The sequence below is a fragment of the Bacteroides sp. 51 genome, from assembly GCF_010500965.1.
Classification (GTDB): domain Bacteria; phylum Bacteroidota; class Bacteroidia; order Bacteroidales; family Bacteroidaceae; genus Bacteroides.
This window is the reverse complement of sequence record NZ_QVMI01000019.1, coordinates 115,344-173,014: the sequence shown is the minus strand read 5'-3', so window position 1 is coordinate 173,014 and position 57,671 is coordinate 115,344. Positions and strand designations below refer to the sequence as shown.

At 40.9% G+C, this 57,671-nt stretch carries 45 protein-coding genes and 3 pseudogenes (2 of these 48 cut by a window edge); 26 read left to right on the top strand and 22 right to left on the bottom strand.

Translation table 11 applies throughout. From position 1 onward, the window contains the following. Positions 1-661, top strand: partial view of a hypothetical protein gene (locus tag D0T87_RS15280; protein ID WP_163176004.1) — the 3' portion only. The gene continues 239 nt to the left of window position 1, outside the view; the window shows 661 of its 900 coding nt (coding positions 240-900); its start codon lies beyond the left edge, outside the window; the stop codon is at positions 659-661. Between the two features lie 254 nt (positions 662-915). Continuing rightward, on the top strand, positions 916-1,782 hold the full coding sequence (locus D0T87_RS15275) for a ParB/Srx family N-terminal domain-containing protein (protein WP_163176003.1): 867 nt from the start codon (positions 916-918) through the stop codon (positions 1,780-1,782). 60 nt (positions 1,783-1,842) lie between these two features. On the opposite strand, the gene D0T87_RS15270 is transcribed toward D0T87_RS15275, so the two are convergent. Then, entirely contained in the window at positions 1,843-2,298 is a 456-nt protein-coding gene (locus tag D0T87_RS15270) for a hypothetical protein (RefSeq protein ID WP_163176002.1), read from the bottom strand. A 221-nt stretch (positions 2,299-2,519) separates the two neighbouring features. Next, complete coding sequence (locus tag D0T87_RS15265) at positions 2,520-4,793, bottom strand: cation:proton antiporter (RefSeq protein WP_163176001.1); 2,274 nt, start codon at positions 4,791-4,793, stop codon at positions 2,520-2,522. A gap of 153 nt (positions 4,794-4,946) precedes the next feature. Between D0T87_RS15265 and D0T87_RS15260 the strand changes: the two genes are divergently transcribed. The 7 genes from D0T87_RS15260 to D0T87_RS15230 all read left to right on the top strand — a co-directional run bounded on the left by D0T87_RS15260 (position 4,947) and on the right by D0T87_RS15230 (position 15,088). Then, positions 4,947-7,391 carry an SLBB domain-containing protein gene (locus tag D0T87_RS15260; RefSeq protein WP_163176000.1) on the top strand — a complete coding sequence of 815 codons (2,445 nt, stop codon included), beginning with the start codon at positions 4,947-4,949 and terminating at the stop codon, positions 7,389-7,391. A gap of 6 nt (positions 7,392-7,397) precedes the next feature. Next, positions 7,398-8,513 carry a Wzz/FepE/Etk N-terminal domain-containing protein gene (locus D0T87_RS15255; RefSeq protein WP_163175999.1) on the top strand — a complete coding sequence of 372 codons (1,116 nt, stop codon included), beginning with the start codon at positions 7,398-7,400 and terminating at the stop codon, positions 8,511-8,513. Next, positions 8,492-8,884, top strand: a complete 393-nt coding sequence (locus tag D0T87_RS15250; RefSeq protein ID WP_163175998.1) for a UpxY family transcription antiterminator — start codon at positions 8,492-8,494, stop codon at positions 8,882-8,884. Before D0T87_RS15255 ends, D0T87_RS15250 begins: the two co-directional genes overlap by 22 nt. 95 nt (positions 8,885-8,979) lie before the next feature. Continuing rightward, on the top strand, positions 8,980-9,762 hold the full coding sequence (locus tag D0T87_RS15245) for a HipA family kinase (RefSeq protein ID WP_163176017.1): 783 nt from the start codon (positions 8,980-8,982) through the stop codon (positions 9,760-9,762). Beyond that, positions 9,740-10,123 (top strand): DUF3037 domain-containing protein, encoded by a 384-nt coding sequence (locus D0T87_RS15240; protein ID WP_163176016.1) that lies wholly within the window; start codon positions 9,740-9,742, stop codon positions 10,121-10,123. The genes D0T87_RS15245 and D0T87_RS15240 overlap by 23 nt, the downstream gene beginning before the upstream one ends. Before the next feature lie 89 nt (positions 10,124-10,212). Beyond that, the gene (locus D0T87_RS15235) at positions 10,213-10,830 is read left to right on the top strand and encodes a TetR/AcrR family transcriptional regulator (RefSeq protein ID WP_163175997.1); all 618 of its coding nucleotides are present in this window, start codon (positions 10,213-10,215) and stop codon (positions 10,828-10,830) included. Positions 10,831-10,849: 19 nt separating this feature from the next. Further along, on the top strand, positions 10,850-15,088 hold the full coding sequence (locus tag D0T87_RS15230) for an acyl-CoA dehydratase activase-related protein (RefSeq protein WP_163175996.1): 4,239 nt from the start codon (positions 10,850-10,852) through the stop codon (positions 15,086-15,088). Between the two features lie 94 nt (positions 15,089-15,182). On the opposite strand, the gene D0T87_RS15225 is transcribed toward D0T87_RS15230, so the two are convergent. From D0T87_RS15225 to D0T87_RS15190, 7 genes and pseudogenes are all read right to left on the bottom strand, one after another. Continuing rightward, entirely contained in the window at positions 15,183-16,682 is a 1,500-nt protein-coding gene (locus D0T87_RS15225) for a PepSY-associated TM helix domain-containing protein (protein ID WP_163175995.1), read from the bottom strand. 26 nt (positions 16,683-16,708) lie between these two features. Beyond that, complete coding sequence (locus D0T87_RS15220) at positions 16,709-18,916, bottom strand: TonB-dependent receptor (protein WP_163175994.1); 2,208 nt, start codon at positions 18,914-18,916, stop codon at positions 16,709-16,711. 86 nt (positions 18,917-19,002) lie between these two features. Beyond that, complete coding sequence (locus D0T87_RS15215; RefSeq protein WP_163175993.1) at positions 19,003-19,614, bottom strand: HmuY family protein; 612 nt, start codon at positions 19,612-19,614, stop codon at positions 19,003-19,005. Positions 19,615-19,872: 258 nt separating this feature from the next. Next, a pseudogene (locus tag D0T87_RS15205) lies at positions 19,873-19,965 on the bottom strand (tat (twin-arginine translocation) pathway signal sequence); the annotation flags it as partial. A 37-nt stretch (positions 19,966-20,002) separates the two neighbouring features. Further along, positions 20,003-20,059: pseudogene (locus tag D0T87_RS24895) on the bottom strand (twin-arginine translocation signal domain-containing protein); the annotation flags it as partial. 80 nt (positions 20,060-20,139) lie between these two features. Next, a pseudogene (locus D0T87_RS24645) lies at positions 20,140-20,307 on the bottom strand (phosphoribosyltransferase); the annotation flags it as partial. A gap of 521 nt (positions 20,308-20,828) precedes the next feature. After that, positions 20,829-21,464, bottom strand: a complete 636-nt coding sequence (locus tag D0T87_RS15190) for a hypothetical protein (RefSeq protein ID WP_163175991.1) — start codon at positions 21,462-21,464, stop codon at positions 20,829-20,831. Between the two features lie 246 nt (positions 21,465-21,710). On the opposite strand from D0T87_RS15190, the gene D0T87_RS15185 reads away from it, so the two are divergent. The 5 genes from D0T87_RS15185 (at position 21,711) to D0T87_RS24640 (ending at position 23,893) form a co-directional block, all read left to right on the top strand. Further along, entirely contained in the window at positions 21,711-22,055 is a 345-nt protein-coding gene (locus D0T87_RS15185) for an SH3 beta-barrel fold-containing protein (RefSeq protein ID WP_163175990.1), read from the top strand. A 14-nt stretch (positions 22,056-22,069) separates the two neighbouring features. Further along, the gene (locus D0T87_RS15180; protein WP_163175989.1) at positions 22,070-22,861 is read left to right on the top strand and encodes a DUF4373 domain-containing protein; all 792 of its coding nucleotides are present in this window, start codon (positions 22,070-22,072) and stop codon (positions 22,859-22,861) included. A gap of 11 nt (positions 22,862-22,872) precedes the next feature. Continuing rightward, positions 22,873-23,094, top strand: coding sequence for a DUF4248 domain-containing protein (locus D0T87_RS15175; protein ID WP_239063690.1), 222 nt, complete (start codon positions 22,873-22,875; stop codon positions 23,092-23,094). Positions 23,095-23,253: 159 nt separating this feature from the next. Further along, the gene (locus D0T87_RS15170; RefSeq protein WP_163175988.1) at positions 23,254-23,736 is read left to right on the top strand and encodes an HU family DNA-binding protein; all 483 of its coding nucleotides are present in this window, start codon (positions 23,254-23,256) and stop codon (positions 23,734-23,736) included. Between the two features lie 61 nt (positions 23,737-23,797). After that, positions 23,798-23,893, top strand: a complete 96-nt coding sequence (locus D0T87_RS24640; protein ID WP_239063688.1) for a DUF6486 family protein — start codon at positions 23,798-23,800, stop codon at positions 23,891-23,893. Positions 23,894-24,021: 128 nt separating this feature from the next. Here D0T87_RS24640 and D0T87_RS15165 read toward each other — a convergent pair whose 3' ends face one another. The 3 genes from D0T87_RS15165 to thiD all read right to left on the bottom strand — a co-directional run bounded on the left by D0T87_RS15165 (position 24,022) and on the right by thiD (position 26,943). Further along, complete coding sequence (locus D0T87_RS15165; RefSeq protein ID WP_163175987.1) at positions 24,022-24,912, bottom strand: hypothetical protein; 891 nt, start codon at positions 24,910-24,912, stop codon at positions 24,022-24,024. Positions 24,913-25,138: 226 nt separating this feature from the next. Beyond that, complete coding sequence (gene fabD, locus D0T87_RS15160; protein WP_163175986.1) at positions 25,139-26,017, bottom strand: ACP S-malonyltransferase; 879 nt, start codon at positions 26,015-26,017, stop codon at positions 25,139-25,141. A gap of 59 nt (positions 26,018-26,076) precedes the next feature. Continuing rightward, positions 26,077-26,943 (bottom strand): bifunctional hydroxymethylpyrimidine kinase/phosphomethylpyrimidine kinase, encoded by an 867-nt coding sequence (thiD, locus tag D0T87_RS15155; RefSeq protein WP_163175985.1) that lies wholly within the window; start codon positions 26,941-26,943, stop codon positions 26,077-26,079. 421 nt (positions 26,944-27,364) lie between these two features. Between thiD and D0T87_RS15150 the strand changes: the two genes are divergently transcribed. From D0T87_RS15150 to D0T87_RS15130, 5 genes are all read left to right on the top strand, one after another. Next, positions 27,365-28,099: an NUDIX domain-containing protein gene (locus D0T87_RS15150; RefSeq protein ID WP_163175984.1), complete on the top strand. Its 735-nt coding sequence runs from the start codon at positions 27,365-27,367 to the stop codon at positions 28,097-28,099. Positions 28,100-28,207: 108 nt separating this feature from the next. Next, positions 28,208-29,725, top strand: coding sequence for a xylulokinase (locus D0T87_RS15145; RefSeq protein ID WP_163175983.1), 1,518 nt, complete (start codon positions 28,208-28,210; stop codon positions 29,723-29,725). Positions 29,726-29,795: 70 nt separating this feature from the next. Continuing rightward, positions 29,796-31,112, top strand: coding sequence for a xylose isomerase (gene xylA / locus D0T87_RS15140; RefSeq protein WP_163175982.1), 1,317 nt, complete (start codon positions 29,796-29,798; stop codon positions 31,110-31,112). A 120-nt stretch (positions 31,113-31,232) separates the two neighbouring features. Continuing rightward, positions 31,233-32,633, top strand: a complete 1,401-nt coding sequence (gene xylE, locus D0T87_RS15135) for a D-xylose transporter XylE (protein ID WP_163175981.1) — start codon at positions 31,233-31,235, stop codon at positions 32,631-32,633. A 178-nt stretch (positions 32,634-32,811) separates the two neighbouring features. Beyond that, positions 32,812-33,420: a hypothetical protein gene (locus D0T87_RS15130; RefSeq protein WP_163175980.1), complete on the top strand. Its 609-nt coding sequence runs from the start codon at positions 32,812-32,814 to the stop codon at positions 33,418-33,420. A gap of 86 nt (positions 33,421-33,506) precedes the next feature. Here D0T87_RS15130 and D0T87_RS15125 read toward each other — a convergent pair whose 3' ends face one another. Together D0T87_RS15125 and map are read right to left on the bottom strand one after the other, a co-directional pair. Beyond that, complete coding sequence (locus D0T87_RS15125; RefSeq protein ID WP_163175979.1) at positions 33,507-34,712, bottom strand: DNA recombination protein RmuC; 1,206 nt, start codon at positions 34,710-34,712, stop codon at positions 33,507-33,509. Next, the gene (gene map / locus D0T87_RS15120; protein ID WP_163175978.1) at positions 34,712-35,563 is read right to left on the bottom strand and encodes a type I methionyl aminopeptidase; all 852 of its coding nucleotides are present in this window, start codon (positions 35,561-35,563) and stop codon (positions 34,712-34,714) included. Before map ends, D0T87_RS15125 begins: the two co-directional genes overlap by 1 nt. 238 nt (positions 35,564-35,801) lie before the next feature. Between map and D0T87_RS15115 the strand changes: the two genes are divergently transcribed. Beyond that, positions 35,802-36,512: a hypothetical protein gene (locus D0T87_RS15115; protein ID WP_163175977.1), complete on the top strand. Its 711-nt coding sequence runs from the start codon at positions 35,802-35,804 to the stop codon at positions 36,510-36,512. A gap of 62 nt (positions 36,513-36,574) precedes the next feature. Here D0T87_RS15115 and D0T87_RS15110 read toward each other — a convergent pair whose 3' ends face one another. Together D0T87_RS15110 and rlmD are read right to left on the bottom strand one after the other, a co-directional pair. Next, complete coding sequence (locus D0T87_RS15110; protein ID WP_163175976.1) at positions 36,575-37,543, bottom strand: RluA family pseudouridine synthase; 969 nt, start codon at positions 37,541-37,543, stop codon at positions 36,575-36,577. An 11-nt stretch (positions 37,544-37,554) separates the two neighbouring features. Further along, complete coding sequence (rlmD, locus tag D0T87_RS15105; RefSeq protein WP_163175975.1) at positions 37,555-38,973, bottom strand: 23S rRNA (uracil(1939)-C(5))-methyltransferase RlmD; 1,419 nt, start codon at positions 38,971-38,973, stop codon at positions 37,555-37,557. 188 nt (positions 38,974-39,161) lie between these two features. On the opposite strand from rlmD, the gene ppdK reads away from it, so the two are divergent. The 3 genes from ppdK (at position 39,162) to D0T87_RS15090 (ending at position 44,492) form a co-directional block, all read left to right on the top strand. After that, positions 39,162-41,882, top strand: coding sequence for a pyruvate, phosphate dikinase (ppdK, locus tag D0T87_RS15100; RefSeq protein WP_163175974.1), 2,721 nt, complete (start codon positions 39,162-39,164; stop codon positions 41,880-41,882). Positions 41,883-42,059: 177 nt separating this feature from the next. Beyond that, positions 42,060-43,505 carry a hypothetical protein gene (locus tag D0T87_RS15095; protein WP_163175973.1) on the top strand — a complete coding sequence of 482 codons (1,446 nt, stop codon included), beginning with the start codon at positions 42,060-42,062 and terminating at the stop codon, positions 43,503-43,505. A 462-nt stretch (positions 43,506-43,967) separates the two neighbouring features. Beyond that, complete coding sequence (locus tag D0T87_RS15090) at positions 43,968-44,492, top strand: outer membrane beta-barrel protein (RefSeq protein WP_163175972.1); 525 nt, start codon at positions 43,968-43,970, stop codon at positions 44,490-44,492. A gap of 584 nt (positions 44,493-45,076) precedes the next feature. On the opposite strand, the gene D0T87_RS15085 is transcribed toward D0T87_RS15090, so the two are convergent. The 4 genes from D0T87_RS15085 to D0T87_RS15070 all read right to left on the bottom strand — a co-directional run bounded on the left by D0T87_RS15085 (position 45,077) and on the right by D0T87_RS15070 (position 49,835). Then, positions 45,077-46,975 (bottom strand): fimbrillin family protein, encoded by a 1,899-nt coding sequence (locus D0T87_RS15085; RefSeq protein ID WP_163175971.1) that lies wholly within the window; start codon positions 46,973-46,975, stop codon positions 45,077-45,079. Between the two features lie 4 nt (positions 46,976-46,979). Beyond that, entirely contained in the window at positions 46,980-47,852 is an 873-nt protein-coding gene (locus tag D0T87_RS15080) for a fimbrillin family protein (protein WP_163175970.1), read from the bottom strand. A gap of 7 nt (positions 47,853-47,859) precedes the next feature. Continuing rightward, positions 47,860-48,804: a fimbrillin family protein gene (locus D0T87_RS15075; RefSeq protein WP_163175969.1), complete on the bottom strand. Its 945-nt coding sequence runs from the start codon at positions 48,802-48,804 to the stop codon at positions 47,860-47,862. 158 nt (positions 48,805-48,962) lie between these two features. Beyond that, positions 48,963-49,835 (bottom strand): AraC family transcriptional regulator, encoded by an 873-nt coding sequence (locus D0T87_RS15070; protein ID WP_163175968.1) that lies wholly within the window; start codon positions 49,833-49,835, stop codon positions 48,963-48,965. Between the two features lie 613 nt (positions 49,836-50,448). Between D0T87_RS15070 and D0T87_RS15065 the strand changes: the two genes are divergently transcribed. From D0T87_RS15065 to D0T87_RS15055, 3 genes are all read left to right on the top strand, one after another. After that, entirely contained in the window at positions 50,449-52,173 is a 1,725-nt protein-coding gene (locus D0T87_RS15065) for an ABC transporter ATP-binding protein (protein ID WP_163175967.1), read from the top strand. Positions 52,174-52,176: 3 nt separating this feature from the next. Continuing rightward, positions 52,177-53,943 carry an ABC transporter ATP-binding protein gene (locus D0T87_RS15060; RefSeq protein ID WP_163175966.1) on the top strand — a complete coding sequence of 589 codons (1,767 nt, stop codon included), beginning with the start codon at positions 52,177-52,179 and terminating at the stop codon, positions 53,941-53,943. Between the two features lie 124 nt (positions 53,944-54,067). Beyond that, the gene (locus tag D0T87_RS15055) at positions 54,068-54,511 is read left to right on the top strand and encodes an endonuclease domain-containing protein (protein WP_163175965.1); all 444 of its coding nucleotides are present in this window, start codon (positions 54,068-54,070) and stop codon (positions 54,509-54,511) included. Positions 54,512-54,661: 150 nt separating this feature from the next. On the opposite strand, the gene D0T87_RS15050 is transcribed toward D0T87_RS15055, so the two are convergent. Both D0T87_RS15050 and D0T87_RS15045 read right to left on the bottom strand, forming a co-directional pair. Further along, complete coding sequence (locus tag D0T87_RS15050) at positions 54,662-55,336, bottom strand: MarC family protein (RefSeq protein WP_163175964.1); 675 nt, start codon at positions 55,334-55,336, stop codon at positions 54,662-54,664. Positions 55,337-55,693: 357 nt separating this feature from the next. Further along, on the bottom strand, positions 55,694-57,671 hold the 3' portion of the coding sequence (locus tag D0T87_RS15045) for a glycoside hydrolase family 3 C-terminal domain-containing protein (protein WP_203558697.1). 254 nt of this gene lie beyond the right edge of the window; the window shows 1,978 of its 2,232 coding nt (coding positions 255-2,232); the start codon falls outside the window, past its right edge; it ends in the stop codon at positions 55,694-55,696.

Below are 57,671 nucleotides of genomic sequence, written 5' to 3'. Positions count from 1 at the left end.
GAGTAAAATAGATACTAGCTTTAAGAGCAAATACGAAAATGATGTTTGGATAAAAAGAACACTTGAAAAGCTTAGTTATAATAAAAGTAAATTCTGGTATTTGCTTCTATTTATAAAAGATTATGTGCTAACTACCAAAAACAATTCCTATGCAATAGGGTTAAGCGAGAAAGAGCAATTACAAATACTAGTTGGGCTTATTGCTCAAAATTGTGGTGGAAATGGATCATATAATGATATGAAGGTTTCTATTTCCATTAATAATGTAACTAAGTTTACTATAGATAATGTAAATGTCCTAAGGTATTTAGGAATTTCAATAGCTGATAAAATAAAGGAAATAGAATATGGTAGTATTATGGCAAATAGTCCACTTACTGCTGGTGCAACCAAACTATCCAATACTGCTATGCTTTGGCTATTTAAAAATACATTTGATGAATTACTCCCGAAAAACTATCCTACGGGTAAAGCTATAGGAAAAGAAACATTCGTGTTAGGAAAGAATAGTTTAATTGCTAGGTTATTTTATATATCAGGATTGTCCAATAATGAATCTTTTATGGACTGGAGTAAAGCTGGCAAAGTCTTAGCCAATACCATAAGTAGTTATAGTGAAAGTGATGTAGACAGACATTATAATATCATATACTCAGGTTAATGCGAGTTAAAGTTTTATCTCGGATTTGTTCTCAAATTATAAAAAAATGCTTTCGCAATTAACATTTTGCCTTTTTTACATATAAACTATAAGCCTTCTATTGTTGTTTAGGGTAGAACAATAGAAACATTTTTACCATAACCAGAGGTTGTGTAATTTATTGTATATCAATTGTTTGTGTTTTTTGTTTTTCATTTTTTATGCTTTACTTTGCAGCATTATTAACCGCTGCGTTGCAGCATAAAAAAATAATTATGAAACAAAAAGAAATTCTCTTTCTAGAACAAACAGGTAAAAAAGTAGCTTTTGTAAAAGGTAACAGAGGTGTTAACTCAAAGAATCTGAAACAAAAAGCAGAATCAATCAAGTTGTATGGACAGTTAATGCCTATTATGGTAGTGGATGCAACAGTTGCGTTGGAAGAAGGTTTGGAATTGGTTGATGCAAGAACAGGAGAATCTATTCCTAAAGAAAAAATAGAGGAGTATTTGGTAATTATTGAAGGACAACATAGGTATGCAGCATATTTATTGTTGAAAGAACTGGATGCAAAGAATGGATCACATGTTGCACCTAATGACATACTTATTATGTATTCTCCTAACCCTAAAAGCATCAGTATAAAAAAGCAGATTTCTGAATGCAACATTGTTTCTGTAACTTGGGATGGTGGTGATTACATTACAGGGGCAGCTTTGTGTAATCCAACAAGTGAACTATTACAATATGCTAAAGATTTGGCGGATTTGAATTTAACATCCGCTGGAAAAGGTTATCCTCTAAGTACAATCAGTCTAATAACAACCTTTGGAGATAAACTTACTAAAGTGGTTTTAGCAAAATCAATGGAAGAAGGTGTCTCTGTTTTACCTACTGGTGATGTTGAGCGTGGAAGAAGGTTCATTAAAACAGCTAGGTCTGTAGGATTTCCTGATGCTTTTTTGAAAAGTAGACCATTGATTGAATGGTTTATTGATGAAACAAATGATTCATCGGTAGGACTGGAAGGAGCATTCCAGAAATTAGAAAGTTTCACTCCAGTAGAGGTAGAAAAGATACGAAAAGTAACAACAAGTAATTATTTGGAGATTATTAGAGGGATTTTATCGGCAAAGCTGTAAAACTAAAGAAAACCAGTAGTAGAAATATTACTGGCTCTCTTTTATGCTATTTCAAGATCTTTAAACAAGCTTGAATCTTACTCTTAATTTGCAATCTTCGAAATTATAACTGATGATTTTAAAAATGCCGATTTCAGAAGTGTTATTTATATGTTCACCTATGCAAGCACAAATATCATAATTTCCGACTGAAACCAACCGAAGAGTTTGGCTAACATCCTGAGGTAATTTGCTCAAATCTATGCATTCAGGCACTTCATTTATATTTGTATAGGATACTGTTATGGGCAAATTCTGCCTTATTATTTCATTTACTTTATCTTCTACAATTTGCATCTGTTCTGGAGTCGGAGCAGTTGTTAAAATATAGTCACATTTGCTTTTTCTCCTTTCTATATGGCTATTCTTAGACCTTTCGCAACCAAATATCTGTATCATCGTTTGATTTAAGATATGCTCTGTTGTATGCATTGGTGGATATTCCATTTTATTATGGGGATTCATTTTAGTTTCCATCGTATAATTCTAATTATTAGTTGTTTTTTAAAAATGTACAATAGTAATTTTTTTCTTCCTTTCTATGTGACTGTTCTTTGAACGCTCACAACCAAACATACGAACCATGGTTTGGTTTAATATATGTTCTGCTGTGTGCATGGGTGGGTACTCTTGTTTGTTGTGAGAATTTAAAGTGGGCTGTTCCATGATAGATATATTTTTCTGTTCTTATATTCTCTTTAAACGTGCATATTCTCTTTAAACATATTCAACTTTTCCTTTTCTCCTGCCAAAAGCAATGTATCACCATTCTTTAGCGTAAAGTCTGCGGGGAAGTTGATTAGTGACTGATCATCTCTATCTATACAAATAATCATACATTCAGTTTTCTCTTGCATGGAGAGCTGTGCTATGGTTCTTCCAATCAGAGGCGATTCCTCATCAATTACATACTGGGATAAACTTACGTGATGCTCGGCTGTATCAATATCGCTCGTATTATCTTTCTTATTTCTTTTTCTTTCTTCTATGGATTGGATTAACTTTTGAATGTCTTCATCTGCACCGGCTAATACAACTCTATCGTATGGATATAATCTTTCATTCGCATCAGGTATATTGATTTTCTTGCTTCCCCGCAATATCGTAACAATATTCACCCGGGTTCTGGCACGGAAATTTAATTCCCGTAATGTTTTTCCGATTTTAGGTGAAGTAGGGGATATCTCTATCTCTTCAATATGAATCTCTTTGGATTTAAGTTGATGAGTAACAACTGTAGATATAGCTGCTTTCTTTTCTTCCATGATTTGTTTGTAATTCAAGTTCTCGAGAAAGCGGGCTTCCATTTTACGGGATTGTGCTTTGAATCCTTGCGAAAAGATGATCAGCGTAATCACAATTAGCCCGATAATAACCATTAATACAGTTAAACGCGGAAAGAGGGGAATCAATACCATTAATACAAGCAACATACATATTCCGACGCGAAATGCTATCAGCGAGATAAGAGCTCCTTTATTGAACCGATTGTCACTCCATAAGTTTTTGAACTCAGTAGACCGGTTCTTTTTCATAACTATAGCCCGTAAAAATGGCGCCATAAGTACTAAAGCTATAACAGCTGCAATTATTTTCCCCCAGATTCCAGGGATATAGCTGGTAATGAATGGTGTAGCGTATTGTTCGCAGAGATAAACTACCGCCAGTGAGGTTGTAAAATAAGCCGCCGTTAATTTCAATATACTTTTAAGTAACTTATTCCAGTCATTTTGTTTATTCACAGTTTTAAAACTAGATGCTGCATATCCGGTAATAAGCTTATTCCATTTCACCGGAATTCGTTTTTCGATAAAACGATATAACGGCGTTGAAAGTTTGATACAATATGGTGTTGTAAATGTAGTTATAATAGAAACAGCAACAATGATAGGATACAATGTACTGCTGATTACCCCAAGGCTTGTTCCTAATGTGGCGATAATGAAGGAAAATTCACCGATTTGCGCCAGGCTGAATCCTGCCTGTAAAGCAACCTTTAATCCTTCTCCGGATGCTAATACTCCGATGGTAGCGAAGAAGATACGACCAATAAGAACGACCAGAACCAAAATACCGATCAATCCTGCATATTCCACAATGATTGTGGGATCAAGCATCATACCTACCGAAACGAAAAAGACAGCTCCGAATAGGTTTTTTATAGGCTCAATTAAATGTTCTATACGCTTTACAATAATCGTTTCTGCCAGAATAGAACCCATAATAAAAGCACCAAGCGCAGCCGAGAAGCCAACATGCGTAGCAAAAAGCACCATGCCAAGACATAATCCAACGGCTACAATAAGTAGCGTTTCGTCATTCAGGTATTTTTTTAGTATTTTGAATAGAGATGGAATCAGGTATATACCTACAATAAACCAGATCAGGACAAAAAATCCCAGCCGGAAAACATTATTCAAAACGGTTGTACCTTCTATATCGCTACTTACAGCGATAGTCGACAACAATACCATCATAAGAATAGCGGCCAAATCTTCTACAATCAGCATTCCAAATACAATACCGGCAAAGCGTTGTTTTTGCAATCCCATATCATTGAATGCTTTAATAATGATAGTCGTAGAAGACATAGAAAGCATACCACCCAAAAATAAGCTATCCATATTAGACCAATTCAGAAATCTCCCAACCAGATAGCCTATAATAATCATGGAACCCAGGTTAATTAAAGTGGCAACCGTTGCTGTTCCTCCTACGGCTATTAATCGCTTGAAACTGAATTCCAGGCCCAAGGCGAAAAGTAAAAATATGACCCCAATCTCAGCCCATATTTCTACATTGCCCATATCAGTTACAGTAGGTAACCAGGTAATATGAGGTCCTGCAATGAAACCAGCTAAAATATATCCCAGAACAACCGGCTGTTTAAGCCATTTAAAGAGTAAAGTGGCAATGCCTGCCGTAATAAGAATGATCGCTAAATCACCAATAAAATCGTGTAAATGGGCCATAGGCTTTAGAAGAATGATCGTCTACAAAATTACGGGATTATTTAGATATATGTTGTTTTTTGAACTTAAAAATGAAATAAATGTATAATTTTAAATATAAATATTACCTTTGTGCACGATTTGATAATTAAACATTGAAGACAGAATACTTTTATGCACAGAATTATTACACTCTTTATTTTGGTTTTTATCTTGTCAGGCGTGGCAATGGCTCAGCAGATGTCTGATGATCAGGTTATTCAATATTTAAAGACAGCCCAGAGTCAAGGTAAGACTCAATCGCAGATGACTACCGAGTTGTTCAGAAAAGGGGTTACGAAAGAACAACTTATGCGAATAAAAATAAAGTATGAGAATGGAGAGGGTACGGTCGACTTCAATACGCAGCAAGGGGAAACCGACAGTCAGCAACGAATGCGTGACTCTGCAACTGAAGAAACCGAAACTCCTACAAGAAGTGCAAGGCAGCGTGCTTTGACAGGAAATGTAAGTGAGAATCTTGAAGGAGGCTACCCGAGTACTCCTGCCGCTACTGGGGGAGGTCGCCAGATTTTTGGTCGTGACATGTTTACCAGCCGGAATCTGTCTTTCGAACCAAACTCTAATATTGCTACTCCTTCCGGTTATCGTTTAGGACCGGGTGATGAAGTTATCATTGATATTTGGGGAACATCTGAAAATACAATCCGTGAAACGATTTCACCGGATGGAAGCATACTTATCACCAATGTAGGGCCGGTATATTTAAGTGGTATGACTGTAAATGAAGCCACAAAGTATATACGTCGTGAATTGGGTAAGATTTATGCCGGATTATTGGAAGATTCGTCCCAACTAAAACTCACTTTAGGACAAATTCGTACGATCAGGGTTAATATAATGGGCGAAGTTGCTGTTCCAGGCACATATACGCTCTCTTCTTTTTCTTCTGTATTTCATGCTTTATATAGTGCTGGTGGTATCAGCCCTATTGGTGGTATGCGTAATATCCAGGTGATTCGCAATGGAAATAAAATTGCAGATATTGATGTCTATGATTATATTATGCGTGGTAAGACCAGCGACGATATACGTTTGATGGAAGATGATGTTATCCTTGTACCACCTTATGAAACTTTAGTAAGCCTTACAGGTAAAGTACGTCGCCCAATGTTCTATGAAATGAAGAAAGGCGAAACAATTTCCGACTTGATAAAATATGCCGGTGGTTTTACCGGCGATGCTTATACGGATAATATACGTCTCATCCGGTTAAGTGGCCGTGAAAAACAGATTTATAATGTAGATGAACTTGACTTTGCTACATTTAAGCTATTTGACGAAGACGTATTGAGTGTAGAAACAGTACTCGATCGTTTTGAAAATATGGTGGAAATAAGGGGTGCTGTGTATCGCAGTGGATTATACCAAATCAGTGGAGGTGTAAACACAGTGAAACAACTGATTAAAAAAGCAGAGGGCCTACGTGGTGATGCTTTCCTTAATCGTGTACAATTGCAACGTGAAAAAGAAGACCTTACTTTGGAGATTATTCCTATCGATCTGAAAGGTATGTTGAATGGTACTACTGCTGATGTTCCACTTCAGAAAAATGATATCTTATTTATTCCAAGCATACATGATCTGGAAGAACAGCGTTTCCTTGTTATTCATGGTCAGGTGGCTTCTCCGGGTACTTATATTTATGCCAGTAATATGACTATTGAGGATTTAATAATCCAGGCAGGTGGCTTATTGGAATCTGCGTCTACCGTTCATATTGACGTAGCCCGCCGTACTAAAAACCCCAGAAGTGAAGAATCTACCAATATAGTTGGTACTACATATTCCTTTGATTTTAAAGATGGTTACGTGATAGGTGGAAATGGTGAATTTTATTTGGAACCATTTGATGAAGTGTATATACGTAAGAGTCCTGCATACTACAGACAACAGAATGTACGGGTAATAGGAGAGGTATTATTTAATGGTACATATGCGCTATCAAAGAAGAATGAGCGCTTGACTGATCTGATAAATAGAGCCGGTGGCTTGACTAATGACGCATTTATTAATGGAGCACGTTTAATACGTAAAATGTCTGAAGAGGAAATTCGTCGTAAAGAAGATGCACTTCGTATGGCAAAAGCTTCTAATGACTCCGTTTCAATGAGAAACATGGATTTGGCAACAACATATCCCGTTGGTATTGATTTGGAAAAGGCATTGACTAATCCGAATTCAGACTTTAACTTAGTATTGCGTGAGGGGGATTTACTTATCGTACCTGAATTTGAGAATACAGTGAAAATTAATGGTGCGGTGATGTATCCTAATACAGTATCATATAAAAATGGCGAAAGTTTTAAATACTATTTGAATCAGGCTGGTGGATATTCAACCCTTGCCAAGAAGAGTAAGGCATATGTTGTATATATGAATGGTACGGTAGCCCGATTGAAGAAACATAATTCGAAAGCTGTCCAGCCGGGATGTGAGATTGTTATTCCAAGTAAAGATCCGAAGACTAGAATGTCTACTGGTGAGGCGCTAGGTATTGGAACTTCTGTAGCTTCAATGGCAGCTGTGATCGCATCATTGATTAATGTTCTTAAGTAATTGGCTATGAGTGAAGAGAAAATACAGAATACATTACCTCAGCAACAGCCGGAGGAACAGGAAATCGATCTGATAGAGCTTGCCCAAAAAGTCTGGGCTGAACGTAAATTAGTATTTAAGTGGTGTGGTATAGCAGCAGTTATTGGTATTATTGTTGCTTTCAGCATACCTCGTGAATATACAACGAATGTAACGTTAGCACCGGAGTCCGGCGGAAAATCTGGTTCAGGTAGTATGGGTGCCCTTGCTGCTATGGCAGGTATTAATATAGGTGGCTCTTCCGGTGAAGATGCACTCTCTCCGGAACTTTATCCGGATATTGTGAGTTCGACGCCTTTTTTAACAGAGCTTTTTGATGTACAGGTAGAAGATATAAAAGGTAAACGTAAAACTACTCTTTATACTTATCTGGATGAACATCAACGTTCTCCGTGGTGGAGTTATATCATCTCGGCACCCTTTAGAGTTCTTGGTTGGGGATTGTCTTTATTTAAGGACGACGATGAGGAGGTAGAAGGTGATGGCGCTTTAAATCCGTTTATGTTGACTCGTGATGAGGCAGCTATAGCAGGCGCATTGGAGAAGCGTATTTCTGTTTCTGTTGATAAGAAAACCGGAGTGACGACAATTGCTGTAACGATGCAGGATGCATTGATTTCTGCTGCACTGACCGATACTGTAATGGTTAAACTACAGAACTATATAACAGATTATCGTACCAACAAAGCAAGACATGATTTAGCTTTTACGGAAAAACTTTATAAGGAAGCCGAAGAAGAATATTTTAGTATTCAGCAAAAATATGCAGAATATGTAGATGGTAACCAAGGAGTTACTCGTCAAAGCATATTGACGGAACGGGAACGCTTGCAAAATGAGATGGCATTAGCATATAACGTTTATAATCAGGTAGCCCAACAATTGCAAATGGCAAAAGTAAAAGTACAGGAAATTACTCCGGTATATACGGTGGTACAACCTGCAACAGTACCTTTGCGTCCGGCAAAGCCCAATAAAATAATGATTCTTATAGGTTTCGTCTTTTTGGCAGGCGTTGCTAGTGTCGGTTGGATTTTGTTTGTGAAAGACTTGGTTAAAGGTTGGAAAAAGGAAAAGAAGTGATGTCGGAAAAAGAAAAATATAAGTGGTTTATTGCTCACGTAGCATATCGAAATGATAATAATGTGAAAAGCCTTCTTGATATTGCAGGTTTGGAATGCTATATGCCTTTTAAAACTGTAGTTCGTACATGGAAGGGTGAAAAAAAAGAGTTTCAGGTACCTGCTATTCCATCTTGTACTTTTGTACGTGTGGCTCAATCGGATTTCATCATGTTGCAAATGATGAAAGAGATATCTTTAATGGCAGACCGTAGTGATCATCCTCTTTCTCTATCTGACGAACAAATGGAAATCGTCCGTCAAAAGCTGGACGCTTCGGATAATCCGGGTGCAGTTGTACTCGAACTTATTGAAGAATTGATTAATAGATAATTTATAATAAAAGAACACCAAGTTCTGCGGCAAGGTGCCGTTACCAGGTCTGCATAGGAACTTGGTAGCGGCACCTTGTCGCGAAAGGAAAAATGATGGATATTCGTACTGAAAATATAACAAGGTATATCATGCCTCTTCGTGAAGGGGGTTCTTTACCTGGATTGGCAGAAGCTGATGACGGATTTAAGTATGTTGTAAAGTTCCGTGGAGCAGGGCATGGAACAAAAGCCCTGATATCTGAATTTATTGGTGGTGAAATTGCCCGAATACTTAAATTGAGAGTCCCGGAGATTGTTTTTCTGAATCTGGATGAAGCTTTCGGACGTATAGAAGGAGATGAAGAAGTTCGGGACTTATTGAAATGGAGTCGGGGATTAAATATGGGTTTGCACTTTTTGTCCGGTGCTCTGACATTTGATCCTGTGGTGAATACAGTTGATTCATATACTGCTTCCTGTATTGTTTGGCTGGATGCTTTGTTGACTAATGTTGACCGTACGGCTAAGAACACCAATATGCTGATCTGGCACAAAGAATTGTGGCTCATCGATCATGGAGCATCTCTGTATTTTCATCACTCCTGGACAAATTGGGAGAAGTCTGCTTTGAGCCCGTTCCCACAGATCAAAACCCATGTATTGCTCCCCCAGGCTACTCAACTGAAAACTGTTGATAAAGAGTTGAAAGAACTCCTTACTATGGATAAGGTTGTTGATATTATCCAAACCATACCGGATGATTGGCTGCAATGGGATGGTAATGATGAAACTCCCCAGCAGAAGCGTGATGTATATATTCAATTCTTTAAAGAAAGGATCAACCATTCTGAAATATTCGTAAATGAAGCCCAACATGCCCGAGAATCACTTGTATGAGTATGCTGTAATTCGTGTTCTTCCTCGTGTTGAGCGTGAGGAGTTTATTAATGTAGGCGTCATCCTGTTTTCAAAGAGATGCAAGTACTTGAAATGTATATATCATCTTGATGAAAATAAGCTGAGACTCTTTTCTACGGAGTTGGATATAGAGTCCTTGCGTAACCATTTACATGTATTTGATCAGGTATGCAGTGGTCATCCCGATGCAGGATCTATTGCATTGTTGGATCTACCCGAACGTTTCCGATGGCTTACGGCTACCCGTAGTGCCTCTATCCAAACATCCCAGGCTCATCCCGGATTTACTCCCGACCCCGAGGGAACATTACAGAGATTATTCCAGGAATTGGTTCTGTAGTTATCCTATCTTTAAATGAAATTAGCTTAAGAAATTTTGCTGCTAATAAAATAATGCCTTACTTTGTATTAAACAACTGTTTAAAACGAATGTTTAAAGAAGTAACAAATCCTGATGTAAAGGAGCGTATTTTATTGGTTGCTCGTGATCTTTTTATCCATAATGGTTATAATAGTACGAGTATACGCGATATTGCTACGGCTTCGGGTACCAATGTAGCAATGGTGAATTACTATTACCATTCTAAATATAATCTCTTTGAAATTATATTCGATGAGGCATTAAATGTACTGATTAAGCGCATATTTACGGCTGTCAGTTCGGACAAATCATTTTTTGATGTGATAGGGCACTGGATAGATTCATATTATGAAACCCTGATGGAGTATCCCCAGATTCCTATATTTGTTTTAAATGAGATTAACCAGAACCCGGAGCGTTTGACTGAGAGAGTATTACGCCATGAGCCTTTGCAGATTTATTATGCATTATCCGAACGAGTAGAGAAAGAAGTACAAAAAGGTACTATCCGGTCTATACCTCCTTTGGATTTGATTTTGAATGTTCTTTCGCTATGTGTTTTCCCATTTATTTTTGGACGAATGGCTACCAAAGTAGCAGATAAGACACAAAGTGAATATAATGAAATGTTGGATGATCATAAAAAGTACGTAAAAGAATTTGTTATTTCCGCCCTTAAACCTTGAGGCGGCAAGAAAAAATGATATGAAAACTGGAAATCAGATATATAGAATAGGTATTGACGTAGGGTCCACTACACTTAAAGTAATTGCATTAGATGACGATAAAAAGGTTGTCTACAAAGCCTATACACGTCATAAAGCCGATATAAATAATATTTTAGCATCTCAATTAAATACACTTATACAACAATTTCCGCAATCACAGTTTGCGATCCATATCACAGGTTCTGCGGGTATGGGAATTGCCGAGCGTATCCATATTCCTTTCGTTCAGGAAATCGTAGCTTCTGTTGAAGTGGTAAATACATACTATCCCGATGTTCGTACCATGATCGACTTGGGTGGTGAAGATGCAAAAATGGTATTCTTTCATCCCGGAAAGCAGCCTGATATTCGCATGAATGGTAGTTGTGCCGGTGGGACAGGGGCTTTTATTGACCAGATGGCCGATTTGATGAATATTCCTATCGAGGAGTTGGGGAGTAAAGCGTTGAGTTTTGAAAAGATCTATCCCGTAGCTTCCCGTTGCGGCGTATTTGCTAAAACCGATGTCCAGAACCTGATTTGCCGGAATGTTCCGGTTTCCGATATTGCTGCATCTATCCTGCATACGGTTGCTTTACAAAGTATAACGTCGCTGGCCAGAGGTTACGATGTTGAACCTAAAGTATTATGTGTGGGTGGTCCGTTGACTTTCATACCTGCATTAAGAGAAGCTTTCAGGGAGTTGATAGGAATTGCCGGAACAGAAATGATTGTTCCCGATTATGGCGAATACTTCCCAGCTTGGGGATGTGCTTTATTAAGCACCCAGGAAGAAACGACTCATGACCTGAATCAGTTGATTCAATTACTTGGAACAACAGGTAAAGTGCAGAAAGAAACATTGCCCGAACTCTTTCACGATATGGAAGCATACGAGCAATGGAAAAAAGAGCGTAAGATCAAAAAGCTGGAAACCCGGATAGTCCAGGCAGGAGATTCTTTGAACTGTTTTCTCGGTATTGATTCCGGTTCGACAACTACAAAGATCCTGATAACAGATGAAGAAAACCGGGTTGTTTATACTTTCTATGATAGTAATGAAGGCAATCCGTTAAAGAAAGTCATTGAAGGCTTGCAACAATTTTATGATAGAGCGAAGACCGAGGGATTTTCTTTCCGTTTCGTATCCTCTGCTGTAACCGGTTATGGCGAAGATCTGGTAAAATCGGCCTTAAACCTGGATTATGGTATCGTTGAAACTATGGCCCATTTATCGGGTGCTAAATATGTTGACCCCGAAGTTTCGTTTGTGTTAGATATTGGCGGGCAAGATATGAAGTCTATTTTCACCCGTCATGGCCTGATCTCTAATATTGAGTTAAACGAGGCCTGTTCATCCGGATGTGGTTCATTCTTACAGAATTTTGCTTCGACCATGAATGTTGATCTGCCTACCTTCTCTAAGGCGGCATGCCTGGCAAAATATCCTAGCGATCTGGGTTCCCGTTGTACGGTATTTATGAATTCTAAGGTAAAGCAGGCTCTACGCGAGAGTGCTTCTTTGGGAGATATTGCTGCGGGACTGGCCTATTCTGTTGTGAAGAACTGTTTGTTTAAAGTCTTAAAGATATCCAACTTAAATGCGTTGGGCGATCATATTGTAGTACAAGGTGGTACATTCCGCAATGATGCCGTATACCGGGCTTTGGAGTTGCTATCCGGTAAGACGGTTAGCTCTACTGATCATCCGGAACTTATGGGTGCATTTGGTGCAGCTTTATACGCACAGCAAATGTGGAAACAAACCGGTAAAGAAACTTCTTTTACCGGACAGGTCGCTCTACCCGAAATGGCTGGTATCGCAACCAAAGAGTTACAATGTAAAGGATGTACCAATAAGTGTACCGTATTGCGTTTTAGCTTTGAGAATGGCAATGTGAGCTATGCCGGAAATAAATGCGAAAAGGTATTCTTTAGCAAGAGTACTGAGCAGAAAAAAGGAATCAATGCTTTTGAGAAGAAGAATGAGATATTGTTTAGCCGCACGGCTACGGTACATCAAGGAGGCATAACTATTGGTATCCCTCGTGTACTTAATATGTTCGAGAATTATCCCTTCTGGCATACCTTGTTTACCGGTTGTGGATTTAATGTTGTACTTTCTCCGGAGTCAAACTTCACCTTATATCAAAGTGGAGTAGGTAGCGTGATGTCCGAAAATATCTGCTTCCCGGCCAAACTTGTACATGGACATATCCTGTCATTGATCGAACAAAAGGTTGATCGTATATTCTATCCTATCATTCCGAAAGAAGAGAAGGAGTTTGGTTGTTCAACCAATTCATTCAACTGCCCGGTGGTTAGTGGATATCCCGAAGTGATCCGAAGCTCCATTGACCCTGAAGGGAAGTACGGTATTGCCTTTGATAAGCCTGTAATCCTCTTTAGTGATCATAAATCTTTGGAAAAGGCATGTAGCAAATATTGTCTTTCTCTGGGTGTATCCCCATCTCTGTTTACAACTGCTTTTAAGGCTGCTTTGAAAGAAAAGAAAGCCACCGAGGTGCGTATTGCCAATGAACAAAAAGCGCTTCTGAATGAAAATATAAAGAGTGGTAAGCATGCTTTTGTTGTAGCAGGCCGTCCTTACCATACCGATCCGTTAATCCATCAAAAGGTGGGGCAGATACTGTCCGACCTGGGAATTGATGTTTTTACCGACGACGTATTCCGTATCTCGGAAAGTTCAGGATTTGGAAAATTGAATATTGTCTCGCAGTGGTCATATCCTAACCGTGTAGTTCAGGCAGCTATGGAAGTTGCCAAGCTTCCTCAGCACATTCAGCTTATCCAGTTGAATTCTTTCGGTTGCGGTCCGGATTCATTCTTTATGGATGAAACCACGGATGTTTTGAAACATGCCGGCAAGAATAATACTATTTTGCGAATTGATGAGATCGCCAGTCCGGGATCTATTCGTCTTCGTTTGCGTTCCCTAATCGAATCGTTGAAAGCAATGGGAGGGAAGTCCACTGATAAACCGAAACCATTTGAGGGCTATAAAACCACTTATAAAAAAGAAGATCGTCAGAAAACAATTCTGGCTCCCTGGTTTGCCGATTTCTTTTCTCCTTTTATTCCGGCCATCGGCGAGTTGGCAGGTTATAAAATTGTGAATATGCCTAAGACTTCCAAAATATCGGTAGAAGAAGGATTGAAATACGGCAATAATGAGGTATGCTACCCTTCAACACTGATTTTGGGTGATATTATCAGTACCTTGAAATCCGGTAAATACGATCTGGATGATATTGTTGTAGCTATTACCCAAACCGGTGGACAGTGCCGGGCAACCAACTATATTGCCCAGATAAAATCCGGATTGCAGAATGCAGGATTCGCTCATGTTCCGGTATTGGCGGTAGGCTCACAGGCCATTCAGAATGAGCAAAAGGCTTTTAAAGTGCCTATGAGGAAGATTCTGAATATCGGTATCTATGCTGTATTGTATGCCGATGCATTGCAACAGATGTATAGTACCACCGTTGTTCGTGAGAATAAAAAAGGCGAGGCTAAAGAAATGTTCGACTTCTATGTAGAAAGAGGCATTGAAGCCATACGTGCCAATGATTATAAGCGATTGGTTAAAGTATTGGAACAAGCAGTTGCCGACTTTAACCAGATATCCATCGCTGATCGTGAATATCACAGGATAGGGCTTGTCGGTGAGATTTTCTTGAAATATAACAATTACGGGCAGGCATATATTACCGATTGGCTTCGTTCACGGAATATGGAAGTAGATTGTCCTCCTATTATTGATTTCCTTATGCAATATTTTGTAAATGCGGAAGTGAACGCTGCCAACGGCATAGATAAAGTGACTGTATGGGGTAAGTATCTTCGTTCTGTCTTCTGGAAGTATATCAATAAGCGGATGACTGTTGTAGAGCATGTGATGGAGCATTATCGTTTCCATCAACCGGCCGAATCTATCTACACAAAAGCGGAATATGCTTCTGAGGTACTGGATTTGACTAATCAGTTCGGAGAAGGGTGGATGATCGCTGCCGAAGTAGCTTGTTATGCCCGTCGAGGTATCAACAGAGTGGTTTGTGTACAACCATTCGGCTGTATCGCCAATCATATTGTCGCTAAGGGTATTGAGAAGCGATTGAAAAAGCTATATCCTGATATGAGTATATTGTATCTTGATGTGGATGGGGGAATAGCTGAGGTGAATCTACAGAATAGATTGCACTTTATGATCAGTTGACGTAATCAGTTGACAGTTGACAGTTGATAGTTGACAGTTACCATGCGGCATCGTAACTGTCAACTATCAACTATCAACTGTCAACTTTCAACTCTCAACTCCTCCTATGGTGTCTTCTATAAACAATGTATCCTGTAATCAGTATAATCAGGAATAACACCCCCGATAGGAATACAAACATATCGGTTATAACGCCAAGTATAGGCGCATAGATACGTCCTACATGTATTTCAAGGCATAAATGCCAGAGCGACATCCGTCCTGCTTTTATACTTGCCGGCATATCGGCAAATTGTTTATCTTCTTCCAGGACTTGTGCTCCCGGCCCATATTCAAATACGATTCTTTTACCTGTGAAATCATTCGAGAAGCCACTTACGGCATGAGTTACGGTTGGTGGACCTGGCCGTCTTGGTTCTACAGGCTTTCCGGTATAGTAGTTCAGGCTTTCGCCGCTTTCCTTATTCCATGAATAAATTCCGCTAAAAGAACCAACAACCCAGTTTACCGAATCCTGCTGCTCGAATACCGTAATTCCCATAACGCTTGTCATAGGAGCCTTCCGTATTTTCTGTGGGGTAGAGTCCAGTGTTTCCAGCTTATAGAAACCATCTGATGAGTATAAGATCCAATCTTTGCTAAAAGCATCATACCGCAAACAACGCAGCTTATCAAACCAGGGGTTTTTGCTATCAAGGGTTGATCCCGGAACCGGCTTGGTTTTACCACGTATGATAGCTATCAACAATGGTGGGCGTAGAAACATCCCCGATATACAAACGATAAGCAAAAGTATAATCGTAATAGCCCCCAGCTTATTGTGCCACTTTAGCGATCCCTTAAATATGGAAACATCTGTTTTCGTGTTTTTACCTCCACGTTTCTTCCGTTTGATAATCTTGGGGCAAAAAGTAAGAATGAGTCCTGTTATACATAATACAATGGCCACCACTCCCAGCAGATCGACAATAATCTTGCCTGTCATACCAAATAGCTCACCGCTATGCAGTGTCCACATTGTTTTGAATACAGAAACTTCTTTCTTATAATCATCGGGGGTGCTCAATTCCTTTTGATCAAAGTGCGTATATGGTTCGTTTGCCGTGTAGATATGCGAACGGGTCATAAGCACCATTGTTCCATCTTTTGCTAAAGCGATATCCGTAAACCGTTCCCGGCTATCAATCAGATGGGAGAGAGACTTCCATTCGTTCGTATCTTTGTTTAACTCATAAAGCCCGAACGTAGTGACTGCAAATATCCTGTTTTCTGATGTGGCAAGTATGTTGTTTACAATCCGGTTGTCCGTTCCTTCTTTGATACCTGTTGTGTAGGCAGCAAATGAACTATGAACAGAGTCGGTCAGCCATATCCCGCTGCCTCCGTATAATAGTATCGAGTCCGGGCTTAACTTGAAAGAACCTTTTACGGCACCATTGTTCCAGTTTTCGTATTGATACGCCGATGGAAGGATAGAGCGGGATACGTCTACAGAAGATATGGCTCTGCGATGATTCAGGAATATGCCGGATGTGGCGAACATAAACAAGAAGAACGTGAAGATCAGTCCCACCCATTTATGCCATTTTTTCATCTTTCGCGATGTTTTTTTCTTTTTCTTTATTTCAGTCTCCATGTTAATCCTACGTAATACGTTCTTCCCGATGATATACTCGAATAAAAGCTCGAGAATTTGGGCTTATAATCGAATAAATTATTTATTCCGCCATTAACCGATAGGTTGTAAGGCAATGGAACTTGCAAAGTTAATCTCCAAATTGAATATCCATCGTATTTTACGACATATTCTTCCGTTTCCGTTTTGCTCATCCCTGTTGTATTGTCTATTTCGGTGATGTCTCCCGTGCCGTAAACATCCATTCCGGAGAAGTATTTACCGCTGAAACTCATTGTCGGATTATATTTCTTCAGGAAATTGGTTGTATAGTCTACACGGAAAGTAGCTGTATGCGGACGGGTAGTCGAGCGTTTCTTATGATTATCGTGAACATACGCATAAGTTCCTCTCACCATAACATCCTTGCCAAAGCGGTGTGATACTGTTACTTCGGAGCTGAATATTTTTGCATTGCCCTGGTTCACATATTGAATCGTATCATTGTTCAGCCATACGCTATTGATCTTCTCGTCAATAATAGAGTATTGAGCCATACCGGTAATCAGTGTTTTGCCCAATGCTACTTCGCCGGATACGGTGAAGTTGTTGCTTGTTTCGGCTTTCATATCGCTATTACCGATAATCTGGAAACCTCCTCCGTATGGATGAAACCAGTCGGTGTACAACTCTTTCAGGGTAGGAGAGCGAAAGCCTCCTGAATATCCTCCGCGCAAGGTAAGAATTTTATTGGGGCGATACATGAAAGAAAGGCGCGGGGTTAAGTGTCCTTTGAAACGCGAATGGTAGTCGTATCTCAATCCGGTAACCATCGTTACTTTCTTGTGTAGTACCCATTCCTGTTGTGTAAAGACAGAATAGGTATAAGCATCGCGTTGATCGCTTTCACCTTCTTTTTCGAACATATACGTCATCAGGTCGTCCGACAGATATTCTGCTCCTGCCACTATGGAGTGTTTTCCTCCGATCATCAGGTCGTATAGTCCGCTGACACGAATTTGCGAATTCTCATAGTTTTTCTCTTTTTCTTTCAGCAATCGGTAATAATCGTATTTGTCATACCTGTCATAATTACCACTAAGAGATACGTGCTGATTCTTAGAGATCTCGTAGTTTGCTTTTACTCCTCCTGTGTAATCATAGAAGCGGTCGCGTACTTTCTCGCCGTCTCTTCCTCCCGGATTCCGTTCTTTGAAGAAATATCCTCCTTTGAGTTCAATTTCCAGTTTATCGTTCGGGGTAAAAGTAACTTTGGGAGTAATGTTATAATCTTCGTATCCGGCAATGTTGGTTTCGGATAATGCCTGTTCTACGATGGTACCGTTTTCATATTTCTGGGTCAGCGCTTCCCGGTCTTTTAGTGTGTATGGGTCTTGGGTTTTGTATGATCCCGACAGACTCATGCTTCCCCATTTTTGCAATGAGCTAACCAGCAGACTGGCATTTTGTTCTCCGTGGCTTCCATACCGTCCGCTAGCCTGTATTTGCAAGGGGCGATCTGGCTTTTTAGTGATAATGTTAACCACTCCACCTACTGCATTGGAACCATATAGGGAGGAAGATGCGCCTTTTACAATTTCCATTCTCTCTATATTATCCATATTGATGCGGTTATAGTCGATGTTATCGAAAGACTCACCCGCCATCCGTTCACCGTCAACCAGGAAGAGTACATACTTCCCGCCGAAGCCCAGCATGTTGATATTAGCGTATCCTCCGTTATTGGTGAACTCAACACCCGGCATCTCATATTCCAGTACATCGCGGAAGTTGGAGATTTGCATTTTCTCAAGTGTCTTCCTGGAGATAACCTGTGTGGCAATCGGTACATCTTTCAGAACGCGTTCACTACGGGTTGCCGTAACCACTACCTGTTCCAACTCATAAGGTTTTTCTTCCAGTACAATGGTTAGTTTGCCGGTGTTGTTGCCTGGTTTTAATGTTTGTAATACGGTTTCATAGCCGATGGCATATACGGCTAATATACATTCTTCACCGGCAACGCCTGATAAAGAGAATTCTCCGTTTCTGTTGGTTAGTGTTCCCTTGTTTGTTCCCTGAATGCCTACGTTAATATTCGACAGTCCGGTTTTATCTTTTTGATCTACCACTTTTCCCTGTATGGTGTAGTCTTTGGCAGATATGGAAATGGATATGGATAGTAGAAGTATTAGATATATAATTCTTGTCATAGTTGATTACTATTTAATGATTAAAAAGATTGCCATTCAGGAAATCCCTTCATAGCAATCTTTTCAATACAAATATATATATTCAATTATTCGAATGATGTAGCTCCGCTTGCGTTGTACTGATATTTGAAGCTGATGTATGCTCCTGCATTTTTAGCATTCTTATAATCAGTAATTTGAATTTTTACATATTTTCCGGCAGCTGTTTTGATCACATAAATCCAATCGTGATATGTATAAACAGGAGGAGGGTTACTGGTATCAATAGTCAACCATCCGGCCAGCGTTTGTGAGAATGAAGCATCTCCTTCTGTTATTCCGTCTCCGGTGAATGCAGTAGTTATTTTACCTACTTTATCTGTTACATATCCCGATGTTGGAGCTTCTGTAACCTCATTCCATTTTGTAGTATTCATATTCTGAGCGGCTCCCTTACCTTTGCCGGATTCTCCGCCATTTAGTCTGATATCTCCGCGGTGGAATGCAATATCCCACGATAGATCATCTTCTGGTTTGGTAACTTCTACAACATTTTCTTTGTCGAATGAGAAATAAGTCCAGTCGGTATATGAAGTAGCGTCAACATACAGATAGGTTTTTGTAGTTCCGGTTTCTTGTTTTTTATCATCATCGTCGCTACACGATGTTAATGCTAATACTGCGAATGCTGCAATGAATAGTGATTTCAATAATTTCATGTCTTTTTATGATTTGTTTTTCGAGCGCAAAGGTATAGCCTATATCAGGTATAGCCAATACCTAATATAGGTGATTTTTAGTCGTTAAAATACCTAATGATGGGGGCGCTAGAAACCAAAGCCGTCGAAATCTATTTCTTTCTTTTCTTCTTCTTTAAATGGTTTGGCAGTATTTCGGCAAAATCGAGAAAGAAGAAGGTGATCAGTGCAAAAAATACTACCGAGATAATAATACGTAGCTTCCTTAACATAGTAGAGTTACATCTTGATGCGTTTGATGTTCAGTTTATCGAGATCCATTGTACCCAGCTTTAGCGCCTGTCCGTTGGCCAGATGCCCCACTGTATTCAAACGTCTGGCTGAGTATGTCCATCGCACCTACACGCTGAATGCTCATAGCTGCTCCGGCTATGGCAACTGTTTTAAGGAAGTCTCTTCTATCCACGGCTTTTAAAATTATGAGTATGAATTATGAGTTATGAATGCTTTCAAGCTATGATCCATCTTTTTAAATTATGGATTATGGGTAGATCCGGTCTTGATTCTATCGTCTACAAGTAATATTTTCTTTCCTTTGAAGTCAAAGTCAATAGGGGCCATCAGTTGCGGACGGTCATATTTGGGTTGTTGATTCTCGTCTCTGAGGTTTATTTTCAGTAGATGGATTTCTTTTTGCAGCCGTTGATTGATGATAGGGTATTCCGATACGGAAATCCTGGATGGCCAGGTGAAGATTGCCCAACTTTTACGGTCGATTCCATATTTGAAAATTTAATAGTTTACAAAGTCTCCATGTATTAGACTATTTGATGAATGAAAGGTTTAATTGATACTTAGAGCCTGTTTAAATTTTCCACAGAATAATTATTATATGTTGCTTTCGTTTTTTCTTTAGCGCTCTTTTTGTCTGTTTCTTCTCTTTTCGCGGTTNGCGGTTCAAATAGCCCGCTATTCTCACCTTAAAAAGAAAACAAACAGCCTAAAAACAGCACTAAATAAAAGAACGAGCAAAATTTAAACAGGCTCTTACAATAAAAGCAAAAATAATAAAAACCCATTAACCTGCATCACAGAGTAATATGTTTTTTGTGGTTAAAGAGCCTGTCGAAGAATATACGGGTATGTACTGTGTAAAACTTTAAAGTTTATCGTGTAAAAAACAAAAGATTTACGTGATAAACTTTAAAGTTTTACACAGCTGTTATCTTTCCCTTTTACATTTCGTTTTTCCAACCTACAAATTCAACCGCATAATCTTTGAGCAGCGGAAACATGTAATGTAAAAGTAAGGTTGCGAAAGTACCCCAAGCCTGATCGGGAAGTTTGGGAAGGCTGCGGTGATAGTTGTCGAATAGGTTACAGATGGGGCCAATACCTATACCATAGCAACCTCTTTCAATAGAAGAAAGTTGAGCGGTGGTGCAATATTCAAAACGCTTGTAGGTTTCCCGAGTGGATATCTGGAGATGATCTACACGCATGGATTTCATAAATTCGGAAAGGGTATCATGCTCCAGGGTAATGTGTTTCTTGTCCATAGGAATGACTCTCAGGACAGGATAGCGCGTTGCTTCGCGTAGACTTTCACAAATAATTCTGTTCATCAGCCAGCAAAGATTCTCGGAAGTAAGTATATGCAACGTTGGTTGGGAAGAGAACAACTGGCAGAGCTTGGCCATGGAGAGAAGTTTGCCTTTTTGTAGATAATAAAGCGAACGGACACTTACTCCTGTGTTTTTTGCGTATGCATTTACTGTGTACTCGGATTTCTCCATATCAGATAGAAACAGATGGGAGAGGAACTGACGGGGAAGTTGGTGTGATTGTGCTTCTGTTAGTTTCTTGTTCATAATAATAAACGCTTTTTTGAATTATGGTTTGTTTGCTTAATTGTTAATGGTCATCGTTTTTTTCTTTATTCCTGTTTTTTATATGTTAACATAAAAGCCGGCAAATATAATTATATCATTTGCTTTAAATGAATATTTATACTGCAATATAAGAGATCACTTGTTAGAAATATTGTTCATAATTTTGTTTCCTGAAATTTCAAAAACAATAACCAATTACAAACAAACTAAAACAGTAGAAAACAAATGATGAAAGAAGTAGAAAAAGATGAAGACTTTGGCAGAAATGTAATGCAACGGGCTATATTGATGCAACGTATAACAGGGAGAGCGTTATGTATGTGGATGGACACGGCTGCGTTGGTAGAAGAATTGGAAAAGAAGATGCTTGTGGATGTGGTGCGATTCACTTTTATGGGGCAAGATAATAATGAACGAAGCGTAAATGGTACACTTCGGTCGTACCAACAAGCATTTGGAAAACCGTATAGCGCTAATCGGAATAGCCGGTTTCTGGCATATTACGATGTAGACGTAAAGGAATGGCGGACTTTTCAGATTACAGGACTTATAAAAATCGTAAATCAGTAAATCGTAAATGCAAGATGGCTAGGGCATTAAAAACAGGACTGGATTACTTCCCCTTCGATGTGAATTTCCTGTCGAGTAGGAAAGTACGAAGAATTATGCGTAAGCATGGGCCTATGGCGGTAACGGCGTTAATGGCCTTATTGTCGGTAATCTATCGCGAACAGGGATATTACCTATTGTGGAATGAAGATATATGTTTTGACCTCAGCGAGATGGCAGATACGGACATGGATAAGATGCATGCCATCGTGGCTGATGCAATACGGGCGGAATTCTTCGACGATGAGAAGTTTAAAAAGCATGGAATATTAACATCAAAGTCTATACAGGAACAATATCTTGTATGTACGCAAAAACGTAAACAGGTAGTCATAGAGCAAGTATATGCTTTGGTAGAAAAATGTTCCGCAAATGACAGTTCAGATGGTATTAATTCTCCTGAAATAGAGATTCAGGAAGGAGAAATACCAGTTTCTGAACCGGAAATGCTACAAAGAAAAGAGAAAGAAAAGGAAATTGAAAGTGAAGTGAAGGAAGGAGGGAAGCCGGGAGAGATTTTGGTTGACGGAAGATGGATACCAGAGTATTGCCTGAACAAACGTACGCATAATTACGGTGGGTTACTGTATCGGTTGGCAGAAATACGGGTAAGGGAGGAGAAAGAACTGGATGCCATATTGAAACTAAGCAATTACGGGCGGATAGGACACCCGGTGTGGAGTATCATTTCGCATAGTAACTGGCCGAAAGGAAACGTGATTCAGCTACCGGGAAGGTTTATTATTGCACGGTTGCGTAAATTATAAGTCGCGATATAATGGAAGAAACATTGTATTATGGGGCGATGTCGAAAACGGAACTGGCTGTGTTATATGCGCCTGCTCTGAAACCGTATATCGCCCGCCGGAGATTGAATAAATGGATCAGGATTAATGAAGAACTGTTACATGAATTGACAGCGCATGGATATACCGAACGATTAAGCATGCTGACAACTGCGCATGTACAATTAATCGTGAAGTATTTGGGAGAGCCTTAATGTACCTTCATTGACTCGTATCGACTTTTAGCGACCTTGCCGTATTTTTGATGCTTTACCTTTGCATTATCAATTCATTAGCTAGTGAAACGAAGAGAGAGAGAATGGTAGTCTGGCAAAAATGCCGGCTACCGAGTATTAACCTAAACGACTTAAATTATGCCTTTATTGTATAAAGCATTACAGAGCAGTTTGCCATCAAAAGACGGGAAGAAGAAATGGCACCCGCGACTGGTGAAATTCCGTAAGGTAGTGGATACCCAAAAGGTGGGGGAGATGATCGCCGATAAATCATCTTTGACCGCAGGAGATGTCCACAACGTGATCCGGAACCTGGTTGCAGTAATGTCGGATCTTTTACTGAACAGCCGGACGGTAAAGCTGGATGGGCTGGGCACATTCACCGTCATTGCGAAAGCGAACGGTAATGGTGTGGATGCTTCGGAAGAAGTGAATCCCAATCAGATCAACCACCTCCGCATTAAGTTCACCCCGTCGGCCACCCGTAATTCGGGCGGAACTACCCGCGCCATGTTCAATGGTGTAGAGTACGAACGCTGGGAAGGCAGAAGTGCCAACATGGTAGCCGATGGCGATGACGGCTCAGGAGATGGCGGCGATGTTATCGATCCGGGATTCTAGGGGCAAGGCCCCAACCAATGGCGGTAAGCCGCAATGAATGATTAACAAAAACAGAATTATTATGATTAAATCTAAATTTTGGGATGTGGTAATTAAGGTTCTGATTGCCATAGCAGGAGTATTGGCAGGAACAGCCGGAGCACAGACGTTCGTGTAAGCGGCGAAAAGAAAAGCTTTAATTAGGAAGGAATGAGGCTATCCGGATGGATGGCCTCTTTTTCTATCTTTTCTTTTCATAACAATCGAATTTAACTAACAAACTTTATTAATTATCTCAAAACATTCTTAAGGCCGATGCATACGGGGCGGGGCAATAGTTGGGCCACTGTCTCGGTTTTGCTGAAAAATAGTACTATTCAGGATTTCATAAACTATCCCACCTACATCCAATCCCAACTTGAACTTTTCATTGAATTTGTAAGAGGGTATTACAATTGGCACTGTTTCCCATCCTCGTAAGGAGTTGTAGTAACGTTGTACGCCCATTTCCATTCCAAAGCGGTCGGTCATCTCTATCGTCATAGTGGCGCCATAGCGATCGGTACTCATACCAAAAGAGTTTCCCATATCGTACGACCCGAATACTTTAAAACCAATACGATCGGAAGCACGATACATCAGGCTACCCGAAGTTGTAAATACCTGTCCCTTAGCCAAGATCATGTTTATCTTCATGGCGTCTATGCCTACTTGAAATGAGAAACGGTCATTGAGAGCATGTTGATAGCCCAGCGAAGCATCGTTGAAGCGACCTATCCCCGGCACGCTTGTTTGTCCGCCTGAAGCAAATAAAACCCCGTTATTCCATTGCTTTAATACCCCTCCCGTCTTATAATCGCCTTTGAAAAGCAATGAAGGGTTGATTTGATAAGGCACCCGGAGTGTTTCTTTTAATACAAAATTGTAGAAAGGCTTGGAAATAGTTGGCTGGCGGAAAAGATATTCCTCTGGTTTTTCAAGCAAAAAATCTCTGGGAGATAATAAATCAAGTAGCGACGACTCTAAAGGTTGGAATTCAATGGGAGAAGGCAACAATATGCCTGTCGGTTTTACCTGTAAGCTATCGCCAACAACATGTGTGCCGTCTTCTTGCGCAGATAACAACCGGGGACTCAAGAACAGAAGCAGGATCAAACCTGAACGAATAAGAAAACCTAATGTAGCTTTTCGTTTCATTTCATTAATGGGATTTCATCATTCTTTCTAAATACAAACTTACAATAATTTGTAAAATATCCAATCAATTAGTTCAAAACATTGATTTTATTCATAAATAACGTGAATTCGGTTCGATATAAGTAACCATCGTTAAATATATAAATGCAAAAAGAGCTGTCCGGGAAATCTTCCAAGACAACTCTTTTTATTATTATTGCGGCTTGCCGCACTTAGAAGCGATATTTTACCGCCCGTGAGCAGTTACACCCGGTTCGATCTTTTTGATCAAGCCTTGAAGAACGGCACCTGGTCCGCATTCGGTGAAATCAGTAGCACCATCTGCAACCATGTTCTTCACCGTCTGTGTCCAACGCACGGAAGCAGTAAGTTGTGCAACCAGATTCTTTTTGATCTCTACAGGATCAGTATGAGGCAATGCGTCTACATTCTGGTAAACCGGGCATTTGGGAGTATTGATCGTGGTAGCAGTAATCGCTGCTTCCAGTTCAACTTTAGCAGGCTCCATCAATGGAGAGTGGAATGCACCACCTACTTTTAATGGAAGCGCGCGTTTTGCACCAGCCTCTTTCATCAGTTCGCATCCTTTTTCAATACCTTTGATACTACCGGAAATTACGATCTGTCCCGGACAGTTATAGTTGGCAGGAACACAAACTTCATCTGTGATGCTTGCGCAGATCTCCTCTACCTTTTCGTCGGGCAAACCGATGATGGCAGCCATAGTAGATGGCTCCAACTCACATGCTTTCTGCATAGCCATTGCACGCGCATAAACCAGTTTCAGTCCGTCTTCGAAAGAAAGAGCGCCGGCAGCCACCAAAGCCGAGAACTCGCCCAATGAATGACCGGCAGTCATCTCGGGTTTGAATTCATCGCCCATGCAAAGAGCTGAAATTACAGAATGTAAAAACACAGCAGGTTGAGTAACTTTGGTTTGACGTAAATCTTCGTCGGTTCCTTCAAACATAATATCTGTAATGCGATATCCAAGAATATCGTTTGCTTTTTCAAATAGTTCTTTAGCTAACGTAGAACTTTCATAGAGGTCTTTACCCATACCCACAAACTGTGCGCCTTGACCTGGGAATACAAATGCTTTCATTCTAATTATGAATTATGAATTATTAATTATGAATTAAAATCGCGGCGCAAATGTAAGCATTATAATTCAAATGGGATGCGGCTGGCTTTGGCTTTTTGTGTCTCATGGCAGAGATAGGTCATTGGCGTAGGGGCAAAATTATGGCATACGGGTCCCTCACCACTGCCCAGAAATACATCTTTTCCATGAATTATGGCATCGCGTACGAAATCGCGCGCTTGACTGACTGCCTCGTTCAGATTGCTTCCTAAGGCGAGGTATGAAGATATGGCGGCAGAGAATGTACAACCAGCTCCATGCCTGTTGCGTGACTCAACTATACTGTCACTGTATATCCATTCTTCATCAGCAGGGGTTCGGAGTATGTCATAGATGTTGTTTTCCTGAAGGTTGCCTCCTTTAATAAGTACAGATATGTTGTACTTTTGTGTAAATACTTCTGCCGCATGCCTTATATTGGCTATGTTGTTTATCGGTATACCGGTTAGTAACTCAGCTTCCCGACGATTGAGTACAACTAGATTGACGAAGGGAATGAGCTCTTTTTCGATGGCTTTATTGACCTCGTCGGTCATGAATCTTTCCCCATCCGGTGCAAGGATAATAGGGTCGTAAACTACATACTGCGGATGGTATTTCCGAACACAGTCGGCTACGGTCCGGATGGTTTCAACATCATTCAGAAGGCCGAGTTTGACAATGTCGGGGATGATGTCTTCCATAACAGCTTCAATTTGCTCTTTGATAGACTCTTGTGGAACACGGAAGATGGCTTTTAGCCCCGTTGTGTTACGTACTGTGATTGCTGTTACTGCCGATGCAGCATAAACACCTAATGCCGAAATAGTTTTGATGTCGGCTTGAGAACCCGCACCCCCGATGGTGTCGGTTCCGGAGATAGAAAATACAATAGGATACCTCTTCATAATTAATTGGTTATAGGTTAGAACTCTGTTTTGTCACAAAACAAATATATAAAAAAATATAATTCCAGGCAAAATAGAATAAAAAAAAGTAGAAAAAGGCATCTGTCCCCTAGTTTCTTATATATCGTGTTTCGTACAATAAGTGGCCTGTAATATAGACGATAATTGTATGTCTGTGTACTCATGAGAAATGGCTTTCTGGCTTACTGTATGCACTACAATTAGTTGATCGGCGGATTGTGGTGAATAACATATTGTACTTTCTAAGATAACAATAAGGTTTCATATTGTAAATTGTATGATATGTATATTGCTGATAAATAGTAGTTTATGTTATGTTTTAAATCATGTTTTTAAGTCTTGGTTTTCTGAAAACTCTCCTTATATTTGCAGGGTATAAGATGCGCTAATAATCGAATATATGCAAAACATATCGAATAAAACGCCGTTGGCAAACAACCATATTTCAGTAGACTGTGTGGTGTTTGGTTTTGATGGAGAGGAACTGAAAGTTTTACTGATTAAGCGGGTAGGTGAGGATCATGGAGAAATTTTTCATGATATGAAACTTCCGGGTAGTCTTATATATATGGACGAGGACCTGGACGATGCGGCACAACGTGTACTGAAAGAACTCACAGGAGTTAAGAATATTAATCTGATGCAGTTTAAGGCTTTTGGGTCTAAGAACCGAACAAGCAATCCGAAGGATGTGCGCTGGTTGGAACGGGCCATGGAATCGAGGGTAGAACGTATTGTAACTATTGCATACGTATCTATGGTAAAAATCGACAGGGCATTAAGCCAATCGCTATTGGATGAGTATCAGGCTTGCTGGGTACCTATTAAAGATGTGAAAACGTTGGCATTCGACCATAACCTTATTATAAAGGAAGCATTGGTGTATATCCGCCAGTTTGTGGAGTTTAACCCTTCTATGTTGTTTGAACTGCTGCCCCGTAAATTTACAGCATCACAATTGCGCGTGCTGTTCGAGTTGGTATACGACAAGCAATTCGATGTACGCAACTTCCATAAAAAAATAGCTGCAATGGAATACGTCGTTCCTCTGGAAGAACGTCAGAAAGGTGTTCCACATCGCGCAGCCCGATATTACAAATTTGATAGAAAGACTTATAATAAACTCAGAAAATGAAGAGATTTACGATTAGACGATTTACAATTTACGATTGAAATTACTAAGTGAACTCAAAACTCATAACTTATAACTCATAACTTATAACTCATAACTCAAAACTCAAATATGTTTTTACTTGGATATGATATAGGTAGCTCGTCGGTAAAAGCGAGCTTGGTGAATGCCGAAACCGGCAAAAGTGTTGCTTCTGCTTTCTTTCCAAAGACGGAGGCTAATATTACAGCTGTTCAGCCTGGATGGGCAGAACAAGACCCGGAAAGCTGGTGGGAGTATCTGAAATGCTCTACAAAGGCTGTATTGGAAGAATCGGGAGTTAGTGCTGCGGAGATCAAAGCAATTGGGATTTCTTATCAGATGCATGGACTGGTGTGTGTGGATAAAGATCAGAATGTGCTTCGTCCGGCTATCATCTGGTGCGACTCACGTGCAGTACCTTATGGGCAAAAAGCGTTTGAAGTGTTGGGCGAGGAGATGTGTCTGTCTCATTTACTGAACTCTCCGGGTAACTTTACGGCTTCTAAATTAGCATGGATCAAAGAAAATGAACCGGCTATCTACGAGAAGATTTATAAAATTATGCTTCCGGGTGATTATATTGCCATGAAATTGAGTGGAGAGATTTGCACTACAGTTTCAGGGCTTTCGGAAGGTATATTCTGGGATTTCAAGAAAAACCAGGTGGCTGATTTCTTAATGAAGTATTATGGCTTTGACCATTCACTGATTGCAGATATCAAACCTACTTTCTCGGAACAAGGACGTGTAAACGCGGCGGCAGCCGGGGAACTGGGACTGAAAGAAGGAACTCCAATTACTTATCGGGCAGGCGACCAGCCAAACAATGCACTTTCACTGAATGTATTTAATCCGGGTGAGATTGCTTCTACTGCGGGCACATCGGGGGTGGTTTACGGCGTGAACGGAGCGGTGAATTATGATCCGCAATCGCGTGTTAATACTTTCGCTCATGTGAATCACAGTTCCGAACAAACGCGTTTGGGTGTGCTACTCTGTATTAATGGTACGGGCATTCTGAATTCATGGGTAAAGAAGAATATTGCTCCTGAGGGTATCTCATATAATGAAATGAATGTATTGGCATCAAAAGCTCCGATCGGAAGTTCGGGTATCAGTATCCTGCCATTTGGAAATGGTGCGGAACGTATGCTGAATAATAAAGAGATTGGCTGTAGCATCCGCGGTGTTGACTTTAACACGCATGGCAAGCATCATATTATTCGGGCGGCACAGGAGGGTATTGTGTTCTCGTTTAAATATGGTATTGATATTATGGAACAAATGGGTATTCCGGTGAAGAAGATTCATGCGGGACATGCAAATATGTTCCTGAGCCCGATCTTCCGCGATACGTTGGCAGGAGTAACGGGGGCAGTGATTGAGTTGTATAATACAGATGGTTCCGTGGGAGCAGCGAAGGGTGCGGGAATCGGTGCAGGAATCTATAAAGATAATAATGAAGCATTCGCCACACTCGAAAAACTGGATGTTATTGAACCCAATGCTGCACAGGCTTATGCCGATGCTTATGCAAAATGGAAGAATCGTTTAGAAAAATCAATGGGCGGCAAGGTGCCGCAGCCAGGTTTCCTTGCGGGTGAGTAAATAATTAATTCTAATAGTATAACCCAGTGAGTAAGCACTTTGCTTATTCACATAAATCACATTAAACATTATGGCAATAAAAGAGTATTTTCCCGGAGTAGGAAAAATTAAATTTGAAGGAAAAGAAAGTAAAAATCCAATGGCTTTCCGCTATTATGATCCTGAAAAAGAGGTTCTGGGAAAGAAAATGAAAGATTGGTTGAGATTCTCTATGGCATGGTGGCACACACTTTGCGCTGAAGGAGGAGATCCATTTGGTGGTGGTACCAAGACTTTCCCATGGAAAGCCAGCTCAGATAGAATTCAGGCTGCTAAAGATAAAATGGATGCAGGTTTTGAGTTTATGCAAAAAATCGGTATCGAATACTATTGCTTCCACGATGTGGACTTGGTAGACGAAGCGGATACGATTGAACAATACGAAGCTGATCTGAAAGAAATCGTAGCTTATGCAAAACAAAAACAAGCGGAAACCGGAATCAAATTGCTATGGGGTACTGCTAACGTATTTGGTCATGAGCGTTATATGAATGGTGCGGCAACAAATCCAAATTTTGATGTAGTGGCTCGTGCTGCTGTGCAAATTAAGAATGCGATTGACGCAACCATCGAACTGGGTGGTTCAAACTATGTGTTCTGGGGAGGACGTGAAGGTTACATGTCATTGTTGAATACAGACCAGAAACTTGAGAAAAATAATCTGGCTCAGATGCTGAAAGCGGCTCGTGATTATGCACGTGCACGTGGATTTAAGGGTACATTCCTGATTGAGCCTAAACCAATGGAACCAACAAAACATCAGTATGATGTAGATACCGAAACGGTGATCGGCTTCCTGAAAGCTCATGGCCTGGATAAAGATTTCAAGGTGAATATTGAAGTGAACCATGCGACATTGGCTGGTCATACATTCGAGCATGAACTGGCTGTAGCTGTTGACAATGATATGTTAGGATCAATCGACGCTAACCGTGGTGACTATCAAAACGGATGGGATACCGACCAATTCCCAATTGATCAGTTTGAACTGGTTCAGGCAATGATGCAGATTATTCGTAACGGTGGTTTGGGTAACGGTGGTACTAACTTCGATGCTAAGACTCGTCGTAACTCAACTGACCTGGAAGATATCTTCATTGCACATATCGCTGCAATGGATGTAATGGCACGCGCGTTGGAAAATGCTGCTGCTTTCCTGACTGATTCTCCATATAAGGCAATGTTTGCAGAACGCTATGCTTCATTCGAATCTGGTAAAGGTAAAGAATTTGCTGAAGGCAAACTGACTCTTGAAGATCTTGTGGCTTATGCAAAAGCAAACGGTGAACCCAAACAAATGAGCGGCAAGCAAGAATTGTACGAAGCGTTATTGAATATGTACATTTAATTCAGTTGAAAGTTGAAAGTTGAAAATTGAAAGTGGGCTGCGCAACCACAATCTGCATAGTAACTTTCAACTTTCAATTTTCAACTTTCAACTCTATAATTACCTAACAAATATCACAGAATGAAAAATACAACAGATACAGGTAGTACCCTCTATCTATATTGCATAACGGCTGTAACGGTGATCGGTGGATTGCTATTTGGATATGATACGGCTGTTATTTCCGGAGCTGAACAGGGGCTTGAAGCCTTCTTTCGCTCAGCTCCTGATTTTGAATACACAAAGGGCTGGCATGGTATCACGGCATCAAGTGCACTGATCGGATGCGTGATCGGAGGTGCAATCTCTGGTATATTGGCTTCTCGCCTTGGCCGTAGGAACTCTCTTCGCCTGGCGGCTTTATTGTTCTTTTTATCTGCACTAGGATCGTATAATCCTGAATTTTTGTTTTTTGAATATGGTAAACCATCTGCCGGTTTATTGGTTGCTTTCAACCTTTACCGTATTCTTGGAGGTATTGGCGTGGGACTGGCATCTGCCGTTTGTCCGATGTATATTGCCGAAGTAGCCCCTGCACATATGCGTGGCCGTTTGGTTTCGTGTAATCAGTTTGCGATTATCTTTGGTATGTTGGTGGTTTACTTTGTGAACTATCTGATTCGTAATAATTTGGCTACTGCCGAAGCGATGGTGGAAATTGGCTGGCGCCGTATGTTTGTGAGCGAAGCATTCCCCGCAGCAATATTCGGATTGTTGTTGTTCTTTGTGCCGAAAACCCCACGTTATCTGGTATTGAGTGGGCATCCGAATGAAGCTTTGGATGTATTGGTACGCATCAATGGAAGATCAAAAGCGACTGCTATTCTGGAAGACATTAAGGCTACGGCTAAAGAAAAGAGTGAAAAACTGCTGACTTATGGCGTTGGCGTAATTATTATAGGTATTCTATTGTCTGTTTTCCAGCAAGCTGTTGGTATTAATGTAGTGCTTTATTATGCTCCTCGTATATTCGAAAATATGGGGGCGACCGGCGATATCTCTATGATTCAAACCGTGGTAATGGGCGTTGTGAATATCTTATTTACTGTGGTGGCTATCCTGACAGTCGATAAATTTGGACGTAAACCTCTATTAATCATCGGCTCTACCGGTATGATGGTAGGTATGATAGCGTTGAGCGTTCTTTCATTTATGGATGTAATCGGTTTTGCAGCGCTTATCTTTATTATCATCTATACTGCATCGTTTATGATGAGTTGGGGACCTATTTGCTGGGTACTTATCTCTGAGATATTCCCTAATACGATTCGTGGTAAAGCTGTAGCTATTGCTGTGGCTGCACAATGGATTGCGAACTTCTTGGTATCGAGCACATTCCCATCATTGTCTGAGTGGAGTGTCGGAGGTACTTATTTGATTTATGCCATATTTGCTTTATTGTCGGCTCTGTTCGTGTGGAAGTTTGTTCCTGAAACGAAAGGCAAGACATTGGAAGATATGAGTAAACTCTGGAAAAAGTAATTCAGAAGTAAGAAGCTAGTAGTTAGTAGCTAGGCCAATGGAACGATGCCGCTAGGTTAGGTCTGACCTGACTACTAACTTCTGACTACTAACTTCTAACTTCTAGCTTCTTATAAAAAAGCCGGTCAACATTTGACCGGCTTTTTTGTTATATATGGAAACCTAAATGAACTTAACAATGAAAAGAATCGTGTATTTATTGGTTCTTGCTTTGGTTGCGGGTGGCTGTGCCATGTATAAGAGCCTTGACTTGAACAGCCTGACAACGGGAATGACCAAAGCGGAAGTCAGAGCAATTGTTGGACCGCCGGATAGAGTGTTGGCTGTGAACAATACGGAGAATGGATATCAGGAAGTGTTAGAGTATAGGACATCCAGAGATGAGGTGTATGCATTGGAATTCTGGAATGATTATTTGACCGGGTATGAGTTTTTGTATGATGATGTGACTTATGTACCTTCAGTGGTTCCTCCTATGTGGTATCCTGAACCGGGCAGACCGATTATTCCTCCTGGCTATTATCCTAACCGACCGAATAGGCCAAACCGACCGAACCGACCACATCGGCCAAGCAATCCGAGTACACCCAGCAGACCAAATCGGCCAAGCCAACCTAGCAGGCCGGAACAACCTGGTAGACCAAGTGGTGATAAATCGGGGTTGACAAGACCAACTCCAGGGGTGGGACCGTCAACAAGTCAACCGTCAACAAGCCGGCCAAGTACACGGCCTGCAACATCTACCTCCAGCGATAGATCTGTGGATAGATCGGGATTGGGGAAATAGGAGGGATTTTATAAAGTTTCCTTCGTTTCTATATTCTAGTGAATTAATTTTTAACCGCAGAGTTACGCAGTTATACACCAAAACTCTTAATCTAATGATTCGCTACCTTCGTCGTCATCGTCAAGTGGGAGGATTTTCCTGCTTTCTTCATTGGGTAGTTGTTCTACTTGCCGTAATCTACGTTCGATGGCGCGGGTACGTTTACCCATAACTTCCTCTAGCTGATCACCTGCAAGGTGTAGATTCTTCTGCACCTTTTCGAGCAGTCCGCCGAATTTGCTGAACTCCGTTTTTACCGCCCCAAGAATGCTCCAAACCTCACCGGTACGTTTTTGAATGGCCAATGTGCGGAAGCCCATTTGCAGACTGTTAAGGATAGCTCCCAAGGTAGTAGGGCCGGTAACTACGATCTTATACTCTCTTTGCAAGGTTTCTATTAAAGACGTTCGCCGGATAACCTCGGCGTATATGCTCTCAAAAGGAAGAAACATGATCGCAAAATCCGTTGTATATGGTGGGTCTACATACTTCTCGTGAATGTCTTTGGCCATTTTTTTGATGGTAATCTCCAATTGCTTGCCGGATGATTCGATAAGTGCAGTGTCACTTGCTTCAAAGGCATCATAATACTGTTCGTAAACGTCTTTTGGGAATTTGGCATCAATCGGTAGGTAGACAATGCTGTTCATATCATCTTTGCCCGGAAGTTTAATGGCATACTCTACGAATTCCGTACTATTCTTTTTGGTCTTTACATTAGCCACATATTGTTCGGGACTCATCATTTGCTCCAATAAAGCACTTAACTGTACTTCACCGAAGGTACCACGCATTTTTACATTGGTCAGTACTTTTTTCAAGCCCCCTACGTCCTGAGCCAATGATTTCATTTCGCCAAGCCCTTTCTGTACACTTTCCAGTTGGGAGCGAACGATCTCGAAAGATTGTCCGATACGTTCATTCAGTGTTTTCTGTAACTTCTCTTCAACCATAATCCGCATCTCGTCCAGCCGTTTCTCTGTCGACTTGATGAGTTGCTCCTGCTGGCGCGCCATCGTCTCGAACTTTTGCTTTTGCAATTCGCCGGTTGTGAGCATGTTTTTATGCATAGCATCCTGAAGTTCCATGCGTAACTCCCGTATACTACGGTTTAGCTCCTCCCGGTTTTCCAGCATTTGTTGGCGTAACGCAGTTTCCAGTTGATTGGAGTCGGAGCGCTTTGTCCTGATCCATACCACAATCAGAAGAATAAGGAACAGGAGAATATTGGCAGATAATAAGACAATTTCCATTAGGATGTTAGAACTTCATTTCCGTTTTCGGTGATCAGGATCATGCTTTCCCATTGTGCTGAAGGCAGTCCGTCGTCTGTAAATATGGTCCAATCGTCTGCTTCATCAACAAATACTTCGTAGGTACCCATATTGATCATTGGTTCAATAGTAAACGTCATGCCGGGCAGGATCACTTCTTTGGTTCCCGGTCTGCCGAAATGTTCTACATCGGGAGCTTCGTGGAATTTGATACCCACTCCATGTCCGCAAAGGTCGCGTACCACACTATAGCCGTGTGCTTCGGCATGTTTCTGTATAGCGGCGCCGACATCACCCAGGCGTGCCCAGGGTTGTGCGGTTGCAATACCTATTTCCATACATTCTTTGGCTACTTCTACAAGTTTCTTTATTTCCGGTTTTACTTCGCCTATCATAAACATGCGTGATGCATCAGAGAAATAACCTTTATATATGGTAGAAACATCAACGTTCACAATATCGCCATTATGGAGAATCTCTGTAGGGCTAGGGATACCATGACAAACAACATCGTTGATAGAGGTGCAGACACTTTTAGGATATCCATTGTAATTGAGTGGGGCCGGGGTAGCTCCCTGAGCTGTGGTAAAGTCGAAAACCATTTTATCAATTTCTTCGGTAGACATACCTTCACGGATATGCTCAGCAATATGATCCAGCAAAGCTGTGTTTATTTTCGCGCTCTCGCGAATTCCTTCGATCTGTTCGGGAGTGCGTAATACCTTGCGGGGTGGGAGTTTTGCTCCTGCGTTTCTCAATTTCTGGATTCTATCTTCTATTTCATTGGAATAGCAACCGGGGGTAAAACGTTGTTTATTGTTCTTTTTCATTTTAATATCGAGTTTTATCATGAACAAAGATAATAGGAATTGTTTGGAATCGGTGATTTTAATTTATCTTTGTCATATAGATAATTGTGCAATTACGGTAATTCACTTGATATTCAATACAATGAAAGCTCCTCTTTTCTTTTGGTTTGTAATCTGTCTGATATGTATTTTTTCCAGTTGCGGGAAAGGTAAATGCTATTATCATAGTGAGATACCTTGCGGAAAAGTTTATGGGAGTGTGAAGAAAGTAACCGATACTGTATATAATGTAGTGAACGGTGAAATGACATATCCATTCCAAACGAGTGAGTTTCATTTTGATACACTGAACCGTTTGGTGGAGATGCACAACTGCATTTATCGTGTTGAGAAAGATGAAGTAGGAGAGGAAGTCGGAGTCTCGATTATTAGTAGGCAAATTAGCAAGTTTCGTTATGATCGGAATGGTCGTAAAGTAGAAAATAATATAATGAACTGTAGCTATGAAAATGATACTGTATATTCGGATAGCACGTTGCAGCGACTGGTTGTGCAAAACGGGAATAGTGAAAAATGGGAAATGGTTCTAATTGATCAAGAGGGAGAACGTACGACTATAGAGGCCTTTTGGAAATATGAAAAAGACCAGATTATTATGGATGTAATTGATGCTGATACCCAGAAGGAACAGCATTTTATACGTGTTTTTGATGAGCAGGAAAACCTAGTGGAAATCCGTTGTGTTGATGAGAATGGCGATTCGTTCTGGAGAGTTTGCAAATATAATGAAGAGAACCAGCTCGTTGAAGTGATAAGTAAACCTCTTTCTTATTCAGATGAGATTAATAAAGTTTATTTTGAAATGGACGAATTTGATAACGAGGGTAACTGGCTGAAACGAACGGGATTTGATGAAAATAAAGAAATCCTGCATATTACCCGCCGAAGGATAGAATACAGGCTACCGTAGGGGCGGTTCGCGAACCGCCCAACACATAGGAAGCCATTTTCGGGCGGTTCGCGAACCGCCCTTTACGAAGTCTTCAATACCAATTTCTTAAATGCTGGCGGATAAGGCGTTTCGAACTCCATTAAATCGTTGGTTACTGGATGATAAAACGAGAGCTTAAAAGCATGGAGCGCCAATCGTCCTAGCGGATCATTACCATCTCCGTATTTCACATCGCCAAGTACCGGATGCTTGAGGTCCTGCATATGAACACGTATTTGGTTTTTTCTTCCCGTTTCCAGTTCCAGTTCGACAAGCGAATAACCATTCGCCCGTTTGATGGTTTTGTAATGTGTAACCGCTTTGTCTCCTCCGTTATTAGACATACTGGAATAAGTAATATACATTTTATTATCTTTCAACCAGGAAGTAACAGTACCCTTGTCGTTTTCCAATTCTCCGGAAAGTACAGCTATATACCGCCGGTCTTTTACCACTTCTTCCCAATAATCCTGTAGCGTAAATTTGGTCTTCTCATCTTTGGCAAAAACAAGTAAGCCAGAAGTGTCTCTATCTAAACGATGTACCACATAAACCCGGTTTTGTTTGCCCGAACGTTGAACATATTCATTTAATATAGAATGAGCTGTACGTTCTTTCTGCTTATCAGTTCCGATAGTCAGCAGCCCTCCGCGTTTCTCGATTACTAAAATATAAGCATCTTCATAAACAATCTTCAACAAGCTGCTGCGGAATTCTTTCTTTCCTTTATCCTTGCTGATTTGTATTTTCATGCCGGGTTTTAAAGGAAAGTTATATTGTGTAGTGATCACATTGTCTACATACACCTGGCGTTTGCTTAAAAGAGATTTGGCTGTGGTACGGCTGATGCCATCTTTAGCTTTCATCAGAAAGTCCATTAGCTCACAAGGTTCTTTTACCTGATAAGTCATGAACTTAGCTTTTGCCCGTGCAATCAGGTGAGCCGGTTTTTCTTTCCGTTCTTTTTTCTTTTGAGGAGCTGTTGCTTCCTTTGTTTTTTTAATGGTCATCTTTGTTTATATTATCTTTTTTCCAGGCGTACCACATTTTCTACATGGTGTGTATGTGGGAACATATCTACAGGTTGTACCGCTGTAACTTTATACTTTTCGTCTAATAAAGCCAGGTCGCGGGCTTGCGTTGCCGGGTTGCAACTTACATATACTATACGTTTAGGCTCGGCAAACAGGATAACATCAATTACATCCTGATGCATACCTGCACGCGGCGGGTCGGTGATGATAACGTCAGGTCTGCCGTATTGATTAATAAAGTCCTGGGTTAGCATATCTTTCATGTCTCCGGCAAAGAACAAGCTATTATTGATTCCATTGATCTCGGCATTCACCTTGGCATCTTCAATGGCCTCGGGAACATATTCAATGCCGATAACCTGGCGTGCCTGGCGTGCTACAAAGTTAGCTATGGTACCTGTACCGGTATATAAATCGTAAACAAGTTCATTTCCGGTAAGCCCGGCAAAGTCGCGGGTTATTTTATATAGGTTGTATGCCTGTTCGGAATTGGTCTGATAAAAAGATTTAGGCCCGATCTTAAAACGCAGCCCCTCCATCTCTTCGAATATATGATCATTACCTTTAAATACATGGATATCCAAATCGCCGATGGTATCGTTACATTTATTATTCACCACATACATCAGTGATGTAATCTCAGGGAATGTATCGGCCATGTATTGAAGAATCTGTTTGAAGCGATCCATTTCTTCCTCTTCTTCTATTTTGCAAATCAGGATAACCATCAGTTCTCCGGTTGTGGAAGTACGGATGATCATATTGCGAAGCATACCTACCTGGTTGCGTATATCAAAGAAAGAATAATCATTTTCGTAAGCATAATCGCGTACGGCATTACGGATACGGTTGGATATATCATCCTGCAACCAGCACTTTTCAATAGCCAGCACTTTATCGAATGCTCCGGGAATATGGAAACCTACGGCATTCATCTGATCGTACTTCACGTTCTGCTTTACCTCTTCGTATGTAAGCCAGCGCTTATTAGAAAAGGTAAACTCCAGTTTATTGCGATAGAATTGAATTTTCTCTGAGCCAAGGATAGGCGATATCTCCGGTAGTTCGATCTTCCCTATGCGGGTAAGATTGTCGGTGACTTGTTTCTGTTTGAATCTGATTTGCTCGGAATAGGGGAGTACCTGCCATTTGCAACCGCCGCACACACCATAATGCTCGCAAAAAGGAACGGCACGGAGTCTGGCGTATTCGTGAAAATTCACGGCTTCGGCTTCGGCGTATTTATTCTTTTTTCTTTTAACTTGCAGGTCTACTACATCGCCCGGCACCACATAAGGAACAAAAATAACCAGGTCGTTAACTTTCGCAATGGCTTTTCCCTCAGCAGCCACATCTGTTATCATCACCTTTTCGAGCAAGGGAAGCTCCTTTTTCTTACGTGCCAATTTTACACCAGTTTAATAAATTATTCTGCAAAAATAAGCATTTTTATTAGATTTCTGCGCATCTGAGAAAATATTCTATTTTGTAATGTCGAAATTGCAAATTAGGGCATGAAAACTTTTTAAGTTTCTAAAATATAATTAGTTTTGTGCCACTATAATCTAATCATTATAACTTTAAACAAGTACTTATGAACAAAAAAAGAGTTTACACCTTTGGAAATGGCCAGGCGGAAGGCAAGGCTGACATGAAAAATTTGCTTGGGGGAAAAGGCGCGAATCTGGCGGAAATGAACCTGATCGGCGTTCCCGTACCTCCGGGATTTACTATCACTACCGATGTATGTTCGGAATACTACGAACTCGGTCAGGAGCAGGTAGTGTCTTTACTGAAAGGTGAAGTTGAAAAGGCAATAGCTCAGGTAGAATCATTGATGAACTCCAAGTTTGGCGATATAGAAAACCCATTATTAGTTTCTGTACGTTCAGGTGCCCGTGCGTCTATGCCGGGTATGATGGATACCATCCTTAACCTGGGACTGAATGACGAGGTGGTAGAAGGAATGACCCGCAAGACTGGAAATGCCCGTTTCGCTTGGGACTCTTACCGTCGTTTCGTACAGATGTATGGTGACGTTGTATTAGGCATGAAGCCTGTCAACAAAAACGATATCGATCCTTTCGAGGAAATCATCGAAGAAGTGAAAGAGGCAAAAGGCGTTGAGCTGGATAACGAACTTTCGGTAGACGATTTGAAAGAGTTGGTTGCTAAGTTTAAAGCAGCAGTAAAAGCTCAGACCGGAAAAGATTTCCCAACATCGGCTTACGAACAGCTTTGGGGAGCCATTTGCTCGGTATTCGATTCGTGGATGAACGAACGCGCTATCCTTTATCGTAAAATGGAAGGTATTCCTGCCGAATGGGGAACAGCAGTTAACGTACAGGCCATGGTATTCGGTAATATGGGTGATACTTCTGCAACAGGTGTATGCTTTAGCCGTGACGCAGCAACAGGTGAAGACCAATTCATTGGCGAATATCTGATTAATGCACAAGGGGAAGACGTAGTAGCCGGTATCCGCACTCCACAGCAAATTACCAAGCTGGGTTCTCAACGTTGGGCCGAACTGGCTGGTGTATCTGAAGCAGATCGCGCAGCAAACTTCCCTTCTATGGAAGAAGCTATGCCCGAAATTTATAAAGAACTTGATGTGATCCAAACCAAACTTGAAGATCATTACCGTGACATGCAGGATATGGAATTTACCGTACAGGAAGGTAAATTGTGGATGCTGCAAACCCGTAGCGGTAAGAGAACGGGTGCGGCTATGGTGAAGATTGCTATGGATATGTTCCGTCAGGGAATGATTGACGAGAAAACAGCTCTTCTTCGTATTGATGCTAATCGTTTGGATGAACTTCTTCACCCTGTATTTGATAAAGTAGCATTAAAGAGTGCGAAACTTATCGCTAAAGGTTTGGCGGCATCACCAGGTGCATCAACCGGTAAGATTGTCTTTAGCGCCGATGATGCAACCGATTGGGCAAAAAGAGGCGAGAAAGTAATCATGGTGCGTATTGAAACTTCTCCGGAAGACCTTGCAGGTATGGCCGTTGCTGAGGGTATCCTTACTGCTCGTGGTGGTATGACTTCTCACGCTGCTGTAGTAGCTCGCGGAATGGGTAAATGTTGCGTTTCGGGTGCCGGAACATTGAAGATTGATTATGCTGCCAAAATAGTTGAAGTGGATGGACTTACACTGAAAGAAGGCGATTACATTTCTCTTAATGGTTCAACCGGCGATATCTTTGAAGGTAAGATTGCTACCAGCGAAGCTGAATTGGATGAAGATTTCACTGCTATCATGGAACTGGCAGATAAGTTTACCCGCATGAAAGTACGTACCAATGCTGATACTCCAAAGGATGCACTTGTTGCCCGTAAATTTGGTGCCAGCGGTATTGGACTTTGCCGTACGGAACACATGTTCTTCGAAGGAGATAAGATTAAGGCTATGCGCGAAATGATTCTGGCAGAAAATGCAGAAGGTCGTCGTATTGCTCTGGAAAAGATATTACCTTACCAAAAAGCTGACTTTGAAGGTATCTTCGAAGCTATGGCTGGTCTTCCGGTGACTGTTCGTCTGCTCGATCCTCCTTTGCATGAGTTTGTTCCTCATGATGATAAAGGTCAGCAAGAGATGGCAGATGCTATGGGGGTAGATGTGAAGGTGATTCGTCAACGTGTTGATGCGCTACACGAACAAAACCCGATGTTAGGTCATCGCGGTGCACGTTTAGGAAATACATATCCTGAAATTACCGAAATGCAAACCCGTGCTATCTTGGGTGCTGCTCTGAACTTGAAGAAAAAAGGTATTACGGCTATTCCTGAAATTATGGTGCCTCTTACCGGTATTCTATATGAGTTCCTTGAGCAAGAGAAGATTATTCGTGCTACCGCAGCTAAGTTGTTTGAAGAAGCAGGTGACAGCATTGAATTTAAAGTGGGAACCATGATTGAGATTCCTCGTGCTGCTCTTACTGCCGATCGTATTGCATCTGCTGCCGAGTTCTTCTCATTCGGAACAAACGACTTGACACAAATGACCTTCGGTTATTCTCGTGATGATATCGCTTCCTTCCTTCCGATTTATCTTGAAAAGAAGATCTTGAAGGTTGACCCATTCCAGGTACTCGACCAAAATGGTGTTGGACAGTTAATCCGTATGGCCACAGAAAAAGGCCGTGCCGTACGTCCTGACCTGAAATGTGGTATCTGTGGCGAACATGGTGGTGAACCATCATCTGTGAAGTTCTGCAATAAGGTAGGTCTTGACTACGTCAGTTGCTCTCCTTTTAGAGTGCCTATTGCTAGATTGGCAGCGGCGCAGGCGATGCTCGAAGGTTAAGAAAAAGTATACTAAATAGATACAGAAAGCAGTAGAAATGTTTTAATAACATTCTACTGCTTTTTTATTTTAACCTTATTATATATAGGAAAAACTGAAAACATTCTTGCATTTAACCAATTCTTGTTATATCTTCGTACTTAATTTTGCAACATTTTTAGTAAATAAGACAACTACATGAGGAAATATTTTGGTAAAATACTAGCTTTGCTACTCATCGCAATCGTATATACTTCTTGTGAAACCAAGGATATGTATCAAGGCTATTGGGTTGACGAACTGAATGATATAACGAAAGCCTATATATACCCATATAAGAATGAAGGACAAAATATCGTAGCAGAGATTACGATCGAAACAAATGGAAACGTTGATTTAAGTAAAGTAAAGGCTGAAATCCCACATTTAAAATATAATAAGGAACTTCTTATCATGCTAACTCAGGATGACTGTAAACATGCAGCATTCTGTCATACGTGGGCTACCATACATAACAGGCCACTTTCTGCTAAGTATTATTATGATTATGTGCATCTTAAGGCAAATGATCTTCCGTCTGATGTGCATTCATACAATGAAACCCTTGGTAGTACGGATGGAGCAGGCAACGAAGTGAGATTCTCTTTTACTACTACTGTTGCCGCCGAGTGGAATGGAATGAACGACATTTCGGTTATTGCTTTACAGCCTCTTGAAAACTATGACCGGTTTAGTATGAAAACTTATTTAAACTGGCGTAGCTTAATTGAGATGCTGAACTATGATGTTGGTATAGCATTCCATGACGTGAAAACAGAAGCAGTTCAGAATGTTGATTCAGTGAGAAAACATTATGGAGTGGCTCAGGATATAATGTTGAATAAACTGGCAGGAAGAGGATGTAAAACTTTGGCTGAACCCGAGGGTAATAAAACTTATATCCGGGCAGCAGAAGGCTATACTCCGATTCAAGCAATAACAGCACAAGCTGAGACTGAAGAAATCTACCCATTTACTGTAGAACGTGACTTGCATAAAGTATTGCAACATAGAGAGTTTATGTCTGTATACGAAGCTAAAGCCGAAGTTGAAAGTCAACTATCCTTGGCAGCAGAGAATCGCCGGGCTATTCATATTGGGGTACATGAAACAGATTTGGGCTGGGATGATTTCTTATTTGATTTGAATGAAAAGTATGGTAAAGGTGGAAGAGATGTTGTCTGGGTGCCTAGCTTCGAAGAATATTATGAGTATAATTATAATAGGGTAAATGGAAAGGTAGAGAAAACTGTTTCAGGAAACAAACTTACGATCAAGGTTACTATACCTGGCGGTCAGTATTTTTATTTCCCATCATCAACCATTAATTTATTAGGATTAAATATGGCTGACGTAAAATCCATCACTTCAAGTAACTCCGTAACCGGACTGTCATATGCAGATTTTACTTCATCGACCACGGAAGGCAGTAACTTAATGGTGAATATTGATTGTCGGTCCTCATTAGCTTCACATGCAGAACATTATGTAAAGGAGTATGAGGAAAATAAATCTAATGATTTACTTAAGGCAGATGCACTTTATTTTATTGGTAGACTAAAAGACTCGGATCAAAAGAGCAGTTTATTGAATAGAGTGAAATAAAAAATAAGCAGTTTTGTTTGACTGCAAAAGTTAAGGCGGTGAGATCTTATTTTGATTTCACCGCTTTTTTGTTTAGATAGTGTCTCCTTATATGTCTGTTACTCAATGCCAAAAGGTGTAATTTTACTCCTGAAAACACCTGTTTCTGTTCGAAATATTTATTTTGTATTTTAACAGCTTTAACTCATTGATTTACATTGCTTTTTCTTTATTTTCAGCCTTAAGAGTCCCCCTTTTCTTTGCATTAGTTTGACATTTCTGATTAGAGTAAATACGGGATTTCCCCTGAATTTTAGGGAAAATCCTTAAATCCTTAATAAACAATAAAATGATATGTGTTATTAGGCTAAAAATGCATTGTTCTTTATGCTGTAAAACATAAAAATTTGGCAGGTAAATATATTCGCTATACATTTGCAGCGCAAACAAATAAACTATTATTAATTTAAAACGTTGACAAAAATGAAAAAGATTGTTCTATTATTATTGGTTGTATGTGCTACTGTATCTATGAATGCACAAGTTTATGTAGGTGGAACTGCTGGTTTTTGGCGTAATGATAAAGACGATGCTGACCAAACTGCATTTACTATCGCTCCGGAAATTGGTTATAACTTTAATGAGAAATGGGCTATTGGTGCTGAACTAGGTTACAAATATGCAAAAGAACCGGGATTTAAGAAAAATGCAGTTTTTGTAGCACCTTATGCTCGTTATAGTTACTGCGAAACTGGTATTGTTCGTTTGTTCCTTGACGGAGGTGTTGGTTTTACTTCTGCAAAAATTGCAGATGATAGAACTAATGGTTTCGAAATTGGTATCAAACCAGGTGTTGCTATCAAATTAAATGATAAATTCAGTCTGATTACCAAAGTAGGTTTCCTTGGATATAGAGATGACTACTTTATGGACAATGATGTTGAAAACGGATTTGGTCTTAACCTGTCAGGAGCTGATTTAAGATTCGGATTCCAGGTTAATTTCTAATCTATAACTTATTTAGAAATAGATATAGGGCTACTCGCAAGGGTAGCCCTTATTGTTTTTGTTCTTGCTTTTCTTTAAATTTTTGCATGCAATTAACGCCTTTTTTGCATGCAAAAATTTAAAGAAAAGCAAATGACGGCCAGAAGGCTTCTGCGGGGGCGGCGGTATATGGCAATCCTATTGTAATATAAATGTAAAACTCCCCTAACCACGCTTGGAAAGGGGAGAATTGCAAACAAAACAAACTTAGAGTATTAGTGATATCTCATCATGAATCTCTAGATGCTAACATAGTGGGCATCCGTGTTTATAACGGATGCGGAGAAGTATCTGTTATCAGAACAACAGTTGGTTTATAATGTTGATCACTTCCTGATTAGTTATATTTCTTTGACAAAAAACAACATAAGGAAAGTTCTTTTTTGCGTATTAACTTAAATCTTTTTTTTAACTCCCCCTATCCACGCCTGGTAGGGGGAGCGACAAACAAAACAACAAGGGGTCATCGTGATATCACATCATGGATGCCCTAAATGCTGACAAAAATCATCCCATTGGGATGAATGACATTGTGCCATACATTTCTATAGTGGAGTATTTGTTACTAAGCGTAGCGATTGCGTATAGCTTGTGCCGAGTGTTGTCAGATGCATAGCATAATCACCCGAAGCCAGATATAACCGATAGGCCGAATCCGTTCCATTTAAAGTTGATGACCACCATTGGCCATAACTATTTATCTCGTTATATGTACCTGTATTTGTCCTCCGTCCTCCGGGTAGACCAGAGAATCCGGTTACATTGTCTGCGTAAGTAAGGCTGGTCCACATGGTGGTTGCCCTGAGTTTCATTCCGGCACTGGGAGTGAGGTAACGGTAAACAGATTGCCAGTCCGGCTCTCCCGGAACCTGCCATCCATGCGGAGCAATACCACGACTGTCTGTGATTGTAGTCCAGGTGTATAATGCGCCCAACGTATTCTTATAATCCTTGTTATCGTTAAAATAATAATAAGTCAGAGGATCGCCATTCTGATAATGCTCGGCACGATAATTCTGAGCAGTCCAATACTGGGTTCCGATTTTTACGATAGGGTAGATGTTCTTATCTATATCGGTCATTACCACCGGTTGGGTAGTCAGTAAAACGATGTCACTGTCGTTGGCTTTCGCAATACGGCCATCTGTTGTTACTTCTATTTTGTTGATTAAAGCAGATTTACCGGCCGAGTAGTTCGTTAACGTATTGTCAGAGACGTTGAAATTTACGCTTCCTCCATGAACGTTACTACTGTTGGGTTCGTATAATCCTGTCGTTGTATTATAGTTTCTTTTCATTACCTGAGCCACAAATCCCTGAGTCAGATCGGGCGTTCCTTCGGTTCCCATTGGATATACTACAATGGCTTGTGCATCTACCAGTCCTGATTTGAATAAGTACTCTTTACTTACTCTGGCAATGGGAATATCCTTGTTGCAGATGTTGTGAACCAATGACCGGTTCCAATCAATCGTATTCAAATCTACTACTAAAGGCGCTTTAGTTCCCAGGCTGTTATCAAATGTTCCCCCGTCCAACCACTCGCTGATTGTACTGTAATTGACATTTAAGCCTAGCTTGGTAATGACGATATTAAACACTGTATGCTTGCCACTTTCCAGGACAATATCCTCATTCGGTTGATAGAAGTAATTTACTCCGTTCAATGCTATCTTGATAAAGCGTGTATCTTTGGCTATTGTTTGCGGAGGAATGATGCCTTTATTACTGTTATCATAACCACTCACAGCGTCTGGCAGAGTTAGCGTATGGATTTCTGTATGCTCTCCAGATGAGTTTAAAGTTACCAGGCCATCAGACATAGATATAGATGCCGAAGGGTTTACGTTCATCAAAGACACTGCCATATCACTTATTCGTGCAGAAATATCTATCTGCGATAAGACATTAATCGTAATCAAACTCATTCGGTGATAAAACGTTAGCCGGACATTTTTTACCGGTGAAAGTCCTTCGGCTTTAGCCCATAAGAAATCACTTTGCATTTGAGCCGAAGCCATACGCTGATCGGCCTGCACGCTAAACTTATATGTTGCAGTAGGATGCTCGGAAAGCTGCTGGTTGTATGGATAGTAACCATAAACGTCGGCTTTCTTCTTTCCGGGCCAGACGGGTGCTTCACTGTTTGTCGGATTCCAATATGTTCCACTATATGCATATTCTATATTACTTTCGTAAGCATCCTGGGGGAAGCTTCCTGGTGTGTTATTGTCCGGTTCGTATGGTATGATGTATACGCCTATCCGGTCGCCGCTCTCAAAATTTGAATCAGATAAACGGGCATTCTCTTTGGTCGATATGGTAGAAAGTATCTGGATACTATTGTCTTCCGGTGGACTTTCATAACTGTCCTGGGAGCATCCGGAAAGGATGCCCGCAAACAGCAATATTAGTCCTATATATATGTTTTTCTTCTTTTTCATGCTTTTATCTTTGTGTTATGATCGGCAATACAAACTGCCCGCTTCTGGACGAAACAGGCGATTGCTCGCTCATGGTCAGGTTAAATGTATAATTGTACAATGCTTTAAATTCGATATCTTCGGATAGGTGGTAAACCCATGACTCTCCCAGATATTCGATCAAAAACAATGGGGTGCCAGACATTATTCGCTGAGGTGGAAGGAAGGCTTCAAATGCCTGGCCATTCCCCGTTGAAGGTTTAGGGATGATTACCTTGTATTGGTCGGTAAGGGTAATTGTTCCCGTCCTTAAATTAATATAACAGCCGGTTATGACGTTGTGCAAGCTAATCTCCGGAATAGCATCGGCGGGCTCACTATTCATCAAATTGATTACTATTCTTGACATCAGATGCCCGAACGTCAGTCCGGCTGTAGGTGATTGTGCAGATATGGATGATGTTTTTGCCCACAGGAAATCATTGTTTTTCTTTGCCTGCCGGCCCGATACGTCGAACGGATAAGCAGATAGATTTAACTTTCCTGCCGTCCGGCTCATTTCGGGGTCGTATGGAAAGAAAGCGTAGAGGTCTATGGGTGTTTCATCCAAATATATTTCATTATCCGCGGTGATTTCCCATCCCGAAGAGGTGTAAGTATAACATGCATTCATGACATTAGATACATCTCCCAGCATGCCTGGAGCGTTGTTTTTATAACGCACAGGGTAGACTCCGATCTGATCTCCAATCTGGAACGACAGTTCGGGAGCTTCGTTATTTGCTGGTGTATATAATTGCATTTCCTGCATGTCAGTAGGGAAGGTGGCGGCTGTATCTGCACAGCCAGCCACTCCCAACAAAACAAACAACAAAATGAAGATGTGAAATCGGTACATGTTTTTTTTATTCAGCTTCGCCTTCGCCTGTTATCGTCTCACTATTAATCCATGGCGTAATAGATGAAGACACATCAATACCAGTTGAATGAATAGTTAACTCATAATTGTAATTATAACCACTTGCATAGGTTATTGTCTCCGGGGTTGTATAATAATAATCGGTAGTACCTACTGTGATTTTGAACAGTCTGGTATCAGCATCAATGGTTTGTGGTACAACGATGGCCTGAATTCCGGTTACTTGTGCTTCGCTATCCGAGGCACCTTTTACGCCATATGCATAAACTTCCGTAGTGTTATTGCCTACTTCCTGAAGATTACCAGTGGTAATATGGATTGAAGTAGATGGTTTTGTTCCCAGTATGCTTACTGCATTCAAATGAGACAAGTCCATTCCATTGCCGGGTTTAATGGTAAAAGAGAATTTGGATAACCTGTGCGTAAATTCCAGTCCTATTTTATCTTTACTACGCGACACATCGCTTTTGGAAGCATGTAGTAGGTCCGATTGCAGATAACCATTTGCAGTTGTCTGGTCGGGAGTAATGGAAAATGTTACAGATTCATTCTGTTCCAAAAGTGCCGCATCATTATAAGGATGGATGGCGTAGAAGTTTACTTTACTATTATCTGCCGGGTAGTACATTCTTTCTGTATAAGAAAATCCACCGCTGCCATCTGCTGTAATCGCAATATTATCATATTTTACATTATTGATATCTGATGCCTGAGTTACATAAAAACCGAGTTTCTGATTTGACTCAATCTGATCAGTTTGCAGACGCAATTTACCTGCCGACACCCTGCTTTGCAGCAAGATCGGAGCTTGCTCTGTGTATTGATCTTCTATGATCTCAGATTTAGAGCAACTGAATGCGGTTCCGGCTAAAATGATAATACCTAATGTGTTAGCAATGAATGTTTTTGTTTGTTTTAATATAAGATTCATAATTCTTTCTTTTTAATTTTAATAATAATTTCACCACTCTTTAATTTACCTATCAGCATTTTTTGTGTTGTACAAAAGGATTAGGTTGTTTTCACAATGCAAAGTTATGATCAAAATACCGTATTCTTTTTTTTATTATAGCTACTTGTTTTTCTGATTTAGCTACTTTTTTGCATGATAACCTTTTCGGCCTTTCGCGTCCGGATTTGTCCGGGTGGTAGTCCGAACTTACTTTGGCAAAATGTGGTGAATGAAGAAACGGACGAAAAATTATATTTATCTGCCAGTTCCTTGATGCTCAGGTCCGAACCAATGAGGTCATTGTATACCAATGATGCTTTTTGATCCCGTAACCAGTCGGATGCTGAGGTTCCGAATACTTTATTGAATTGTTTCTTAAAGCCCGACTCACTATACATAGAGATGTCGATCAGTTCATTTACGCTTCTGGCATTCCTGTTTTGATACATCAGGTTCATGAAACGTGAGTTATGGCTTAATAATGGCGAAAAGAATTGAATGAGTTCTTCTTTGGTATAATAAGCGCGTAGAAGAAAGAATAATTCCTTCATCTTTGTTTCAAAGTAATAGCCACATTTTAATCCGTCGTCTACACATTCCTGCATCAGCTCAACGAACTTATAAATGCGGTCGTTGATCGTTAGCGTGTGGAATTCTTCTTTTATATTCTTGTCTCTGGAATTGTAGATTTGTGTCATAGAAACACATTCGCATAGCTGTAAGATTCCACGGATACGACAAATAATGAGTCGGGTATCTTCTATGGATTCTGCTCTGACCTGGCTTCCCGGAGGGAATAGCATGATTACTCCCGGGTTGACCTCCATATTTAATATTTTTGCATAGGAAAGGGTGAACCGGCCGCCTAGCATGAAGACAATCTCTGTATCATGTAGCGTTCTCTCAATCTTTTTGCCTTTTGGAATGTTTAGGATTTCCAGTGTGGCATTTTTTCCTTTTTCATAATTCTGGCAGGCAAAATGTTCCTGCGCGTATAACAGTTTAGGCATAAATCTTGTATTAGTTATTTCTTTGATGTTTTGCTAAAGTTGGCAACAAAAGTATAGCTTCGGTTTTATTTGTTTTATTCTAAAAAAGCTCCTTTTTTATATCGTATAGCTACTTTTGTGGCTTTCCGGGTTAAAGTCAAACTAACCCAATATAAAGTTACGGGTTTTATGTTTCGTGACAAAATTGGGTTTTCAACTTTTAGTTATTGTCAAAAAACCTTTCAGGATGTTTTTAAGTTTTCTCTAATCTTGCATAGTTTAGTTTTCAGGTTGTTTTGTGTTTGTGACTTTGTATTGAGCTTCCTCCCCCTGCCCCCTCCAAAGGGGGATAGGCTGCGCTCTAAAGTGTTTCCGCATGGGAACCTGGGTCAAGCGCCTCGCTTGTCCCCCTTTGGAGGGGGCAGGGGGAGGAAGCCCGAAGTATAATCTATTATTTAAAAGTGTGTAATCTTTGCGATATATTTTTTTAATGTTTGGAAAGAAAAATTATAAGCTTTAGTGTGTCGATGTTTGCCGGAAACGAACATTCCAAAATATACAGCGTTATTTAACTTGAATTGACTGTAATTTTAGGTGTATTTGACGGACAATCTTTTATCTTTGCGCCGAAATAATGAAGAAATATTGGCAAATATTACGGAAGTACAAGGGCAGTTTGCTCATTAGCCCGCTTCTTGTGCTTGTAGCTGTATTGTGTGAAACAGTTCAGCCTATGTATATGGCAAAGATTGTAGATGATGGCGTGATGCAGCGCGATCTCTCGGTCATTACGGAAGTGGGTACTTATATGGTGTTGGTGTCTATTGCCGGACTTCTCGTAACAATTTTGAATGTATACATCTCTTCGCGTGCCTCTATTGGGTTTGGAACCGATTTGCGGGAACGGCTATTCAATAAAATCCAGCAGTTATCCTTCTTTGATATTGACCGCTTTAGCTCTGCCTCGCTGATTACCCGCCTAACTAACGATATTACCAAAATTCAGCAGCTCATTATGATGTCGATGCGCATGATGCTTCGCGCTCCCTTGCTGCTTGTTATGGCTATATTCTTTGTCGTGCGAATCAATACAGACATGGCGCTTGTGCTGTTGGCCGCCATTCCGGTTTTAGGGATTAGTGTTTACCTGATTCTCAGGAAGGGCTTTCCTCTTTTTATGAAGGTGCAACAGAAGGTTGATGCGCTGAATGAAGTGGTTCGGGAAAACCTGATCAATATTCGCGTAGTCAAATCGTTTGTCCGTGAAGATTTTGAAACTGTAAAGTTCAGGGAGAAGAGCGAAGACCTGCGTGATATGATTATCCGTGCATCGAATATTGTGGTGTCTATTTTCCCGGTGATGCAGTTGGTGATGAATATATCCATTATCGCTATTCTTTGGGTAGGTGGGCATAAAGTAATGATAGGCGATCTGAAAGTGGGTGAGTTGATTTCCTTTGTGAATTACCTGGCGCAGGTTTTGATGGCGCTCATGTTCTTATCTATGATTGTAATGAACTTTGCCCGTGCGTCGGCTTCTTCCGAGCGTATTCTGGAAGTACTTAATACGGAACCATCGTTGAGCAATACACAGAAAGGGTTACTTGATACACATAAGATTCTATCCGGTAAAGTGGAATTTAAAGATGTTTCCTTCAGGTATAGTGGCGGAGATACGGATGTACTGAAAGATATCAATTTTAAAGTTAGCCCGGGCGAAACAATTGCTGTAGTTGGAGCAACGGGAGCGGCTAAAAGCTCTATGGTACAGTTGATCCCCCGGTTGTATGATGCAACTTCGGGCGAAATCCGGATTGACGATGTACCTGTAAAAGACTATTTGCTGGACGAACTTCACTCGCGCATTGGCATGGTGTTGCAGAAGAACGAATTGTTTACCGGAACAATTGCCGATAACCTCCGGTGGGGTAAGGAAGATGCTACGATGGACGAGATCATAGAGGCGTGTAAAGCTGCCCAGGCGCATGATTTTATAATGTCGTTCACGGATGGATATGATACGATGCTTGGACGAGGTGGGGTGAATGTGTCGGGCGGACAAAAACAGCGTATCTGTATTGCCCGTGCTTTACTTCGTAAACCGAAAATATTGATACTTGATGATAGTACAAGTGCGGTAGATACGGAAACGGAACTGAAAATCAGGGAGAACCTGAATATGATGCTGCATGATACGACTGTATTTATCATTACTCAACGAATCAACACCATGCAATCGGCCGACCGGGTGATTGTGCTTGAAGATGGTAGTATTGATGCGATAGGAATACCAGATGAACTGATGAAGACGTCGGTGGTTTATCAGGAAATCTATAACTCACAAATTATTCTTTTTTAGGCGATGGCACACGGAGATCATCTTAAACATACAGGCAAACCAACGAAGGGGAAAAAGACTTTCCGCAGGCTGGTTTCGTATCTGGCGTGCGACCGTAAGCTGCTGATTGTGATTGGTGTTCTGATTATTATCAGCATTATCGCCAATTTGCTGGGGTCGTATATGTTACGGCCTATCATCAACGATTATATCATTCCCGGAGACTTTTCGGGGCTTGTACGTGTGCTTCTAATCTTGGCGGGGATTTATCTGGTTGGTGTTGTGGCAGTGTATGTTCAATATATCTTATTGAATAAGATCGGGCAACGCACGGTGACCCGTATGCGCGAAGATTTGTTTAATAAGATGGAACGATTGCCGATCAAGTACTTTGATACCCATCAGCATGGCGATCTGATGAGTCGTTATACCAATGATATTGATCGTATCAGCGAGGCGTTGACGGATAGCTTATCTGACATGCTTTCCAGTGCTTTGACGGTATTGGGGATATTCTGCCTGATGCTTTATATCAGTCCGATATTGACATCGGTTACGTTGGTCACTGTTCCGTTGATGTTCCTGAGTGCCAAGGGGATTGTGAAGCGTAGCCGCAAGTACTTTAAGGCGCAGCAAGAGTCGCTGGGCGCTATCAATGGGTATGTTGAAGAGATGATCAGCGGTCAGAAGGTGGTGAAAGTTTTTGGGCACGAGAAGAAGGTGGAAGCCGATTTTGATGTGTTGAACCAGGAACTGAAATCTAAGTCGCTGAGTGCGCAGTTCTTTTCGGGGTTGATGATGCCCGTGATGCAGAACCTGAACATGCTGAACTTTGTGATTATAACGATTGTGGGCGCATTGCTTGCCATATATCGCGGATTTGATGTCGGCGGACTGGCGGCTTTCTTGCAGTATTCCCGTCAGTTTGGCCGCCCCATCAATGAGTTGGCTAGTTTATATAATAGTATACAGGCGGCGATAGCCGGTGCGGAGCGTATCTTTGAGGTGATAGACGAAGCACCCGAGAAAGAAGATGAACCGGACGCTTTGGCATTGGCCAACGTAAAGGGTGATGTACGGATGGAAAATGTTTATTTCGGTTACAGGGAGGATAAAACGATCCTGAAAGGAATCTCTTTGCATGTTGCTCCGGGCTGTAAAATAGCGTTGGTAGGGGAGACGGGTGCCGGGAAAACAACAATATTAAATATGCTTCCCCGGTTCTTTGATATTCAATCGGGTGAAATTGCTATAGATGGGCATTCGATTATGGATGTGCAGCGCGAAAGTCTGCGCAAATCTATGGCTATCGTTTTACAGGATACGCATTTATTTACCGGAACCGTACGTGAGAATATTCGTTTCGGACGCTTGGATGCAACGGACGAGGAAGTAGTAGAAGCTGCGCGACTAACTGCTGCCCATTCTTTTATCAAACGCTTACCGAAAGGTTATGATACGATGCTGGAAAATGATGGGGCAAACCTGAGCCAGGGCCAACGACAACTTTTGAATATTGCCCGTGCTGCCGTTGCCGATCCTTCTATATTATTGCTTGACGAAGCAACCAGTAACATTGATACCCGCAGCGAAATCTTAATTCAGCGCGGCCTGGATAAATTAATGGAGGGGCGGACAAGCATTATAATCGCTCATCGTTTATCGACCGTGCAGAACGCTCACCGAATACTGGTACTGGATCACGGACAAATCATTGAACAGGGCACACACCAGGAATTGCTTGCCATGAAGGGCAGGTATTACTCGCTGTATAAAGAGCAGTTTGAGTAGCGGCAAGGAGGGATGCTACTAGTACTCTATTGGTTTCATTCGGCATCGTATCCCCCGCTGGCGGGGGTAGGGGGTGGATGAACGAGTAAACAGAATTAGATTTAAACACAAAACAAAATATAATATGTCAAACCACGATTATAACAAGAAACTACAATCCAATGCCAACTCATTAAGACATACTATGACTAAGGCAGAAGTATGTTTATGGAAATATGCTTTAAGAGCAGGAATGATGTGTGGATATACTTTCCGCAGACAGCGACCTATAGGACAATATATTGCGGATTTTGTGTCTTTGAGACTATCACTTGTTATTGAGGTAGATGGAGCAAGTCATCTTTTTGAGGATACACAGATAAATGATATGGAAAAGGATAAATATCTGATTCAGTTAGGATTTACTGTGTTGCGGTTTGCTGATGAAGAAGTTTTAAGGAATATAGAGGGAGTTAAATTGGATATAGAGAGGAATGTGAGAATGATTGAGGAAAAGAATAACTTTCTTGTTACAAGGGATTCATCCCTTACAAAGAATCCACCCCCTGCCCCCGCCAGCGGGGGATAGGCTGCGCTTCACCCAAGTTTCCATGTGGTATCTCCGGTTTCTATGTCATATCGTACATCTCCAAACTTCTATGTGACATTGTATCCCCCGCTAGCGGGGCAGGGGGGACTCTTTATAACAATTCTTTGTATTTAAGACTAAATTTAATACCTATAAAATCGTAAGATGAAATATCTTCGAAATCCCGGTAACCATAATCTGTAGTCCAATACAGAACGTAAAGAACGCCACCATTTTATTGATAATTAGATTACCCGATTTTCCCAGTTTCCTCATCATGCGTTGCCCCTGCGTCAGGAATAAGTACAGAATGGTACAAATCAAAACAATGACCAGGGCTATTATAGCATAGTTGATGCTCGTAGCCAATATATGCCCCTTTATATCTGCGGCAGCTATAAGCGTGAATATTACGGAGATACTTCCGGGCCCCAGACTGATGGGGAACGAGATGGGATAAAAAACTTTCTTTTCCAGCTCGTCCAGATTGATTTTGTTGATAGTATCCTGCTTGCTATCTTCGGATGTGGATGGAGAGTCCGAAAGCCATTCCAACCCGGTTTTACAGATTAATATACCCCCACCAAGCTGAATTACCGGTATCGCTAAATTGAATATAAGTAAGATGAGCCGGCCAATCAATAAACTGCCAATCCCTATGATCAAACAATTTATGATGATTTTCTTGATGATGATTTTGCGTTGGGCGTCATCCAGATCCGAAATAAATCCATTAATGATAAATCCGCTGCTAACCGGATTGGTTACCGGGAACAACGCCACAAAAGCCGATACGAAAGTATATATAAAATCGTTTACTGACATAGAAATGGAATATATATGGTTTCTCTGTTGATTATTAAACGCATAGCTTGAGGAGAAAGTTTTCTTATTGACTACGTTTTTTTATTCATACTCCCAGAGTGGTTAAACATATTGACTAATTGCTGGTGCTTTTTCTCCTCAATACATAAACCCGAATTTTTTGATGCAACGAAAATATTTTTTTGATGCATCAAAAATAAAAAAATGATGCATCAAAAAAATATTTTTATCGCATCGAAAAAACAAGCATTTTTTATTAAGTAGTAACGGGTTGATAATCAGCGAAAAACAAGAGAGGCAACCTCCTGTCGCAGGAAGTTGCCTCTATCCCAATCTAAATACCTATTGAATAGTAAATTATTTCAACTTGAACTTAACTTTTGATTTAATGTCGGTTGAAGATGCACCAATCAGAGCTTCAAAATCGCCTGGTTCAGCCACCCAATCGTGTTTGTCAGGATCGAAGAAACTCAATGCTTCTTTGTCTACTGTAAATGTAACGGTCTTTTCTTCGCCTGGGTTCAACTTGATCTTATCAAAGCCTTTCAGTTCTTTAAGCGGACGAGGAAGAGATGACTTCAAGTCGCTGATATAAAGCTGTACAACTTCTGCACCTTCGCGACTACCTGTGTTCTTCACGTTTACAGTGAAAGTGATCTTATCGTCCGTAGTCATTTCCTTTTTGTCGGCAGCCACTTTACCATATTCAAAAGTGGTGTAGCTCAAACCATGTCCGAAGCCGAACAGCGGTTTAATCTTTTTGGTATCGTGCCAACGGTAACCTACCAGAAGACCCTCGTTGTATTTCACTTCATCCTTCGTCCCAGGAAAGCGGTAAGTTGCCGCACCCAAGTTTCCATCCGGCGTATGGGCGCTATTATCAGTCAGTTTCACAGGGAAAGAGAACGTCAGTTTACCGGAAGGATTCACATCACCCACCAATACAGATGCCAATGCATTACCAGCTTCCGTACCCAGGAACCAACCTTGTACGATACCAGGAACCTGATTTACCCAAGGCATAGCCACAGCGTTACCCGAGATATTAACATATACCAGATTTTGATTCGCATTAACCAATTCAGTGATTACTTTGTCCTGATTATAAGGCAATTCCAATTCCTTGCGGTCTCTACCTTCACTATCCTGGTAGTTACTCTTATTTAAACCACCGAAGAATATAACCATATCGGCATCTTTTGCCATAGATACAGCTTCGGCAATGAGCTCAGCTTCTGAACGATTGTCTTCCAGGTTCTGACCGGTAACAACACCATTGTAATTGCCACTTGCATCGCCCACATAACCACGAGCATAAAGAACTTCGGCCTGTGAACCTATTCTTTTCTTTAAACCATCCAGCGGAGATACCTCGTAAGTTACTTTCAGTGAAGAGCTACCACCACCAACGGTCATCATTTTAACGGCATTTTCGCCAACAACCAGTATTTTCTTCGTTGTATTCAGGTCGATAGGTAGTATATTGTTTTTGTTTTGAAGCAATACAATACCTTCTTGTGCAATTTTACGTCCGGCAAGCGCATGTTCTTCTGTTGCAAAAGAACCGAAAGGTCTTTTGGTATTCATGGTAGTCAGGAAGGACAGGCGAAGGATGCGGCGGACTTTTTCGTCCAATTCCTTCGTTCCTACCTCACCCGATTTGATAAGTTTCAGATAAGGCTGAGCCAGGTAATAATTGTCATAAGCATTGCTTGCACCTTCGGTCAAACCATTGGTCCATGATCCGAATTCCATATCCAATCCGTTGAAGATAGCCTCACGAGTGTCATTCACGCCTCCCCAGTCGGAAACTACTACACCTTTAAAGCCCCATTCGCCGCGAAGAATATCATTCAACAGATATTGGTTGTGGCAAGCCTGTTGGCCTTTGTATAGATTGTATGCTCCCATAATGGCCCAGGCATCACCTTCCTGAACGGCTGCTTTAAATGCCGGCAGATAGATTTCATATAATGTACGGTCGTCAACAACTACATTCACCGTATGGCGGTTCGTTTCCTGATTGTTCAACGCATAGTGCTTAACACAAGCAGCTACGCCGTTTTCCTGAACTCCTTTAATATAAGGAACTACCATTTTTCCGGCCAAGTATGGGTCTTCGCCCATATATTCGAAGTTACGGCCATTCAGTGGGGTGCGGTATATGTTAACGCCGGGGCCTAACAGTACGTTCTTGTTGCGGTAACGTGCTTCTTCGCCGATGGAGCGACCATACAATAAAGACATATCTTTATTCCAGGTAGCAGAAAGGCAAGTCAACGCCGGGAAAGCGATACACGAGTCGTTTGTCCATCCGGCTTGTTCCCATTCATCC

Coding starts and splice junctions, on each gene's coding strand:
- D0T87_RS15275 (WP_163176003.1), top strand. CDS start 916: ATGAAACAAAAAGAAATTCTCTTTCTAGAACAAACAGGTAAAAAAGTA.
- D0T87_RS15270 (WP_163176002.1), bottom strand. CDS start 2,298: ATGGAAACTAAAATGAATCCCCATAATAAAATGGAATATCCACCAATG.
- D0T87_RS15265 (WP_163176001.1), bottom strand. CDS start 4,793: ATGGCCCATTTACACGATTTTATTGGTGATTTAGCGATCATTCTTATT.
- D0T87_RS15260 (WP_163176000.1), top strand. CDS start 4,947: ATGCACAGAATTATTACACTCTTTATTTTGGTTTTTATCTTGTCAGGC.
- D0T87_RS15255 (WP_163175999.1), top strand. CDS start 7,398: ATGAGTGAAGAGAAAATACAGAATACATTACCTCAGCAACAGCCGGAG.
- D0T87_RS15245 (WP_163176017.1), top strand. CDS start 8,980: ATGGATATTCGTACTGAAAATATAACAAGGTATATCATGCCTCTTCGT.
- D0T87_RS15240 (WP_163176016.1), top strand. CDS start 9,740: ATGCCCGAGAATCACTTGTATGAGTATGCTGTAATTCGTGTTCTTCCT.
- D0T87_RS15235 (WP_163175997.1), top strand. CDS start 10,213: ATGTTTAAAGAAGTAACAAATCCTGATGTAAAGGAGCGTATTTTATTG.
- D0T87_RS15230 (WP_163175996.1), top strand. CDS start 10,850: ATGAAAACTGGAAATCAGATATATAGAATAGGTATTGACGTAGGGTCC.
- D0T87_RS15225 (WP_163175995.1), bottom strand. CDS start 16,682: ATGAAAAAATGGCATAAATGGGTGGGACTGATCTTCACGTTCTTCTTG.
- D0T87_RS15220 (WP_163175994.1), bottom strand. CDS start 18,916: ATGACAAGAATTATATATCTAATACTTCTACTATCCATATCCATTTCC.
- D0T87_RS15215 (WP_163175993.1), bottom strand. CDS start 19,614: ATGAAATTATTGAAATCACTATTCATTGCAGCATTCGCAGTATTAGCA.
- D0T87_RS15190 (WP_163175991.1), bottom strand. CDS start 21,464: ATGAACAAGAAACTAACAGAAGCACAATCACACCAACTTCCCCGTCAG.
- D0T87_RS15185 (WP_163175990.1), top strand. CDS start 21,711: ATGATGAAAGAAGTAGAAAAAGATGAAGACTTTGGCAGAAATGTAATG.
- D0T87_RS15180 (WP_163175989.1), top strand. CDS start 22,070: ATGGCTAGGGCATTAAAAACAGGACTGGATTACTTCCCCTTCGATGTG.
- D0T87_RS15175 (WP_239063690.1), top strand. CDS start 22,873: ATGGAAGAAACATTGTATTATGGGGCGATGTCGAAAACGGAACTGGCT.
- D0T87_RS15170 (WP_163175988.1), top strand. CDS start 23,254: ATGCCTTTATTGTATAAAGCATTACAGAGCAGTTTGCCATCAAAAGAC.
- D0T87_RS24640 (WP_239063688.1), top strand. CDS start 23,798: ATGATTAAATCTAAATTTTGGGATGTGGTAATTAAGGTTCTGATTGCC.
- D0T87_RS15165 (WP_163175987.1), bottom strand. CDS start 24,912: ATGAAACGAAAAGCTACATTAGGTTTTCTTATTCGTTCAGGTTTGATC.
- fabD (WP_163175986.1), bottom strand. CDS start 26,017: ATGAAAGCATTTGTATTCCCAGGTCAAGGCGCACAGTTTGTGGGTATG.
- thiD (WP_163175985.1), bottom strand. CDS start 26,943: ATGAAGAGGTATCCTATTGTATTTTCTATCTCCGGAACCGACACCATC.
- D0T87_RS15150 (WP_163175984.1), top strand. CDS start 27,365: ATGCAAAACATATCGAATAAAACGCCGTTGGCAAACAACCATATTTCA.
- D0T87_RS15145 (WP_163175983.1), top strand. CDS start 28,208: ATGTTTTTACTTGGATATGATATAGGTAGCTCGTCGGTAAAAGCGAGC.
- xylA (WP_163175982.1), top strand. CDS start 29,796: ATGGCAATAAAAGAGTATTTTCCCGGAGTAGGAAAAATTAAATTTGAA.
- xylE (WP_163175981.1), top strand. CDS start 31,233: ATGAAAAATACAACAGATACAGGTAGTACCCTCTATCTATATTGCATA.
- D0T87_RS15130 (WP_163175980.1), top strand. CDS start 32,812: ATGAAAAGAATCGTGTATTTATTGGTTCTTGCTTTGGTTGCGGGTGGC.
- D0T87_RS15125 (WP_163175979.1), bottom strand. CDS start 34,712: ATGGAAATTGTCTTATTATCTGCCAATATTCTCCTGTTCCTTATTCTT.
- map (WP_163175978.1), bottom strand. CDS start 35,563: ATGAAAAAGAACAATAAACAACGTTTTACCCCCGGTTGCTATTCCAAT.
- D0T87_RS15110 (WP_163175976.1), bottom strand. CDS start 37,543: ATGACCATTAAAAAAACAAAGGAAGCAACAGCTCCTCAAAAGAAAAAA.
- ppdK (WP_163175974.1), top strand. CDS start 39,162: ATGAACAAAAAAAGAGTTTACACCTTTGGAAATGGCCAGGCGGAAGGC.
- D0T87_RS15095 (WP_163175973.1), top strand. CDS start 42,060: ATGAGGAAATATTTTGGTAAAATACTAGCTTTGCTACTCATCGCAATC.
- D0T87_RS15090 (WP_163175972.1), top strand. CDS start 43,968: ATGAAAAAGATTGTTCTATTATTATTGGTTGTATGTGCTACTGTATCT.
- D0T87_RS15085 (WP_163175971.1), bottom strand. CDS start 46,975: ATGAAAAAGAAGAAAAACATATATATAGGACTAATATTGCTGTTTGCG.
- D0T87_RS15080 (WP_163175970.1), bottom strand. CDS start 47,852: ATGTACCGATTTCACATCTTCATTTTGTTGTTTGTTTTGTTGGGAGTG.
- D0T87_RS15075 (WP_163175969.1), bottom strand. CDS start 48,804: ATGAATCTTATATTAAAACAAACAAAAACATTCATTGCTAACACATTA.
- D0T87_RS15070 (WP_163175968.1), bottom strand. CDS start 49,835: ATGCCTAAACTGTTATACGCGCAGGAACATTTTGCCTGCCAGAATTAT.
- D0T87_RS15065 (WP_163175967.1), top strand. CDS start 50,449: ATGAAGAAATATTGGCAAATATTACGGAAGTACAAGGGCAGTTTGCTC.
- D0T87_RS15060 (WP_163175966.1), top strand. CDS start 52,177: ATGGCACACGGAGATCATCTTAAACATACAGGCAAACCAACGAAGGGG.
- D0T87_RS15055 (WP_163175965.1), top strand. CDS start 54,068: ATGTCAAACCACGATTATAACAAGAAACTACAATCCAATGCCAACTCA.
- D0T87_RS15050 (WP_163175964.1), bottom strand. CDS start 55,336: ATGTCAGTAAACGATTTTATATATACTTTCGTATCGGCTTTTGTGGCG.